Origin of the sequence: Pseudomonas sp. BRG-100 (genome assembly GCF_000737955.1) — a bacterium.
GTDB lineage: Bacteria > Pseudomonadota > Gammaproteobacteria > Pseudomonadales > Pseudomonadaceae > Aquipseudomonas > Aquipseudomonas synxantha_A.
Genome location: NZ_JPRX01000001.1, coordinates 696,096 through 753,766 on the forward strand (window position 1 = coordinate 696,096; position 57,671 = coordinate 753,766).

Consider the following 57,671-nt stretch of genomic DNA (forward strand, 5'->3'; position numbering starts at 1 on the left):
TGGATAGAAATGATCGAGTCGCCACCCAGCTCGAAGAAGTTATCGTCCTGGCCGACCTGTTCAACGCCGAGCACATCGCTCCAGATCGCCGCCAGGGCTGTTTGCAGGTCGCCTTGTGGGGCGATAAACGCCTGTTGCAGCGCTGCATCCGGCAGTGGCAATGCCTTGCGGTCAAGCTTGCCGTTGGCGGTCACCGGCAGCTTGGCCAGGGTGAGGAAGTGGGTCGGCACCATATATTCCGGCAGGCTGCCGAGCAGCCAGGCCTTGAGGTCGGTCGGCTCCTCGCCTTCACACACCAGGTACGCGACCAATTGTTTGCCACCTTGCACCAACACCACCGCTTCGCGCACTTGCGGGTGCTGCATCAGGCGGGTTTCGATTTCGCCCAGTTCGATACGCAAGCCGCGCAACTTGACCTGGTGATCGAGGCGGCCGAGGTATTCGATCACACCATCGGCGCGCTGGCGCACACGGTCACCGGTACGATACAGCCGCTCACCCGTCACGAACGGGCTTGGCACAAAACGTTCGGCGGTCAACGCCGGGCGCCGATGATAACTGCGCGCCAGGCCGCTACCGCCCAGGTACAGCTCGCCAGCTACACCGTCAGGCACCGGGTTGAGTTGGGCGTCGAGCACATAGGTGGCGAGGTTGGCGATCGGGCGGCCGATGGGTACGCTGTCGGCGCCTTCGTCGATGCAGGTCCAGTGGGTGACGTCAATGGCCGCTTCGGTCGGGCCATAGAGGTTGTACAGCGCCACATCGGGCAGCCTGGCGAACACCTGCCGTTGCGCATCCAGGGGCAAGGCTTCGCCACTGCACACGATGCGCGTGAGGCTCGCACACGTTTGAACGCCCGGCTCATGGATAAACACCTGCAACATTGACGGCACGAAGTGCAACGTGGTGATGGCGTACCGGCCGATGGTTTCGATCAGGCGCGCCGGTTCACGGTGCTCCCCAGGCGCCGCAACCACCAGGCGCGCACCGGTCATCAGCGGCCAGAAGAATTCCCACACCGACACGTCGAAGCTGAACGGGGTTTTCTGCAACACTGCATCCGCGGCATCCAGGCCGTACGCCTGCTGCATCCAACTCAAACGGTTGACCAACGCACGGTGGCTGTTGCCAGCGCCCTTGGGCTTGCCGGTGGAGCCGGAGGTGTAGATCACATAGGCGAGGTTGAGGGCATGGACCGCCACGGCGGGCGCTTCGCGGCTGTAGCCGTCGAGCCACAGCGCCGGCTGATCCAGGGCAATCACCTGGATACCGGCAGCGGGCAGCGCGGCCAGCAGGCTTTGCTGGCTGAGCAGCAACCGAATGCCGCTGTCTTCGATCATGTAGGCCAGGCGTTCCTGGGGATACTCGGGGTCGAGGGGCACGTAGGCGCCACCGGCCTTGAGAATCGCCAGCAAGCCGATGACCATTTCGACGGAACGCTCGACACAGATCCCCACCAGCACGTCGGGGCCTACGCCCTGCTCGCACAAGGCGTGGGCCAGCTGGTTGGCCCGGCTGTCGAGCTGGGCGTAGGTCAAGGTGGTTGTACCGAATACCAGTGCCGGTGCATCCGGGGCGCGCTGAACCTGGTCTTCGATCAGGTGATGAATTGCGCGTTCGGTTGGGTATGACTCGGCAGTCTGGTTCCAGGTGTGAACCAGCCGGTGCTGTTCTTGGGCATCAAGCATCGACAATTCGCCGATACGCTGTTTGCCATCCAACACCATCGCCTGCAACAGGCTGATCCAGTGTTGGGCCATGCGGTCGATGGTCGGCGCGTCAAACAGGTCATTGGCGTAGGTCAGCGCGGCGTGCAGGGTGCCGGATTTTTCATAGGTGTCCAGGGTCAGGTCGAACTGCGTGGTGCGGCCTTGCCATTCCACCAGGGCCAGCTCCAGGCCGGACGCGGTACTGACCGAAGCGATGTCGGCGACGACCGGCTGGTGGTTGTACATCACCTGGAACAGCGGCGTGTGACTCAGGTTGCGCTCGATTTTCAGCGCTTCTACCAGGCGCTCGAAGGGCAATTCCTGATGGGCCTGGGCACCCAGCGCGTGTTCCTTGATGCCTTGCAACAGCTCGGTGACGCGGGTTTGCCCGCTCAGTTCGGTGCGCAACACCTGGGTGTTGACGAAGAAACCGATCAGCCCTTCGACTTCAGTGCGGTTGCGATTGGCAATCGGCACGCCGACGCGGATATCACCCTGGCCCGTATAGCGATGCAGCAGCACATTGAACGCGCCCAGCAGCAGCATGAACAAAGTGACGTTGTGTTTTTGCGCGCAACTGCGCAGTTGCGCCGCCAATGCCGGATCAATCGCGAAGTTATGCCGCGTGCCTTGATGGCTGGGCATCGCCGGGCGTGGGTGGTCGGTGGGCAGTTCCAGTACCGGATGCTCGTCGCCCAGGCGCGCCTGCCAGTATTCCAACTGGCGCGCCTGCTCCCCCGCTTCCAGCCAGCGCCGTTGCCACAGGGCATAGTCGCTGTACTGGATCGGCAGCGCCGGCAATTGCGGTTCTTCGTTGCGCTCATGGGCGTCATAGCAACGAATGAACTCGTCGATCAGTACGTTCATCGACCAACCATCAGAGACGATGTGATGCAGGGTTAGCAGCAGCACGTGCTCTTGATCGGCGAGTTTGAGCAGTTGCACACGCAGCAGCGGGCCGTGCTCCAGGTCGAACGGCAACAGGGACTGGCGGGTAGCGGCGTCGCTGACGGCCTGCTCGCGCTCGGCGGCTGGCAAGGCGCTGACGTCCAACTGCTCGACATTCACCGCAGGTTCTACCGCCACCTGCGCCAAGCGCTCGTCGGCCTGTCGCTGGAACACGGTGCGCAGGGTTTCGTGACGCGCCACCAGGCTGGCGAACGCCTGCTCCATCGCAGGTAGGCTCAGCGCGCCGGTCAAGCGCACCGCGCCAGGTAAATTGTAGGCGCCACTGGCCGGTTCCAATTGCCAGAGAAACCACATGCGCTGCTGCGCGTAGGAAAGCGCCTGGCGATCCTCAACCTCCACCCCTGCCGGTATCGGAAACCTGGAAAAATCCACGCCCTCTTTCTGCAAGGCTTGCAGGAACAGTCGGCGTTTTTCCAGGGGCAGCCCGATAAACCGGCGAGCAAGTTTCAAGGAGTCTTCAGCATTCATTTCTTCGAATCCGGGGCAATAGGCGGGAAGCACAAAGGCACGTCGTCCCTATAAAACGAACCGGGAAGGGAAAAATTAGCGGGGGGATGGGTGGCATCGAGCGAGCTGTCATCAAGGGTTACATCAATTCCGGGAAAGGCACACGCCCCCGAGCTAGCATTGACGAACACCACTTTTTGCAACTACATTTAGTTACACGCAAGGAACGCCGTGTCCAAAAATGAAAAGCTGCTCGCCAAATTGCTCAATGAGCACATGGCATTTACCTGGCCCGAGCTCGTCACGCTGTTACGCCGACTCGGATACACACTGATTGAAGGGGCTGGAAGCCGCGTCAAGTTCGATATCGGCGACCCCAGTGCAATGATCACGTTGCACAAGCCTCACCCGGGCAACGAACTGAAACATTACATTCGGCGCCAGATCATCGAACAATTGAAATCAGGAGAACTGATTCAGTGAACAACCAGCTCAAACATAAAGGCTACATCGGCTCTATCGAGGCCAGCCTCGAAGACAACTGCCTGTTCGGCAAGATTTTATTCATCAAGGCATTAGTGAGCTACGAAGGCAAAACCGTCGCAGAACTGGACACAGCCTTTCGCGAAGCCGTGGACGATTATCTGGCTACCTGCCAGACCCTGGGGCAATCACCTGAGAAGCCATGCAAGGGCTCGTTCAACGTACGCGTTGGGCATGAACTGCATCTGGCAGCCGCTCTGGCCGCAATGCGTAAAAAGGTGACGTTGAACGACCTTACGCGCCAAGCGCTGAATGAGTTTCTGCAACAGCACGACGACGGTCTAGCGGCGGTTTGAATTGGCCAGTCAGGCAACATCGCCACAGGGCTCGTTCGATGCGTGTGGCGAAGTGACGACGCGAGTCATCCCAAATGGTCTTATTCGGGCATTAGAGGTCGTTGACTCCAATCAGAACTAAAGGGTCCATTGTGTTTTTCCACCCGGACTTCTAAATTGAAATCAACGCCCTTCCTGATCCTTGGTCCGCAGTAACGTCCAATGGCATAGACACCCGGAGTCTTGCTATGAACGACATCAGCCCGCCGCCTCCCCCACAAAAAAACTCAACCGGCCTGGAAATACCTGCGCTTGAATGTCCATTACCGATACGACTGGACGAAGCGCTCGGCAACCGTATCAATGCGCTGTTAATGGCGTGGATCAATCGAATCGGTATTTTCGAGGGGCAGTTGGATCACGTAAGGGCCTCGAACTTCGGGCGTTTCGTAATGCTGTGTCACGCCGACACCGACGACGTTCAACGCTTGCTACTGTCTGCAAAATGCATGGCGGCGCTGTTCGCGGTAGACGATCACTATTGTGATGATGAGCGAAGTGGCGCCAACCCCAAGCTCCTGGGCGCACGCTTGTCACTGGCCCTGGCCGCCCTGGACAGGGCATATCTGATTCCATCCCACGACCTCGCGCTCAAACGTGCGTTCAACGATGATCCGGTTTTACGTGGATTGCGGGGATATATGAACCACCTGGATCGCTATGCGACACCCTCGCAGAAAGCTCGCGTTCAGTCGGAGACCATTGCGATGTTCGTGACCATGAATGCGGAAGCTTCATGGCGCATCGAACACAGCCTGCCTCAAGTCTGGGAATATTTGGCACATCGTCAAGTCAACAGCTTTTTACCTTGCATGGCCCTCATTGATATTGTCGGCGGCTATGAACTGGGTGCCGATACTTATTTTTCTGCGCCTGTACGCGAAGTGATCGCCCTAGCTGCAAGTTTGACCATGCTCGTCAATGACTTGTATTCCGCATCCAAAGAGCAAGAGCCTGGCATCGGTGATTTCAACCTGCCATTGCTGCTGGCAAACGAACAAGGTTGTTCATTACAGCAAGCCTTGTGGTTGACAGCCGATCTTCACAACACGCTTATACGTAGATATGAAGCCAAGGAAAGAAGGCTGCTCAAACAGGCCTCCCCCACGCTCAAGCGCTTCCTCGGCGGGGTAAAAGCCTGGCTGGGCGGCAATTACGAGTGGCATCGACACAGCGGTCGCTATCAAGTGTGAACAAGCCGGCACTCAGCCCAACCGCCGATACCCCAACCATGCGGCCAACAACACCACCGCCCCCGCCGCCAACGCCACCCGGAACCCACTGGCAGCGCCGAAATGATCGATCATCCAACCAGAGCTGGCGGCGCCGATAGCAACGCCGATGCTCAGCCCGGTGATCAACCAGGTCATGCCTTCGGTAAGACGGCTGGGCGCGACTATCTGCTCGACCATGGCCATCGACACGATCAAGGTGGGCGCAAAGAACAGGCCGGAGATAAATATGGCGACGGCCAGGCCGGGGATGTTGCTCACCAGCAACAAGGGCAAGGTAGTCAACGCCGTGGCCACGCCGCAGAACAGGAACTGACGCGGCAACGGCGCCTTGAGCTTGAGGGCACCGAAAGCCAGCCCGGCCAGGCACGAACCGATGGCGTACACCGACAGCACAATACTCGCCGCCGCCGGCTGGCCCTGATGCTGGGCGAACGCCACACTGACCACGTCCACCACGCCGACGATCACGCCCATGGCCAGCAGCAAGGTCATCAGAATCAAAACCGCAGGGGAAGCGATCAGCCAGCGGCCATGCGCGCCGTGGTGCTCGTGTATGGGTGGCTCGGTTTGCCGCTGCATTACAAAGGTGGTGACGCCCACCGCCAGCAACAATGCCGCCACCAAAGGGCCGGCTTCGGGGAACAGCACTACGCTCAGGCCCACAGAAATGGGTGGGCCGATAATAAAGCACACCTCATCCAGCACCGACTCCAGAGCAAACGCGGTTTGCAGCCTGGGCTGGCCGCGGTACAACTCGGTCCAGCGCGCCCGCACCATGGCGGACATATTGGGCATGCAGCCGGCCAGCGCAGCAAACAGGAACAGCGTCCAGCTTGGTGCCTGCAAACGCGTACACAGCAACAACATCAATAGCGCCCCGCCGCCGATCAGTGCGGCTATCGGCAGGACCTTGCCCTGGCCGTAGCGGTCCACCCAACGCGACACTTGCGGCGCACAAAACGCCGTGGCCAGGGCAAACACCGCCGCCACCGACCCCGCCAGCCCATAACCGCCATGGACTTGGGCGAGCATGGTGATCAGGCCGATACCGGTCATCGAGATTGGCATGCGCGCCAACATGCCTGCGAGCACAAAGGCTCGGGCGCCTGGGACCTGGAATAATTCGGCGTAAGGGTTTGCCATCCTGCGTAACCTCTTGCTCAAGCCGCGGCCTTGCTATCTGAAGCGATCCGGGCAGAATACATACGGTGCGTATGTGAGGGATCATGCTTCGCATACGCACCGTATGTCAATCACCAACCAATGAGACTTCCATGAGCCGAGCCCGTGCCGAAATGATCGAAGAGACTCGCGCCCGCCTGATCGCAAGTGCGCGCCGGGCATTCGCCACCCAAGGCTATGCCCATACCTCGATGGATGACTTTACCGCTCAAGCCGGGCTGACGCGCGGTGCGTTGTACCATCACTTTGGTGACAAAAAAGGCTTGCTGGCAGCCGTAGTCGCCCAGCTCGACAGCGAGATGGACGAGCACTTGCAACGCATCAGCGCGCAGGCCATAGAGCCCTGGAGCGGGTTTTGCGAACGCTGCCGAGCTTATCTGCGCATGGCCCAGGATCCGGAAATCCAGCGCATTGTGTTGCAGGATGCGCCAGCGGTGCTGGGGGATACCGGCTCACAACACCACTGCGTTGAGTCGTTGCGCCAACTCTTGGAGGCCCTGATGCAAGCCGGATGGGTGGAGCCGGCACCCAGCCAGGCACTGGCGCAGTTGATCAACGGCAGCCTGGTCAACACGGCGTTGTGGATCGCCCGGGATGCACACCCGAGCGCGCGGCTGGAGGAAGGCTTGCAGGGCCTGGAGGTGTTACTGCGCGGGCTCAGCCTCAAACCAACCGCTTGATCTGCTTATGCCGCCATACCAGCCGGTAATACGCGGTCTGCAATACCAGCATTGCCAGGTAGGTCACCGGGAACGCCATCCACACCCCCTCCAGCCCGAAGTGTGCGTTGAACAGATAAGCCATCGGCAGCTCCACGCAAAGCACGCAGAAAACCGAGATTGCCACCGGCATCAGCACCACGCCGCTGGCGCGCATGATGCCGCCGATCACCGCCTGGAAGCCGAACACCAGGATGCTCCAGAGCATGATGTGCAGCAGGTGTTCGGCTCTGATCCGGGCGCTGTCGTCAGTGATGAACAGCCCCAGCAACCAGTGCGACAACCCATAACCGAGCACAATCAGGCCCCCGGTCAGGCACAGGTTGATCACCAACCCCGTGCGCAGGATCGGCCCGATGCGCTCCAGGCGCCCGGCGCCGATCGCCTGGGCACCGAGGATCGAGGCGGTGATGGCAATCGACAGCGCCGGGAACTGGACGTAGTTGACGATCTGCGTCACCGCGCCATAAGCCGCCGTGGCCTGGGAGCCGTGGCTATTGACCAGGGCCAGGATGACCAATTCCGACAACGACAACACCACCATCTGCAAGCCTGTCGGCAGGCCGATGCGCAGCACTTTACCGAGGATGACGCGGTCCAGGCGTAAAGCCGCGAGCAGCTCGCGATCCGGTGCCATCACATGGTTTTTATGCCGCAGGCGCAGCACCAGGAACAGCATCGCCAAGGCGTTAGCCACCAAACCTGCGTAAACCGCACTCTGGATGCCAAGGGGCGGCAGGCCGATCCAGCCGCGAATCAGCGCTGGCGTCAGCAGCAAGCCCACCAGGGTCGAAACCATTAACGCCAGCAACGGTGAAATCGTATCGCTCACCCCACGCAGCAATTGGGTATAGAGGATGAACACCAGCAACAGCGGCATGATCAACATCATCATCTGGGCATAGCCCACCGCATCGTCGAGCACATCCAGCGGCGTACCCAATGCCTGCAAGGCCGGGCGCGCAAACAGGCTGCCCAGCACCGCGGCAATCAGGCCCACCAGGGCGCCCAACGTCAGGGTGGCGCCGGTAATCACCTTGACCAGCCCCGTCTCCTGGGCACCCCACGCCTGGCCGATCAACACTGAGGCGCCCGCCCCCAGGCCGATCACCAGGGCGATAAAGAAAAACACGATGGGGAACATCCCCGACACCGCCGCCAAAGCCTGGGTGCCGAGCATTTGCCCGACATAGATACCGTTGAGGGTGCCGGAAAAGCTTTGCAGAAAATTGGACAGCACCATCGGTGCCAGAAAGATCAGGTAGATCTGCCACAGCGGGCGTTGCAAAGGGGTCAGCATGAAAAATGGGACCTCGAATAACGAAAGCGTCGCAGGGTTATACCGTAAGTGGATCCAATGCTAATGCGTTTTAGCAAAGATCACTCATCCACCAAACGTCTGCGACGGCCTGCGCAACGTAGGGTCGAACGGGTTGATGCGTGGCCCGATTGCTGCAGCTTCGCGCTTGAGCAACTCCACCACCATCGGCAATCGGCTTGGCCCCAGGCGGTCACTGATGGTCGCCACACTCAACGCTGCGACCGCATGCCCCTCGCGGTTGAGGATCGGCACTGCCAACCCCGCCATACCTTCCAGCACCCCGGTGTTGCGTGCCGCGTAGCCCAAATTGCGAACGTTCTCAACTTCGGAGCGCAGCAGCACTTCGTCATACAAATGAAAATCCTTGAGCCGTGGCAGGTTGTAGCGGATGACCGTCTCGCGCTCTTCCTGCGGCAGAAAGGCCAGAATTGCCAGGCTGCCCTGCCCTACCCCCAGGGCTACGCGCCCGCCGATATCACCGGTGAAGGTACGAATCGGGTACGGGCCTTCGCTGCGGTCCAGGCAAATGGCGTCGAAGCCGCTGCGAGCCAGCAGGAACAGCGAATCTCCCAACGATGCACTCAGGCGCAACAGGCTTGGGCGCACCAGATCGCGCAGGTTGCCAGTCTTGCCGGCATTGGCCGCCAACGCAAAGAACTCCAGGCTCAGGCGATAGCGTTTACTGCGCGCATCCTGCTCGACCATGCCTTCATCCATCAGGCTGCGTAGCAAGCGGTGAGTGGTGGGCTGGGAGAGGCCAACTCGGTGGGCGAGCTGGGTGACACGTTCACCTCCCTCGGGCACTTCACCCAGAGCGCGTAGTAAGGCAAACACGCGGGATACGCCACCAGCACCGACTTCCTTGCCGCTACTATTCCGCTGAATGGAATCTGTATCACTCGATATCAACATAAATTCTGCTCAGTGAATAAATCTTAAAATAGTAGTCCGCTGAATGAAATCCCATCTTCCGCCCATCCTAGTCTTCGCTCTAATCTGCATCCACAGGGGCGAAACGAACAACAACTGGCAGCCGACTCAAGATCGAGCGTCAACGCACCGACAACACTCTTTTCGCATCTGCCCAAAACAAAAAAGCGCGCTTCGGCGCGGCGGAATAAAAGGTGGAACGCAGACATGGCATTTCTCCAACTCAACGCCTTGAGTAAACGCTACGGCGCCGTTGATGCAGTAGTTGCCACCGACCTCGCGGTGGAAAAAGGTGAATTCGTTTCCCTGCTTGGTCCTTCGGGCTGCGGCAAGACCACCACCCTGCAAATGATCGCCGGCTTTGTCGAGGTGAGCAGCGGCCAGATCCTGCTCGATGGTCGCGACATCACCCGCGCCAAGCCTGCCAGTCGTGGCCTGGGCGTGGTGTTCCAAAGTTATGCGCTGTTTCCCCATATGAGCGTGCGCGACAACGTCGCCTTCGGCTTGAAGATGCGCAAGGTACCGGCCGCCGAGATCGCAAGCCTTGTCAAGACCGTACTCGAACTGGTGCGTCTGGCCCCCCATGCCGAACGCTACCCTCGGGAACTCTCCGGCGGCCAACGCCAACGCGTCGCGCTGGCCCGTGCATTGGTGATCGAGCCACCGGTTCTGCTGTTGGATGAACCGTTGTCCAACCTTGACGCCAACCTGCGTGAAGAGATGCAGTTCGAGATCCGCCGCATTCAATGTGCGGTGGGCATCACCACCTTAATGGTCACCCATGACCAGGGCGAAGCGCTCTCCATCAGCGATCGCGTGGTCGTGATGCAGGCCGGGCGCGTGACCCAGATCGACGCGCCGTACAAACTCTATGAACACCCGCGCACGCGCTTCATCTCTGACTTTGTCGGCAAGGCCAACCTGCTGGCCGGCGACTACGACGCGCTCGGTGTCCCCCAAGTGCGTCACCAGGGCGGCGCTGGCCAACTGACCCTGAGCCTGCGTCCGGAAAAGATCCAATTGGTACAAGCAGGTTCAGGCCGCGTGCAAGGCCAGGTGCTCGACCGCTACTTTTTCGGCAGCCAATGGCTGTATCGCATCCATACCCCCCTTGGCGAAATTACCGTGGTGCGCGGCAACGATGGCAGCGCACCGCTTTGCAACGGCGCGGCAGTGGGCCTGCAATGGCAAGCGGATTTGCTGCGGGTACTGGCGGCCGATGAGGTGCACCCATGAGGCGCGGCTACCTGCTCTCGTTACCGGCATTGGTGCTGTTTGGCGGGTTACTGATCTTGCCATTGGCCTTGACGCTGGTACTGTCCTTCAACGTGTTCGATTACCAGGTGGGTGTAAAGGCCGATCAGTGGACCCTGGCCCACTACCTGGCATTGTTGAGCGATGCCTATTTCTACGAGATCTTCTGGCGCACCTTCTGGATCAGTGCGCTGGTAACGTTGCTGTGCGTGCTGATCGGTGTACCGGAGGCGTACATCCTCAGCCGCATGGGTACGCCGTGGCGGTCGGTCTTCCTGATCCTGATCCTCACACCGCTTCTGATTTCCGTGGTGGTACGCGCGTTTGGCTGGAGCTTGCTGCTCGGCGCCGATGGCCTGGTCAACCAAGTGATCCAGGCCATCGGCGGGCGCCCGGTGAAGCTGCTGTATACGCCGTTCGCCGTGATCATCGCGCTGGTGCACGTGATGCTGCCGTTCATGATCATTCCGGTATGGACCTCCCTGCAAAAGCTCGACCCCTCGGCGGAACAAGCGGCGCTGTCGCTGGGCGCAAGCCAGGCCACGGTGATGCGCAAGATCGTGTTGCCGCAAGTGATGCCCGGTGTGCTGTCCGGCACCTTGATCGTGTTCGGCCTGGCCGCCAGTTCATTCGCAATCCCAGGGCTGCTGGGCGGGCGACGTCTGAAAATGGTCGCCACTGTGGTGTATGACCAATACCTCTCGGAACTCAACTGGCCCATGGGCGCGACTATCGCGGTGGTGCTGCTGTTGGTCAATCTACTGATCATGCTGAGCTGGAACCGAATGGTCGAAGGCCGCTATAAAAAGTCCCTGGGGGTTTAAGCGCATGTCCAGAAACGGTCCTTTGGCCCTCGGTTTCCATGGTTTGGTGGTGCTGTTCATGATGGCGCCGCTGGTGGTGGTGTGCCTGGTGGCGTTCACCCCGGAAAACACCTTGAGCCTGCCCACATCGGGCTTTTCCCTGCGCTGGTTTCGCGCCGTATTCGAACGCGCCGACTTCATCCAGGCCTTCTATAACAGCCTGATCCTGGCGTTTACCGCCGCGTCCCTGGCGACCTTGATCGCGGTACCGGCGGCTTTGGCGATCAGTCGCTATACGTTCCCCGGGCGCAACTTTTTCAGTGCACTGTTTCTGTCGCCGATCATCATCCCGCACCTGGTGCTGGGCGTGGCGATGCTGCGCCTGTTTGCGTTGATGGGCGTTAATGGCAGCTTTACCTGGCTGATGCTGGCGCACGTGGTGATCATCACTCCCTATGTACTGCGCCTGGTGCTGGCGGCAGCGATCGGGATTGATCGCAGTGCCGAGCAGGCCGCCGAATCCCTCGGAGCCGGGCGCTTTACGTTGTTCCGGCAAATCACCTTGCCGATGATTTTGCCTGGGGTGGCCGGTGGTTGGTTGCTGGCGTTCATCAACAGTTTCGATGAGGTGACCCTGTCAATCTTCGTCAGTTCACCTGCCACACAAACCCTGCCGGTGCGCATGTACGTGTATGCCACTGAGTCCATCGATCCAATGATGGCGGCGGTATCGGCGCTGGTGATCGCACTCACCGCAGCGACCATGATTCTGCTCGATCGGGTCTACGGCCTGGACCGTGTACTGGTGGGGAAACATTGATGGCGCTGTTCAAGCGGCTGACCGAAACCCAGCGCCCAGCCCTGGCGTTCACCCTTGATGGGCAGCCGGCCACCGGGCTGCTCGGCGATACCTTGCTGACTGCCATGCTGACCTGCGCCGACCATCTGCGCGGCAGCGATTTCAGCGCCGAACGCCGCGCCGGTTTTTGCCTGATGGGTGCGTGCCAGGATTGTTGGGTACGGCTTGCCGATGGGCGACGCGTACGGGCCTGCTCGACGTTGCTCGAAGAAGGTCACGCGATCAGCCGCGATCCAGGACGGCAGCCATGAAGCCCGTGGCAATTGTAGGCGCAGGCCCAGCGGGCATCGCTGCCGCACGTACGCTGCTCGATCACGGCATAAAACCCTGCTTGATCGATGAGAACCTGCGCGGCGGCGGGCAGATATATCGGCGCCAACCGGCAAACTTCCAGCGCTCGGCCAAACAACTCTACGGCTTTGAAGCGAGCAAGGCGCAGACCGTGCATCGCATCATGGACGAGCTTGCGCCGTTGATCGACTACCGGCCGCAAACCCTGGTATGGAACGCCGAGGACAACCGTCTCGACCTGCTCACCAGCGGTCGCATCGACAGCGTTGAGTATTCGCGCATCATTGTCGCCACCGGCGCCACCGACCGCATCCTGCCGGTGCCGGGCTGGACCTTGCCGGGCGTCTACAGCCTGGGCGCGGCGCAAATCGCCTTGAAGTACCAGGGCTGCGCAATTGGCGAACGCGTAGTGTTTTGTGGTTCCGGACCACTGCTCTATCTCGTCGCTTATCAATATGCCCAGGCGGGCGCCAAGGTGTTGGCCGTGCTCGACAGTGCGCCGTTCAGTGCCCAATGTCGCGCATTACCGGCGCTGCTCAGGCAACCGGCGACCCTGGCAAAGGGTTTGTATTACCGTGCTTGGCTGACGACCCATGGGATTGCCGTGCATCAGGGCGCAACACTGTCGCAGATCGATGGAGAGCAACGGGTCCACGGCATTCGCTGGGGCGAACAGACGCTGGAATGCGATGCGGTGGCCTTCGCGCATGCCCTGCGCAGCGAAACGCAACTAGCGGATTTACTCGGCTGTGACTTTGCCTGGAATAATCTCAACCGCGCCTGGTTGCCGCAGCGGGACTGCGCTGGGCGCAGCAGCGTCGAGGCGGTGTATCTGGCTGGCGATGGCGCAGGGATCATGGGCGCGGATGCGGCGCAGATGGCTGGCGAATGTGCGGCGTTGGCGCTGCTGGAGGATGCCGGCATTACGGTCGATCAGCACCGCCAGGATACGCTGCAGAAGCAGTTGGCGAGGATCCAGGGCTTTCGTCAGGGCCTGGAAACCGCGTTCCCTTTCCCCGAACAATGGGCTGTGCAAGCCCCCGACGAACTGATTCTGTGCCGCTGCGAAGAGGTCAGCGTCGGTGAAGTGCGGGCAGTAGTGGATGAGGGTCACTGGGAAATAAATCGGGTCAAAGCCCATTGCCGCATTGGCATGGGCCGCTGCCAGGGACGGATGTGCGGGTTGGCGACGGCGGAAATTGTCGCCCAGCGCAGCGGGCGTGGCATCGAACAAGTCGGACGCCTGCGAGGCCAAGCGCCGATCAAGCCGCTGCCGTTTGGCGTGGAGGGGCAACCATGATCGACGTCATCGTCCTGGGCGGCGGGATCGTCGGCGCTTCGGCAGCTTTGACACTCGCGCGAAAAGGCCAGCGGGTGGCGCTGGTGGAACGGGATTTTTGTGGCTCGCACTCCAGCGGCGTCAATTATGGCGGCGTGCGCCGCCAGGGCCGGCCCTTGCATCAGTTACCGTTGTCCCAGCGCGCCCATCAACTGTGGGCCGACTTGCCAGGCTTGATTGGCATTAGTGGCGAGTACGTGCGCTGCGGGCATTTGAAGCTGGCGCGCAGCCCGGCAGATTTTGCTGCGCTGCATGCGTATGCCGAACAAACCCGTGGCTTCGACCTGGGCTTGCAGCTGTTGGATCGCACTGAGTTGCGCGGGCGTTTCCCCTGGGTGGGCGACGTGGCAGTGGGTGCCTCCTTGTGCCCGGAAGACGGACATGCCAACCCGCGACTAGTGGCCCCTGCCTTCGCCCGTGCCGCCCTACGCCACGGCGCCGAGGTGTACGAGCAAGCCGAAGTGATCGGCATCGAGTACAACAGCCAACAGTTCCAGGTGCACTGTGCCAATGGCTTGCATCTGCAAGCCCCCTGGCTGCTCAACTGCGCCGGTGCCTGGGCCGGCAGTGTCGCTGCACAGTTTGACGAGCCGGTACCGATTACCTCGGCGCACCCGGCGATGCTGGTCACCGAACCACTGCCGGTGGTGATGACTGTCAGTACCGGTGTCGAGGGCGGAGGGATCTATGCGCGGCAAGTCGCCAGGGGCAACTGCATCCTCGGCGGCGGTCGCGGCTTTGCCCTCGGCCCACAGCAAGCCAGGCCAGGCCAGGCCGCGCTGCTGGAAATTCTGCGCAATGCCAGCGAACTCTATCCATTTCTCAAGGGTGCCCAGGCGATCCGGACCTGGAGCGGCACCGAAGGTTACTTGCCCGATCACGAACCGGTGATCGGCCCCAGCAGCACCCAACCTGGCCTGCTCCACGGTTTCGGCTTCGCCGGCGCCGGGTTCCAGCTCGGCCCCGCAGTCGGCGAAGCCCTGGCAGAGATTGTCTGCGCAGGGGCCAGCCGCCAACCCATCGAAGCGTTTTCCATCCGTCGTTTCCAAGCCTGAGAGGAAAAACATCCATGCACTCACGCATCGCTTTATCCTGCTTGTCCCTCGCCTTGCTCACCGGCACCGCCCATGCCGCCCCCACGCTGTATCTGGGCATGAACGGCGGTACCATGGAACGGGTGTACGCCGACAAGGTGCTGCCCGCCTTCGAGAAAGCCAACAACGTCAAGGTGGTGATCGTACCCGGCACCTCCTCGGACATCCTTGCCAAGGTCCAAGCCAACAAGGCCAACCCGCAGATGCACGTCATGTTCCTCGACGACGGCATCATGTACCGCGCGATCTCCATGGGCCTGTGCGACAAGCTCGCGCCAAGCCCGACCCTGGAGCAGATCCCGGCCAAGGCCAGAATCAAGGACGAAGCCGTGGCCGTAACACTGGGCGTCACCGGCCTGGGTTACAACGCCAAGATGTTCAAGGACAAGGGCTGGTCCGCACCCACCTCGTGGATGGACCTGGCCGACCCGCGTTTCAAGGACAAAGTGGTGTTCCAGTCCCTGGCCTCCTCCACCTTTGGCCTGCACGGTTTCCTGATGTTCAACCGCATCCAGGGTGGCGATGAAACCAATGTAGAACCGGGCTTCAAAGCCTGGCCTACGAGCGTCGGCCCCAACGTACTGGAATACATCGCCAGCTCCGCGAAGATCTCCGAGATGGTGCAAACCGACGAAGCCGCACTCTTCCCCCTGACGCCGACCCAGGTCGCCACGCAGAAGCTGTTGGGCATCCCCATGGAATATGCGCAGCCCAAGGAAGGCGCGGTGGTTCTCAACGTGGCCGAATGCGTGATCGCCCGCAATGACCAGCCGGAACTGGCGCAGAAACTCGCAGCGTTCTTGCTGACCGCCGAGGCCCAGGCGCCGGCGCTGGAGGACGGCGACCAGATCCCTTCGAACCCGACGACGCCCACCACCGAAAAGACCCGGGCACGGGTGGAAGCCATGCAAGGTTACTTGCAGACGGCGATTTCAATTGACTGGGACCAGGTTAACCAGGCGAGGCCGGAATGGAATGCGCGGTGGAGTCGCTCGATTGAGCGTTGAGGCTTGAGCGCTGCGCAATCGCGGCCAGTTCATCGCGGGTGCTACTGATGACAGCACCTGCATTGAGCAACTCATTGACCGCCTGTACACCCCCCTCCTCGCTGATGCTGCGGCACGCCGGCAGGTGCAGGACCACTTGCAATCCGGCCTTGAGCAACTGCAACACAGTGGTCTTGACGCAGTAGTCCAAAGCCAGGCCGCCGACGATCACACGCACCACCCCTCGGGCCTTGAGGTATTCGATGACGCCGGTGGACAGTTTGTCATGCAGGTCGTGGTAGCAGGCGCCATATGGGTGCAGGTCGGGTTCGACGCCCTTCCAGACGAAGTAGTCATAGTCATAAGGCGCTGGCAGTTCGTCGAGCAACGTGAAGCCTTCGGTACCCGGCACGCAGTGGCTGACCCAGGTGACATCGGCGTGGGCAAGGCCAGTGGGCTGCAACATCTGGCTGTGCTGCGCAACCACCCAAGGGGCATGCGGGGTGTGGGCGTCCTTGCTGCCGATGCGATGACCGGCGAGGCTGGCCATGTAGTTGAGTTCGGCGCCAATGCGGTCGCCACCGACCACCGGCAATTCGTTGGGGCACAAAGGCGTGAAGCTTTTCTGCGCGTCGACGTCGAATGAAGCGATGGCGGTTTTCGCAAGGGTCATGGTGATTCTCCGGTGGCAGGCCCCAGGTGACGGAGTGTCAGTCACTTTATAGATGGCTGGCAACACCGCCATGGGTACAAGTCGAATCGTCGCACCGCCCCTCCCATGTTTTTAACGGTGCATGGCTTCAGTTCATCCAGTTGCCGCCATCCACGTTGTAGGTCTGGGCCACCACATAGTCGGCTTCCTTCGACGCCAGGAAGATCGCCATTCCGGTCAGATCTTGCGCCGTGCCCATGCGCCCGAACGGTACCTCATCCCCTACCCGCTTTTTCTTCTCGCCAGGTGCCAGCCCCTCATGCCTGGCAAACAGCGCATCAACGGCGTCCCAGTGCTCGCCGTCCACTACGCCCGGGGCGATGGCATTGACGTTGATGCCCTGCTTGATCAGGTTCAACCCCGCCGATTGCGTCAGGCTGATCACCGCCGCCTTGGTCGCACAATAGACGGCTACCAACGGCTCACCCCGCCGTCCGGCCTGGCTGGCCATGTTGATGATCTTGCCGCCATGGCCCTGGCTGATCATCTGCCGCGCCGCGGCTTGTAGCGTGAACAGGGTGCCGGCGACGTTGATCGAGAACAGCCGCTCAAAGCTGTCGCGGGTAATGTCGATAATAGGTGCCAGGTCGAACAGCGCAGCATTGTTGATCAGGATATCCAGCTTGCCGGCATGGGCCACGACCGCGGCGATGGCGGCGTCGATGCAAGCTTGATCGGTGACGTCCATCGCCACGGCGTAAGCCTGGGGGCCCAATTCGGCGGCGGTGGCCTGGGCGCGTTGCAGGTTGATGTCGGCAATGGCAACGGTAGCGCCTTCAGCAATATAGGCCTGGGCAAATGCTCGGCCGATACCCCGCGCCGATCCGGTGATCAACGCGCTTTTACCTTCGAGTCGTTTCATCGCGGTGTCCTGTAAAAATGAGTTCGGGTCGCCGGCACATTGCACCTGTTGTTTTTGTGGGCGTGCTTCGATTACAGCAGCTCGGCCTGGCCCTCACAAACGACTGGCGACTGCGCGGCTGATACTTTTTTAACTTCAAGCCCAGGATCAAAAAAGTACCAGTGCAAGGCAAAACCGGGGTAGCACACTGATTGCCGGTGCGCGTATTTTGAGTCCATTGCACAACGACAAGAGGCAGCACCATGCCCATCAGCCGCGCCAGCCCGTTCGAGCACCGCCCTGCGGAGCTTGAAGTGATCCTGCCCGAACCGGAGCATGGTTTTCGCTGGTTCGAACATGACTATCCCTATGAGCTGGCGCGCTGGAACCACCACCCCGAGTTCGAGATTCACCTGATCCGCCAAGGCAGCGGCAAGCTGGTGGCGGGCGACTATATTGGTGCGTTCAGCGCCGGTCATGTCGCGTTGATCGGTCCTGACCTGCCCCACGACTGGATCGGCGACCTGGCGCCGGGCGAATACCTGAGCGGCCGCGACGTGGTGCTGCAGTTCGACGGCGCCGCCCTCCTCGCCCTGCGCACCACCCTGCCTGAGCTCGGCGATCTACAACCGTTGTTTGAACGGGCGCGATGCGGCCTTGAATTCAGCGGCGAAGCAGCAGCGAGTGCGGCACGACTGATGGAGGCCATCGGCAGCGCCCATGGCCTGCAACGCCTGACCCTGTTCCTGCAGCTGCTCGACACCCTGAAGAACGCCTCGCCCACACAGGCCAAGACCCTGGCCAGCCCGTACTACGCACCCACCCTGGATGCGCGCAGTGCCGATCGCATCAACAAAGCCTTCGATTACCTGATGCGCGAACTGACCGGCGACGTGCGCCTATCGGACATTGCGCGGCAATTGGAGATGAGCGAGCCGGGCTTCTCGCGTTTTTTCAAGCGCAACACCGGCCACGGTTTTATCGACCTGATGCGCAAGTTCCGCGTGCAACGTGCCTGCCGGTTGTTGTTGCAAAGCCAGATGTCGGTGGCGGATATCTGCTTTGAAGTGGGCTACGCCAACCTGTCCAATTTCAACCGCCACTTTCGCATCGAAATGCACCAGACGCCGAGCGAATACCGGCGGCAGACTGCACTGCATTTATTCAACCCCATCGCCAATCAACCACCACGCGCCAAGCTCACCTATTGACCCAGTGCCTGTTGCGCCAGGCAAGCCACCCGCAACTCAGCCTCGGCGCGCTCGCGTTCCTGATCTTCCAGAAACCAGGCGGCGGACAGCCCAGCGTGAGCCACCACCCATTGCAGCAGACGCGTGCGCGACAGCCCCGCCGCCTGCGTAATCACCTCGACCTGGCGGCTGAAACGCTGCGGGTCGCTAGCAGTAGGCAAATCCGGATTGCAGATCAGGTTGACGTAATCGTAGCCGCGCTCACCCACCACCCGTTTTGGATCAATCGCCAGCCAACCCCGAGGGCCGAAGTCGAGAATATTGTTGTGATGGATATCTCCGTGCAGCACCACCCTATCCTGTTGCGCCGCCAACAAGGTACGGGCCATCGCCGCGCAATCGCGTAGCACGCCACCTTCGCGCTCGGCGGCGTTCCACAAGGCATTGAACCATTCATCCAGTCCAAGCAAACCCTCGGGCGGCGATGCGCGGGGCGCATGCAGTCGGGCCACGGTAGCGCAGGCGATCTGGCTGGCTTCGTCGTCCTGGCCATTGAGGGCCATGCGCATCAAGGAACCTGGCCCAGTGGCGCGCTCCATCAATACTGCGGTGTGGTCATGGGCAAACACCTGAGCCGCGCCGTCGCCTGCCCACCAACTCAACAAACGACCGCCAAGCTTTTCTTCCGAGGTATGGGCAATTTTCAACATCGCCGCCATGCCTTGCCAGCGCACCGGCAAAAGGTGACTGCCAGGCGTAACGATAGGCTCGCCATCGGCACTCAAGCTCCAGGCGCGCAGATAGTGATCGAACATATGAGTGCTCCAGTGGGTGGGCACAGGATGACATGTAACCCGCAGGTTTTCTGACCAAAGCGTCGGCTAATTCGCGTTTTTTCCAAACAGTTCAAGCCATTGGCACAAGTTGGTACAGCCTGTGCAAACGTTTGCGGAACGAACTTGGCTGCCAAGTTCAGCCCTACCCGATGAATCGGGCTAAACCGTGTACGAATAAGGACTTTCAATGCATCCCACCTCTAAGCCTCGTGCTTGCCTTGGTGTTTCCCTGCTACTGGCCGCCGTTACGGGAGTACTCAGTGGCCCCATTTTGGCGCAACAAAAGCCCGTCGATGATTCAGCCCAGGGCGAAACCCTTAGCCCTGAGGCCAGCCCACCGGCGAAAAAAGGCGTTTACCTGTCGGAGTGGTTCAACCAGGACCTGACGCTGATCGGCAGCAAAGACATCAGCTTCGGCCCCAAGCCTCAGGACGATGTCTACCTGGAGTACGAGTACTTCGGGCGCAAGGGGCCCTTTGAGCTGTACGGCTATATCGACGTGCCGAAGATCCTCACCATCGGTAACAGTAATGACAAAGGTGTATGGGACCATGGCTCGCCGGTATTCATGGAGCATGAACCGCGGATCTCCATCGACTACCTCGCAGGGCGCAGCCTGGCGATCGGCCCGTTCAAGGAGTGGTATGTGGCCTTTGACTGGATTTACGATCACGGCAGCCATAAGGAAAACCGCGCCAACACCCTGTACAGCGGCCTGGGCACCGATATCGACACCCACTCGCGGGTCAACCTGTCGGCCAACTTTTATGGCCGCTACCAGTGGGAAAACTACGGTGCCAGCAATGAATATTCCTGGGATGGCTACCGCGCGCAGATGAAGTACATCGTGCCCATCGGTAAGTTCGACAACGGTGCTTCGCTGACCTATATCGGCTTTACCAACTACGACTTCGGCTCGGACCTGCACAAGGACAACCCGGCGCGCACCGCCAATTCCCTGGTGGCTACCAACGTGTTGCTGTACGCGTTCACCCACCTGCGCTTTACCCTGGTGGGTCGCTACTTTCACAACGGTGGCAACTGGGAAGACGGCAGCGAGTTGAATTTCGGCGAAGGCAACTTCCGCGCCCGCTCTGATGGCTGGGGTTACTACGCCGGCGTGGGTTACCAATTCTGATCAAGGAGCTGTACATGAACGCACTGACTCGTATCTCGCTGGCCGTCGGCCTCGCTCTGCTGCCCCACGTAGTGCTGGCGGATAACCCCGCACCGATCAAGCCCAAGGTGATGTTGATCACCATGTTCGCCCCCGAGGCGCAAACCTGGATCGACCGCCTGGAACTCAAGCAGGAAGTACGCGTGCCAGGGCTGTCTGCCGAATACCCAGTGATTCGCTGCAACACCCAGGACGTGTGCCTGCTGGTAACCGGCATGGGCCAGACCAACGCCGCTGCGTCGACACTGGCCCTGGCCTTGTCGCCCAAATTCGACCTGCGCCAGAGCTATTTCCTGATTGCCGGTATCGCCGGTATCAGCCCCAAGCACGGCACCATCGGCACCGCCGCCTGGGCCCATTACCTGGTGGAGTTCGGCACCCAGTGGGAGCTGGATTCACGGGATGCGCCCAAGGACTGGCCGACCGGTTATATCGGCATCAACACCAAGGGGCCCAACGAAAAGCCACCGCTGGACTACAAGACCGAAGTATTCGAGCTCAACCCCAAGCTGCAAGCCAAGGCGTTTGCCTTGTCGCACAAGGTGGAGCTGACCGAGAGCAAAGAATCCGCCGCCTGGCGCAAGCACTATCCCGACGCTCCGGCCAACCAGCCGCCGCAAGTCACGCGCTGCGACACGCTGGCGGGCAATACCTGGTTTTCCGGCACCCGCCTGAGCGAACGCGCCGAAGTCTGGACCAAGTTGCTCACCGACAATAAAGGCGAATACTGCACCACCCAGCAGGAAGACAACTCCACCTATGAAGCGCTGCTGCGGGCCAGCCGCGAAGGTTTGGTGGATATCCAGCGCCTGGCCGTGGTGCGCGCAGGCTCTGACTTTGACCGGCCTTATCCGGGTTACAGCGAGGTCGACAACTTGCTCAAGTATGCGGACCAGGGCGGCTTTGTACCGGCACTGGAAAACCTGTACCGCACGGGCAACCCGCTGGTGCAGGCGATTGTGAAGCAGTGGTCGGCGTGGGAAAAAGGCGTACCCGAGGTCGAGTAAAGATATGAAGTGGGAGGGGCTTACCCCCTCCCACATTTGAGACGATGTCACGGCAGCAGGATGAATTTGTCCGGGCTGCCGCTGTTCACTTGCTCATAACACTCAACTCCATCAGCCAACGCCACTTCGCGCAGGCCGGTGGGCAACGGCAACAACCCCTCATCAAAGAACCGCCCGAACGCCCCTAACATCACCGCACATTGCTCACAGCTATAGAGCAACGAATTGACGCCTACCACCGTCCCCCCCTTGCGATACAGCGCCAGAGCCGGCAGTTGCACGTGGCCGTCGACCGGCGCGGCAATGATTGCGATACGGCCGAAAGGCGCCAACCCCGCCACTGCAGCGGGCAACCAGAAACCGCTGGTATCGAAGATCACCTCGGCGCCGCCCTTGAACACGGCGTGCACTTGTACGCCCAGTTCCTGCGGTTGGCCCAGGGCAATCGCCTCCACGCCTTGCGCCTGTAAGACATCCACCTGATCAGGGCGACGCACCGCTGCCAGCACCTGCGCACCACGAAGCTTCGCCAGTGCCAACGCCGCGCTGCCAACGGCACCATTGGCGCCGATCACCAGCAACCGCGTGCCCTTGCCCACACCACTGCGTTCCAGCGCGTCCCAGGCCGTGGTATACGGCACGCCAAGGCTCGCGGCCTGGGTGAAGCTCAAGTGACCGGGCTTGGGCACCACGCCTGTGGCCAATACCCGAAGGTATTGGGCATGGGAGCCGTCAGCAAAAAAGCCCAGGTCGCGACCGGTGCCCCAGACTTCCTGACCGAGCAAGGCTGGCGGACCTTCGACCACCACCCCGGCAAAATCGCGCCCGGGAATGCGCGGCAGCGTGGTGTAGGGAAACCGGCCAAGTACGTTTTTCACATCGCTGGGGTTCAGACCGGCGGCTTTAACCTGGACCAGCACTTCATCGGCAGACGGTACGGGCGTGGCAACATCGACCAGGCGCAGGTCGGCGAGGTCGCCACTGGCGCTAAATTGTAGTGCTTTCATTAAAGGCATCCGTCGAAGAAGAAAAGGCTCAGGACAACCAACCGCTGACCAACTGCCGCCCCATGGGCCACAACTGTTCGCCGAGCAGCATGCCCATCAGCCCCACCAGAGCAATGGCCGGCGGTGCGGGCGAACGGAAGCCCAGCGCGCCGTAGATCAGGCCGACAAACAGGCCGATGGCCAAGGAAATCAGATAGTTCATGGTGACTACGCCCGGTTGATTGATGGGCTCAGCTTAAGGTGCGACTGGCTTCGGCATCGGCCAAGTGCTTCAGGATTTCGGCCAACCCGCGTACTGCGAAGGCGATACACCCAGTTCACGGCGGAACATGTCGCTGAAACTGCTGGGCGAATACCCCAGGGCACGAGCAATGCCGCTCACCGACCGGCCCTGGATCAGTTCCGCCGCCGCCGTCGCCAACTGCACTTGGCGCCGCCACTGCGCGAAGCCCATGCCCAGGTGGTTCTGGAACAACCGCGCCAGGGTGCGCACGCTGGCACCGACAGTTTCGGCGTGCTGCTCGAAAGGGATGTCCAGGGACGGCGCAGCCATGACCGCCCGGCATACACTGCTTAGCCGACGATCAGTCGCCACCGGCATGACGATACGGATTTGCGAGCGGCGTGCCCGTTGCAGCTCCAACAGGACCAGGCCAACGAGCGCCTCGTAGTAGCCGGCATCGGCGTGATCGACCTGCTCCACTAACGTCACGATCAATTCACGCAATAACCGGCCCACCTCAATCACCTGCACCTGACTGTCCAGCGTCGCCGCCAACGCCGGGCGCAGGTAGATGTTGCGCATCTGCAAGTCGGAGACAACACGGATGCCGTGTTCGACTCCCGGCGGCAACCACACGGCGCGCTGCGGCGCAACTATCAGGGCTTCACGGGGCGTCTCGACCCACATCACGCCGCTCATCGCATAGAGCAACTGGCCCCATTCATGGCGATGGGGTTCCACATACAACCCACGCGGGTACGTGCGTGCCAGGGGCTGCACTGGGACGGCTTGATCACTGAGGTCGGGGGGCGCGGCCAGGGCCATGGCGGGTATATGTCAATCAAGGGAAAGGCGACCATGGTAAAGACTGGCCGCCGACAAGCGAACTGTTTTTACTCACCCGGCAGGCCCGGGTTGTCCGAGCCTGCAGGTAGATCACGTCAAGTGCGGGCCGACTTGGCGCACTCACAGCCGGTCGCGGCGGCGCAGGGCTCACCGTGGGCATGGTGCTCGGCACAGCCTTGGCAGCAATAACCCTTACCGTCCTTCATGATCGCATCGGCACCCAGTACGCATTTGCAGTGTGGGCAAGCACAGGTTTTATCTGGCATGGTCAGACTCCTTCTTCATGGTCGTCCCGGTGCAGCGAACGCCACACCTTAAGCAGTGACTCCACGCAGAGCGCCAAGGTTCAGCGCCGTCAGTCGGCCGCCCGGGTATTGCTGCGGTACATGAACACCAGTGCCAGCGCCAGGCACAGCATCGCCACGATGCGGCTGCCCGACAATTCGATCGCCGGGTTGCCCAGCCAGCCAAAGTTGTCGATCAGCATGCCCATGCCCAACTGCCCGACAATCACCGCCACCGTGGCGACCGCCGTGCCAACCACAGGCACCGCGCCGACCATCACCAGCATGTACACCACGCCGAACAAGGCGCCGGTCAATTGCCATTTCGGCACATCCAGCAGGCTGACGGCCTGGGCCGGCTCGAAGAAAAATATCAACAACGCCGTGGTGAGTGCACCAACGGCAAAAGTCAGCAGGCTGCTGCGCAATACCCCAACCGTCTGGCCAAGGCGCCCATTGATCGCGGCCTGCACACTCAACACCGCCCCTGCTGCAATCACCACCACCAATAACAGAATCAGATTCATCGTCTTACCCTCGTGCAATCAGGACCAATGCCGCCACAATCAACGCCAGCGCAATCCAGCGTTCGCCATTGACGCGCTTGCGCGCCGTGCCGAACCAACCGAAGTGGTCGATCAATACACTCTTGCCCACCTGGCCGGACAGGATCGCAATCATGGTCATGGCGATACCGATGTGGGGCGTGGCTAGGGTCAGCACCACCACATACATCGGCCCCAGGAACCCACCAATCAACTGCCAGCGCGGCAGTTGGGTAAATGCCGGGCCCTTCTGCGGGCCGCTGAACAGCAGCAGTAGAAGGAGAATCGCGGTGCCGACGCCAAAGATGCTCAAGGTCGCCCACAAATGCCCGACCTGCGCGCCCAACGGCCCGAGCAGGCCAGCCTCCACCGACAGGCCCATGCCCGCCAGGATCACCAACGGCAACAACAGCAACCGCAGAAAATTTTTGTTAGGTCTGGCCTGCGCCACACCTTCGATAGAACGTGCCTGCATAGATCACCTGCGCATCAACAAAGAAAACATGGCGCGCATTATCCGGTGGCCGTCCTGTGCGATAAATGGGAGCATGCAAACAACACCTTTGCGCAACACGCACAGCCAGGAGAGATGATGCAGGGTTTGAATGAGCTGAGTTTCAAGGCGCTGCGCCTGTTCGTCGCCGTGCTCGACCATGGCAGTTTTTCCGAAGTGGCCCGCCGAGAAAGCCTGGCACCCTCCTCCATTTCGCGGCAGATTCAACTGATGGAACAGGCCCTCGGCCAGCAATTGCTGTACCGCCACACCCGCGCCGTAAGCCCCACCGAAGCCGGGCGCCTGCTGGGGCGTCACGCGCGGCTGGTATTGGAGCAGCTGGAAACGGCGAACCAAGCCCTGCAGGAACAAGACAGTGAGCCCAGCGGACTGGTGCGTATCAATGCGCCGATGGTATTCGGCCAGCGCCACCTTTCACCGTGGTTGGGGCAACTGTGCCGGCGTTACCCGAAGCTGCAACTGGATATCCAGCAAACCGATACCTTCGTCGACCCACTGCAAGACGGCACCGACCTGCTGTTTCGCATTGGCGTGCTCAATGATTCGGGTATGCAGGCACGCATCTTCGCGCCCCAGCGCTTTCGCATCGCCGCAAGCCCCGCCTACCTGGCGCAACACGGCACGCCGCGCCACCCCGACGAACTGGTCGACCACCACTGCCTGGCCTACAAAGGCATCACGGGCCAGCAACGCTGGTTCTTCCGGCGCGGCCAAAGTGACTGGACCTCCTACAGCGTCAAGGGCCCGATCACCGGCAACCACGCCGACACCCTGACCCACGCCGCCGAACAGGGCCTGGGCCTGGTGGTGTTTCCGTCCTGGCTGATTGGCGAAAGCCTGCGCGCCGGCAGTTTGCAGGCTGTGCTGACTGAATATGAAGTGGCGACCACCCTGGAGCCCCAGCAGATTGCCGCACTGTGGCCGGGCAGCCGGAGATTGTCGTTGAAAGTGCGTACGGTGATCGACTATTTCGTGGAGTGTTTTGGGACGGTGCCGTATTGGGATCGGCAGATCAAAACAACCACTGCCCAATCAACCACGCATTCGCCCCACTGATCACCGCGAACAGGAACCACGCCAACAGCCGCGTGGGCAGTCGATTGACGAAAGGCCCCATCAACTGCTTGTCACCGGTCATGCGAATCAGTGGATACAGCGCGAACGGCAACTGCAGGCTGAGTACCACCTGGCTGAGAATCAGCAGCTTGCCGATGGCATCGTCGCCCATCAGCCATACCCCAAGGAACGCCGGGATCAACGCCAGTCCGCGAGTGATCAGGCGGCGTTGCCAGCAGGGTATGCGCAGGTTCAGGTAGCCCTCCATGATCACTTGCCCGGCAATGGTGCCGGTAAAGGTCGAACTCTGCCCAGACGCCAGCAACGCTATACCGAACAGGATGCTGGCGAAGGCGCCACCTACCAGTGGGTCGAGCAGATGATAGGCGTCCTGGATTTCCACCACATCGGTATGGCCCGTCTTGTAGAACGCCGCAGCGGCCAGCACCAGGATCGCTGCGTTGACCAACAGTGCCAGAGCCAGGGAACCGATGGTGTCGATACGCGCCAGCTTGACCGCGTCCTGCTTGCTCGCCAGGTCCTTGCCGATCAGGCGCGTCTGCACGATGGAGGTGTGCAGGTAGAGGTTATGGGGCATGACCGTGGCGCCAAGGATGCCGATCGCCAGGTACAACGGCGCCGCGTCGCTGATCGCCGACAGTGAAGGCGTGAAACCGCTGAGCACGTCGGGCCAGTAGGGTTTGATCAGCACCAGTTCGATAAAGAAACACACGCCGATGGTCGCCACCAGCGCCAGCATGATCGCTTCAAGGCGGCGGAAGCCGCGGTTTTGCAGGGCCAGGATCAACAGCGTGTCGAAGGCAGTGATGACAATGCCGGTGGTCAGCGACACGCCAAGCAGCAGGTGAAACGCCAGGGCGCAACCGAGCACTTCGGCAAGATCGGTGGCGATGATGGAGATTTCCGCCAGCAGCCACTGGGTACGTGAGGAGCGCTTGCTGTAACGCTCGCGGCACAGCTGCGCCAGGTCCTTGCCGGTGGCGATGCCCAGCCGTGAGCACAGGCACTGCACCGCCATCCCCGCAAGGCTGGCCAGCAGCACCACAAATAACAGGCTGTAGCCGTAGCGTGAACCGGCTTCAATGGCGGTCGCCCAATTGCCCGGGTCCATGTAGCCAATGGAGATCAACAAGCCGGGGCCGGCGAACATCAACATGCGTTTGAAAAAGGACGCCTTGGGGTCAACGGCAACAGAGCCGGCCACTTCCGGCGGGCAGAACGGAGCGGTAGCGATTTTCGGCAGGTTGAATTTCACGCGCAATTCCAGACAATACACTAGGCTTGGGCAGCAGCTTATCAGTCGGACGCGACTGTGCGCATCACTGTATCTCGCGGCAAATCAAAGGCCTCTACCACTTGCACAACCAGGTCCAGCTCCTGGTTCAGCGCCTCGCGCTCCATGCGCTGACGAATCACACCGACCACCAATACCGCCAAGGTGGTGATCGAATACGCCGGGCCGGAAAACGCTCGCACGCCGCTGACCAGCAACATCGCCGCAGCCAGCGCCTGGCCCACCACCGGAATCGCCGTGGCTGCACCCCGACGCAGGATAAACCCGGTCAGCCCGGCCAGCGCGGTACCGCTCAAGGCTGTGGTGGCCGAGCGGCCCACATCGAAGCGCGTGAACAGCCCCTGCTCTTTTTGCGCCGCAGCCTTGAGTTCGGCGTCGAACGCCTGACGGTCGGTGCGGCTGAGTTTGTCCTTGTACTGCTCGATCAGTTTTTCAGCGACCTGCGCTTCGATATCCGCCAGCGCCACGCTTTGAAGTGGCTCGTCGAACTTGATGCCCAGGCGTTGCGCCACCTCCTCGGCAATCTGGCGATAGCTCACCCCGTGACCACGGGCCAGGTTCATGAAGCTGTCACCGCCCATGCGCTGCAACTCGATGGCCAGTTTCAGCGGTTCACGCACACTGGCGTCGATCGAGGCACTGCGCTTTTGCGCCATCAGCTCGGCGAGGAACTTCAGCTCTTCAGGACGCGCCTGCACCAGCGCCGGGAACAGTTCGGCATCTTCTTCGGCAAAGCGCACTTCGCTGCTGCGCAGGTCAGCGCGGATCAGACCACGGCGCTCCTGCAGCAAGTCGGTGTACTGCACCACCGTCTTCAATTGCGGCCAATAAGCGGCATGATCGAAGCTGGCCAGATGCACATTGGTGACCTTGGTCTTGAGTGCAGGCGTAACGTCAATCGCATAACGGCCGATGCAGCGCTCGCTATCCGGCTTCAAGGCCAGCGCCCAGTCCTTGCTGGAATAGCAGTTGATCAGCCGGCCCTTGAGCGGCGCCGACACGTCATCCCAAGGGCTTGACGTACAGATCGCCCCGCCCATCAGCAACAGGTTATTCAACGGCAGCTCGCGGGCGATATCGGGGCTGGCCAACAGACTCTTGACCAGAATACGTGCGCCCAGGGAATGACCGATCAGGTTGATGCGCCGCACCGGCAGCGCCTCGTCGTGCAGGTAGCCGGCCAGTTCAGGCAACAAGGTCCTGGCCACTTCATCGACCCGCGCCTCGACACTTTTGTAATGGTCAAGAAAATAGGCAATCGCCCTACCGACGCCCACCGTCGCTGCGCCCAGGCCACCACCGCCAAGCATCGAAGCGATCACATCCTTGAACGGCGCGAACAGGTTTTCCAGAAAGTGCCCCGCCGGCCAGAACAGCATCAGGTTGGTCGAGCCTTCGATACCCGCCAGTTGTGCCTTGAAATTGCCCAGTTGCTGGCGGTTGAAGAAGGCCGAATAACCGTGAACATAGAGATTGAGCACATCCCCCTGGGGCTCGCCACATAGAACGAATGTGGGCTTGCGGGTGCGGTGCATTTCATCCCACTGGTGTTGCATGGGCCGGTGACTCCTGTTGGCAAGGGATGGCGATAGTAACAAACAGTGCCCGCAAGGAAGGTGAATCCTGACGGGCGTTAGCCACGTTCAGGACAACGGGAATAACCCGAGTCGAGCACGCCACACCAGCCGCGCTCCGGAAGAAATTGTGTGTACATTCTTCAGCCTGGCGGGTGAGCAATAAACTCTGTGCATTCAGGAACCAGTATTACTTCAAAAAAAACCGCCCTTTCGGGCGGTTGAAAAAACTCGGCCTTGATCAAAAACCGAGGGAGAAACTCACCGTCACCGCGTGGTCCTTGTCGTTGCGCGAGAGTTGACCCGAATAGCCCAGGCCCAGCTTGCCGTTCTGGCTGATCTGGTAGTCCAGGCCCGCCTCCACCACCGCGCTGTCCTTGGCAATCGGCACGCCCTGGGTGCTGAACGAGCCACCGCCATTGATGAAGCTCAGGTCGGCGTCAGGCTTGGTATCGCCGAAGGCATGGCGCCAGCCGATGCTGCCCCGTGGGGTGATTTTCGAGCCGTTGCCCAAGGTAAGGGTCTGGCCGATGCGTACGCCCAAGGTCGAGTAGGTAATACTTTGGTCGGCATCGCCACGCAGGGCTGCCGAACCGCCTTTCTCCTTGATCGTATCGCTGTCGTAGTTGACGTAGGCCAGGCCAGCGAACGGTTCCAGGGCCACGCTGGCGGTTTGAATGGTGTAGCCGACTTCACCGAACACCTGGGCACTGCGTGCCTTGTAGTCGGCTTTCAGGCGTTGGCCCTCACCGCCGACCGCCACGTTGCGTTTGCTTTCGATGTCATGCCAGCTGTACGCCACGCCCATGCGTGCGGCGAAGGCTTCCTGCTGGTAGGCGGTGTAGGCCATCAAGTGGTAGCTGTCCACATCGGCACTGGAATTACGGCGCTTGGCATCCAGATCACTGCGGGTGTAGCCGGCGGCCACACCGACGCGCCAGGCGTCGTCCACTTGCTTGTCGGTGCCGAGCAGGAAGCCGCTGAGATTGCGGTCCAGCTTGGCGGTATTGCTGTCACCGCCCATATGGCCCCAGGTGCCGAGTACGCGCATCCAACCGACCATCTCGCCGTGGCAACCGGCACTGGTCAGACGGTTTTCGCTCGGCGCCAGGGCATTGCGTGGGTCGTCCTCGCGGTAGCAACCGGGTTGGCGCATACGCTCGTTGACCGCGTCACGTACGTAACGCGAATCTTCGAGCATCGCGCTGGCGGTGCTGGCGTGGATCTCGCCAGACAAGCTGTCGAAGGCTGCGCGCGCCCCGGCCACATCAGCGTTGAGCAACGCGTTCTGCACCGCCGCGCCACCGACGGCTGCGCCGCTGCCCAAGGCCGCCGCCACGCCGCGCTGGTTAGCGGTAGCCGCCACACTGGCATAGCTGACGTTGTTGCGGCTGACCGCCAGTGCCACCTGGGTTGGGCTGTAGTTCAACGCGGTAGTCAGGAACGCCAGGTTCTCCAGGTTGGTGGTGGCAAAGGTGCCGTTGACCGCGCCCGCAGTCAGCAGGGTGTAGGTGGTCGCGCCGGCATACGGTGCCAAATTGATCACATTCAAGGTGCCGCCCAGGTTGGCAGTGCCGCCCACGGCCAGGGAGCCGGTGGTGGATGGGGTAATCACCAGGTTCAGCGCGCCCGTGCTGGCGTTGGTGAAGTTGCCGGCCACGGTCAACTTGCCGCCGTCAGGCGTCACTGAGCCGTTGTTGACCAGCGAACCGACACTGCCGTTGCCGGTCAGGCCCGCACCGTTGGCCACGGTGACCTGGCCACCGAGCACCGCACCTGGGTTGGCCGCATTACCCACCTGCAGTACGCCCTCTTGCACCGCTACGGTCCCGCTGAACGGCTGGTTGCCGGTCAGCAACAGCGCACCGGTGCCTTGCTTGACCACCGCACCGGTGCCGCTCAAGGTGCCGTTGAATTGGCCATTACTGCTTTGGGCAAATACCAGACTGGCGTTGTCGAGGATACTGCCTTGCAGGCTGGTGGTATTGCCCACCAGCGTACCGCCACTGACCGTAGTGCCGCCGGTGTAGGTATTGGCGCCGGTCAGCAGCAACGTGCCGGAATCCAACTTGTTGATCCCACCGGTTCCTACCAGCGGTGCATCGATCTGGGCGGTCACGCCGGAGTTGACCCGCACCGCAGCCAGGCTGCCATCCGCCGAATTGGTCGGGCTCAAGCTGCCCCCAGCGCCGGCCGTCAGGGTGTAACCGGCGTCAAGGAATTGCAGGCCGGTAAAGCCTTGGTTACCGACAACCGTCACGGTGCCGCCCTGCCCGCCAAATACCGCGAACTGGTTGGTGGACGCCTGCCCTTGGGTACCGGTGGGGTCGGTCCAGTTGGTGCCGGGGCCCCAGGTGCCGCTGCCACCGGTGATGGTGCCGTCGGGGTTGGTGGTGCCGCCGTTCCAGAACTGGATCTGCCCTGGGGCATTTTGCACTACCAGGTTGAGCTGGTTGGCCAGCGCGGTTTGCAGGCTCACGTTGCCCAAGGCGACGGGCAAGGTGCCAAAGGTAAGGCCGTTATCGACCAAGCTGCCGCCATAGCGGAACAGTTGATACACACCCAGACCGAAGCCGCCGGCATCACTGACGTTGAGCGTTCCGTCCAGGGTCAGGTTGCCAGCGACATTCACCGCAGTGCTCGAAGCACCCGGCGCGCCGAGGGCGAAGTCCAGCGTGGTACCCGACGACAAGGCCAGCGAGCCCACCGACAGTGGGGTCGCCGAGCCCGCCTTGAGCACCGAACCGTCCGCCATGCTCACCGCACCGCCCAAGGTGCCGCTGCCACCCAGGGTCGCGCCGCCGGCAACTTGCACCGCAGCGCTGTTCAAGGTGCCGTTGACCAACAGGCTGCCGGTGTTGACGTTGGTAGTGCCGGTAAAGCTGTTGTTACCGGTCAGCAGCAACGCGCCGGTGCCGGTTTTGTTCAGTACGCCGGTGCCGGTGAGGTTGCCGGTGTAGGTGCCGTCGGTGGCTTGCTCAAAGGTCAATGCCGCATTGTTGGCGATGGCGCCTTGCAGGCTGTTGGTGTTGCCGGTGGTGGTGCCACCGTTGAGCGTGGTGCCGCCGCCGTAGGTGTTGGCACCCGCCAGCAGCAAGGCGCCACTGCCGTTTTTCACCAGGCTGCCGGTGCCGCTGACGACGCCGTTGAGGGCCAGGTCATGGCTGCCGGCCAGGGTCAGCGGGCCGCCCAGATTGACGGCATTGGCCAGTTGCAAGTCAGTGCCACCATCCAGTTGCGCAGCGCCGCCGACAGTCAGGGCACCGCTGCCCAGTGCAGCGTTGTTGCCCAGCACCAGTTGACCGGCGTTGAGGCCGGTGCCGCCGCTGTAGCTGTTGGTGCCATTGAGGGTCAAGGTTGCAGCGCCGTTTTTCACCAGGCTGCCGCTGCCGCTGATGCCACCAGTGAGGGTCAGCGCGTTGCTGCCGCCAATCGCCAGGGCGCCGTTGAGTGCAGCTGCATTGGCCAGGCTCACTGCCGCGTTGCTGTCCAGGGTGGTGCCCGCCGCGGCAGTCAGTACGCCGGTGCCCAGGGCACTGTTGTTGCCGACCACCAGGGTGCCGCCATTGAGCGTAGTGCCGCCGGTGTAGCCATTGGCGCCGTTGAGCACCAGGGTGCCGCTGTCGAGCTTGGCCAGGGTACCGGCACCATTGAGCGTGACGCCCAGGGTCGCGGTCACGTTCGGATCGACGCGCACCGCGGTGTTGCCGGTGCCGCCATTGACCAGGTTAAGCACACCCGCCGTGCCGGAGGCCAGGTTATAGCCATCGGTGACAAACTGCATGCCGGTGATGTTTTGCGTGCCGTCCACCGTCACATTGCCGGCTGCGCCCTGGAACACTGCGAAACTATTGGTCCAGCCTTGGTTGAGCGTGCCGTCGACATTGGTCCAGTTGGTATTACCGGCGCCCCAGGTACCGTTACCACCGTCGATGGCAGCGTTGCCGATCAGGTTATTGCCATCCCAGAACTGCACAGTAGTGTTAGGTGCAGTCACCAGCAGGTTGACCTTGTTGCTGATGGCGGTCTGCACTTGCAGATCGCCCGGCACCACGCTGCCCGGCAGTATGCCGAGGGTCAACCCGTTGTCGGTAAGCGCCCCGCCGTAGTTGATGAGGTTATAGACGCCGCTGCCAAAGCCGCCGATATCGGTGACGTTGAGGTTGCCGTCCAGGGTCAGGTCGCCGCCGACATTCAGCAGCCCGGTGCCGCCGCCCACAACTGGGGTGCCTAGACCGACATCCAGATTGGAGTTGCCGCCCAGCACCAGCGAGCCCACCGACAGCGTGCTGCCGGTTTTCAGGCCGATATGGCCGCCGTCGGCGACAGTCACGGCACCACCAAGAGCACCGCTGCCGGTCAGGGTCGCGCCGTTGTTGACCGCCACCGTGGCACTGGCCAGCGAGCCTGTGACATTCAAGGTGCCACCGTTGACGTTGGCGGCGCCGCTGAGGCCATTGGTACCGCTCAGGTTGAGCACACCGCTGCCGTTTTTATCCAGGCCGCCGGTACCGCCCAGCGAACCGCCAAAGGTGTTGTCCAGGTTGCTGCCGCCCACCGCCAGCGTGCTACCGCCCGCCACCTGCACCGTGCCGTTGCCGGCCAGCGTGTTGAGACTGGCATTGCCGCCCAGGTTGAGGCTGGCGCCGCTGCCGACAGTAACGCCGGAAGTGCTGCCCAGTGCGCCGTTACCCAACGTAGTCACGCTGCCGCCGGCCACAGTCAGCGGGCCGCTGAAGCTGTTATTGCCAGTGAGCAACAGGTCCGCCGCGCCATTTTTGATCAGCGCCGCATTGCCGGCCAGTACCCCGGCCAGGGTCAGGTTATTGCTGCCTGCGACGGTCAGGTCGCCATTAAGATTGACCGCGTTGGCCAGCACCAGCGGCGTGCTGTTGGCCAGGGTCGCCGCCCCGCCGACGGTCAAGGCGCCCGAACCCAGAGTCGTAGCGTTGCCCAAGGTCAACGTACCGGCATTGAGGGTTGTGCCACCGCTGTAGCTGTTGGCGCCGTTGAGCGTCAGGTTGGCGCCGCCGGCCTTGGTCAGGGAACCGCTGCCATCAACTACGCCATCAAGGCTCAGATCATTGCTGCCGCCGACTGTCAGCGCAGCATTCAGGCTGGTGTTATTGGCCAGGGCCAGTGCAGCGCTGGTATCCAGGGTCGCGACGCCATTGACTGCCAGGGCACCGCTGCCCAGGGCCGATGCGTTGCCCAGGGTCAACGACCCCGCGTTCAGTTGGGTGCCACCGAGGTAGGCATTGGCGCCATTAAGGGTCAGGTTGCCCGCACCGGTTTTGGTCAGGCCGCCGGCACCACTGACCACACCGTTCAAGCTCAGGTCGGCAGTTCCCAGAATGTCCAGGTTACCGGCCAGGTTCAGGGTATTGGCCAAAGCCACCGCGGTGCTGCTGTCGAGGCTGGTACCGGCTGCCGCGTTCAACGCGCCACTGCCCAGTGCGCTATTGGAGCCCAGGATCAAGGCGCCGGCGTTGAGTGCGGTTGGCCCGGCGTAGGTGTTGTTACCACTCAGGGTCAGGTTGGCGATGCCATTTTTGATCAGGCTGCCGGTGCCTGCCACGGTGCCGGCCAGGGTCAAGGCGTTGCTGCCGCCAACAGTCAACGTACCGTTGACGTTCACATTGTTGGCCAGGTTGACCGCAGCGTTGCTGTCCAAAGTGGTGCCATTGGCGGTGGTCAACACGCCACTGCCCAGGGCACTGTCATTGCCGACCACCAGCGTGCCGCCATTGAGCTCGGTGCCGCCGGTGTAGCTGTTGGCCCCGTTGAGTACCAGGGTGCCGGTGTCCAGCTTGGCCAGGGTACCGCCGCCATTGAGCGTGACGCCCAGGGTCGCGGTGACGCCAGGGTCGACCCGCACGGCGGTGTTGCCGCCGGTGCCATTGAACAGGGTCAAGGCCCCCGCCGCGCCACCCGCCAGGTTGTAGCCATCCGTGACGAACTGCAACCCAGTGATAGCTTGCGCGCCGTCAACGGTGACGGTGCCCGCTGTGCCCTGGAATACCGCAAAGCTGTTCGGCGCCCAGGTTGTATTGAATGCGCCGTTGACGCCGGTCCAGTTGCCGGTGCCTGCGCTCCAGGTGCCGCTGCCGCCTTCGATGGCACCGTTGCCGGTGACTTGACTGCCGTCCCAGAACTGCACGTTGGTACTGCCGTTGACCAACAGGTTGACCTGGTTGCCGATGGCGGTTTGCAGGTCCAGATCAGCGGCTGGGATATTCACCGGCAGGCTGCCTAGTTGCAGGCCGTTGTTGGTCAGGCCGCCGGTGTAGTCGATCAGGCGATAGATACCGGTGCCGAAGCCGCCGATGTCACTCACGTTGAGCGTACCGTCCAGGGTCAGATTGCCGTTGACTTGTACCAGTGCCGTACCGCCGGTGGATGGCGCGCCAAGGCCGGCATCCAGGTTGGAGTTGGCATTGAGCAACAACGAGCCGGTGGTCAGGGTAGCGCCCGAGTTGACCGCCAGGTGGCCGCCATCGGCGATAACCACATTGCCCAGCAAGGTACCGGTACCGCCCAGGGTTGCGCCGCTGCCCACGCTCACATTGGCGCTGGCCAATGAGCCGTTGACGAGCAGGCTGCCACCATTGACCAGCGTATCGCCGGTGAGCGCGCTGAGGCCACCGAGGGTCAGGGCGCCCGTGCCGTCCTTGGCAAAGTTGCCGAGCCCGGCCAATACGCCGTCGAACGTGCTGTCGAGGTTATTACCGCCAACGCTCAATGTGCTGCCCGCCCCGACTGTCGCCAGCCCTGTGCCGGTGAGCGCGCCCAGGCTGGCGGTACCGCCCAGGTTCAGGGAGGTACCGCCCGCCAGATTGACGCCGGCACCGACACCCAATGCCCCATTGCCCACGGTGGTAAGGCTGCCCGATTGCACATCGAACAAGCCGTTGAAGGTGTTGTTGCCAGTCAGGCTCAAATCAGCCGTGCCGGTTTTGATCAGGTCACCACTGCCTGCCAGTACACCCGCAAGGGTCAGGTTGTTATTGAGACCGCCCACTGTCAGGCCTGCATTGAGGTTGACCGCGTTGGCCAGCACCAGCGGTGTGCTGTTGGCCAAGGTGGCCGCACCGCCGACCGTCAAAGCGCCGGTACCCAGCGCCGCTGCCGTACCGAGGGTCAAGGTGCCCGCATTGAGGGTGGTACCGCCTTGATAAGTGTTGACGCCGTTGAGCGTCAGGTCGGCGGCGCCGTTCTTGACCAGCTCGCCAGTGCCACTGAGCAGGCCAGCCAAGGTCAGGTCATTGCTGCCGGCTACGGTCAGCGCCGCGTTCAGGACGGCATTGTTACCGATGGTCAAGGCTGCATTGTTATCCAGGGTTGCGGCGCCACCAACGATCAGATTGCCCAGCCCCAGCGCCGCCGCATTGCCCAGGGTCAGCGTCCCGGCGTTCAGTGTGGTACCGCCGAGAAAGGCATTGGCACCCGTCAGGGTAAGGTTGGCAGCGCCGTCTTTAGTCAGGCTGCCGGCGCCATTGATCGCCCCCGTCAGGGCCAGGTCGGCGGTGCCGCCGATGCCCAGATTGCCCGCCAGGTTGATTGCATTGTTGACGCTCAGCGCAGTGCTTGCATCCAGGGTTGTACCGCCTGCCGCATTGAGCACGCCAGCGCCCAACGCGCTATTGGCCGCCAGCACCAGACCACCCGCATTCAAGGCCACCGGGCCAAGGAAGGTATTGCTGCCACCCAGGGTCACAGTGGCCGCGCCATTTTTGATCAAGCCGCCCGTGCCGCCAATCACGCCGTTGAGCGCCAACGCGTTGCTGCCCGCCAGGTTCAGGTCGCCGTTGAGGGTGACGTCATTGCCAAGCGCTGCCGCGGTATTGCTGTCCAGCGTAGTGCCCGCCGCAGCGGTCAGGGCGCCAGTGCCCAGCGCGGTGTTACTGCCGACCACCAACGTACCGCCATTGAGCAAGGTGCCACCGGTGTAGCTGTTGGCGCCACCGAGTACCAGTGTGCCGGTATCGAGTTTATTCAGGGCACCTGCCCCGGTGATATCGACGCCAATGGTCGCGGTTGCCAGCGGGTCGACACGCACCGCGAAGTTGCCACTGCCGGTGCTCAATTGCCCCCCGGTGCCATTGACCAGATTGTAGCCATCGGTGACGAATTGCATGCCAGTAAGGGTCTGCGCACCCTCCACGCTGACGGTACCCGCCGCGCCCTGGAACACCGCAAAACCGCCGCCCCAGGTCTGGTTGAGAATACCGTCGGCCGAGGTCCAGTTGGTGCCGCCCGCCGTCCAGGTGCCGCTGCCGCCGTCAACACTGCCGTTGGGCACGGTGTTGCTGCCGTCCCAGAAGCGGATGTTCGGTGCCGACACCACCAGGTTGACCTGGCTGCCCATCGAGGTTTGTACCAACAGGTCACCCAGGCCATAGCCCAACGGCACGCTGTTGACGTTCAATGCGCCGGCCAGGCTGCCGGTATAGTTGATCAACCGATACACACCGGCACCGAAACCACCGGCATCGCTGACGTTCAGGTTACCGGCCAGGTTCACATTGCCACCGACATTCAGCAACGAAGTCAGCGAAGGTGCACCGAGGGCCACATCCAGATTGCCGCCGGCGCTCATGTTCAAGCTGCCGGCGGATAAGGTCGCCCCGCTACCCAGGGCCAAGTGCCCGCCGTTGTTGATATTCACCGCACCCAACAGCGAACCGCTGCCGGTCAGCGTGCCGCCGCTATTCACGTCAACCACCGCACTGCCCAGGGAACCGGTGAGGTTCAAGGTGCCTGCGTTGATTGCCGTGTTACCACTGATGCCGTTGATCCCGGTGAGGTCCAGCGTGCCGGTGCCGACCTTGATCAAGCCACCCGCGCCACTGAGGCTACCGTCAAAGGTACTGCTGGTGCTCAGGCCGCCTACGGTGAGATTGAAACCACCGCCCACCGCCACGTCGCCCGTGCCGCTGAGGCCGGCCAGGCTGGAATCGACATTCAGGTTCAGCGCCGCACCGGCTGCCACGTTGGCGCCGGAACTGCCCGCCAGGGCATCGGCGCTCAACAGCGTGACGCTGCCAGACAGGATATCCACGGCGCCAGTGAAGGTGTTGCTGCCCGACAGGGCCAGATCGGCCAGGCCATTTTTGATCAGCGCACCCGCGCCGCTGATCACGCCGTTCAGGGCCAGGTCGTTATTGCCCGCGAGGCTCAAGTCGGCATTCAGTGCAATGTCGTTGCCGATCCCGAAGGCCGCGCTGTTATCCAGGGTGGCTGCGCCGCCGACCGTCAAGGCGCCGCTGCCCAGCGCGCCCGCTGTGCCCAGGGTCAAGGTACCGGCATTGAGGGTGGCGCCACCGCTGAAGGTGTTGGTGCCGTTGAGGGTCAGATTGGCCAGGCCGTCCTTGATCAGCGGGCCCGCGCCGCTGATCGTATTGCCCAGGGTCAGCGCATTGGTGCCGCCAACGGTCAGCCCGGCATTGAGGACAATTCCATTGCTCAGCGCAACCGCCGCGCTGCTGTCCAGAGTCGCCGCGCCGCCGACAGTCAGGTCGCCAAGGCCTAGCGCCGAGTTGCTGCCGACGGTCAGTGTGCCTGCATTCAAGGTGGTGCCACCCAGGAAGCCATTGGCGCCACTGAGAATCAGGTTGGCCGCGCCGGCTTTGGTCAGGCTACCGGCACCATTGATGCCACCGCTCAGGGTCAGATCGGCGGTGCCGCCGATGCCCAGGTTGCCCGCCAGGTTGACCGCATTGGTCAAGGTGACGGCCGTGCTGGCGTCCAGGGTCGTGCCCGCCGCCGCATTTAATGCTCCGGAACCCAACGCGGTAGCGGAACCTACCACCAGCCCACCGGCATTCAGCGCAGTAATCCCGGTGCGCGTATTGTTGCCGGTCAAGGTCAACAGGCCCGCACCGGTTTTGATCAAGCTGCCGGCGCCGGACATCACCCCGCCCAACGTCAGCGGGTTGGTGCCGGTCAGCGTCAGGTTGGCGCCCAGCGCCACGTTGTTGGTGAGTAACGACGCACCGCCAGCATCAAGGTTTGCGGCACCCGTCACACTCAAGCCACCGCTGCCCAATGCGGTGTTATTGCCCAACACCAGTGTGCCGGCGCCCAGGCTGGTGGTGCCGCTGTAGCCGCTGTTGACGCCATTGAGGGTCAAGCTGCCCGCACCGCTGTGGGTGATCCCACTGGCGCCGGAAATCGCACCGCCCAAGGTCAGCGTGCCGGCGACGTCGGTGGTCAGGTTGCCGTTCAGGGTCAGCGCATTACCCAGGCTGACAGTACCGGGGGCCTGCAAGGTGGTGGCTGCACTGACCGTCACTGCGCTGCTGCTCAAGGCCAGGTTATTGCCCAGTTGCACCGAACCGCCGGCCAGGTTCGTCGCACCTGTGTAAGTATTGGCGCCGCTGAGGATCAGTTGCCCGGTACCGGCCTTGGTCAAGCCGCCCGCGCCCGAGAGCACGCCGCTGAGGGTCAGCCCGGTCGAGGCACCCTGCACCGTCAAGCCGCCAGTGCCCAGGGTCAGCAAATTGGACAGGGTCAAGCCATTGCCGGTGGCCTCGATGGTCCCGCCGTTGACGGTCAACACACCAGTGCCGAAGGTGGTGTTGTTATTGAACTGCGAAATGCCGCCATTGAGGGTCGTGCTGCCGCTGACCAAAGGCCCTTGCAGGGTCCAGGTGCCGCTGTTGATGGTCAGGTTGTTGAAGTTGACATAGTTGGCGCTCGACGCTGTGCCAGTCCCCGTGATACCGCCGCCGACACCCGTGGTGTTCTGCAAGATCAAGGTGTTGCTGCCCAGCGCGCCACCATCCACTTGGCCGGTGGGCGCGAATGTCAGGTTCACACCGAGCAGTCCGCCCAGGCTCGCGCCGATGCCGCCGCCGTTCGTTACGCTTGAACCGGTGACAGCGGTGAAGGTGTTGGTGCTACCGGCCCCCATCGACACACCGCCGGATATAGTCCCGGTGTTGAGGAAAGTGTTACCAGCGGTGGAGCTTTCGAACGCCACGCGCCCGGTCAGGGTGCCGTTGTTGGTCATGTTGACTTGCCCGCCGCCTTGCACCGCCACCACTGGGGTGTCGGAAGTGAACAGGGTCAGGCCGAGCAAGGACGAAGAGCCGATGGTGCCGTTGTTGACGATGGTGGTGATGCCGCCTGCACCGTTGGTGGCGTTCAGGGCCATGCCATCGAGCGAGGCCAGGTTGAGCCCCAGCAGCGCACCGGTACCGCGCATGATGCCGGTGGCGGTGTTGGTGATGTTCAACGCGCTGGCTGCCGTGTTGCCGATCACTACGCCACCGCTGAGCACTGAAACCAATCCTAGGAGTGCCGGGTCAATGGTGCCGGAGTTATTCAACGTCGCGTTGTTACCCGTCAGGGTCAACGCTTTGCCGCCCAGCGTCGCATTGAGTTGCGCTCCGGGGCTGACGTTGACTGTCAGGTCGTTGACCGCGCTGCTGAAGGTGTTGAGGAACAATGGCAATGACGGCACGCCCGTACAGGTCACCGTCGCGCCGGCTGCAGGACTTGCCGGGGTACAGGCGGCGAACACATCCGGGCTCGCCAAGCCCATGACCAAACCGGCCACGCCCAGGCGGATAGCAAGAGAAAGCGCAGAAATACGAGGTACAGCGGCAGTCGCAAGTCTTCTATCCACGTTCTACTCCTTGTGGTGCAAGCGTTTCGTCCATGAATGCGTAAAAAGCCCGGGTTTAACCTTCCACACGCATCGAATTCGAAATACCTGACCGTGTTGACTAACAATCCAGTTTGTCGAAACGTTAGTAGAGCCACGGAAAAGTCATTGAATTAAATGGTATTAATACTTTCGTAAAACCCGTGATCGAATGGGGTAACAACCAACATCCATTGACTGTCGCGACAAAAATACAAGTTTCAAAATGTGAAAAAGCGTTCTAATAGCGCCCTATCTCCCTCGCCACAGCAATAGTTAGCCGTTGATCCAAGTAAACAATGGAGTTCGCAATGCCCCATGAAGGCAACCTGTTACAAGCGGCCGTAGTGTTCCTGCTCGCTGCCGTGCTCACCGTGCCCCTGGCCAAGCGCCTGCAACTAGGTGCGGTGCTGGGCTATCTGTTTGCCGGTGTGATCATCGGCCCGTCGGTACTCGGCCTGATCGGCAACCCGCAAAGCGTGGCGCAGTTCTCTGAATTGGGTGTGGTGCTGCTGTTGTTCATCATCGGCCTGGAGCTATCGCCCAAACGCCTGTGGGTGATGCGCAAGGCCGTGTTCGGTGTCGGCCTGGCCCAGGTGCTGCTCACCGGGTTGGTCATGGGCGCGGTGGCGCTGTGGCTGTTTGGCCAGCCATGGAACAGTGCCATCGTGCTGGGCCTGGGCCTGGCGCTGTCCTCCACCGCGTTTGGCCTGCAAAGCCTGGCCGAGCGCAAGGAGCTTAACCAGCCCCACGGGCGTCTGGCTTTCGCCATCCTGCTGTTTCAGGACATCGCGGCCATCCCGCTGATCGCCCTCGTACCCTTGCTGGCCGGTGGCAGTCACCCAACCACCGAAGCCGAGGGCCTGCGCCATGGCTTGCAGGTACTGGGCAGCATCGCCGTGGTGATCATCGGCGGGCGCTACCTGTTGCGTCCGGTGTTTCGCATCGTCGCCAAAACCGGCCTGCGCGAAGTATCCACCGCCACCGCGCTGCTGGTGGTGATCGGCACCGCCTGGCTGATGGAGCTGGTGGGCGTGTCCATGGCCCTGGGGGCGTTCCTCGCCGGCCTGCTGCTGGCAGATTCGGAATACCGCCACGAACTGGAATCCCAGATCGAACCCTTCAAGGGCCTGCTGCTGGGGCTGTTCTTTATCAGCGTGGGCATGGGCGCCAACCTCAGCCTGCTGCTCAGTACGCCGCTGGTGGTGATCGGCCTGACCCTGCTGTTGATCGGGTTGAAACTGCCCCTGCTATACGCCGTTGGCCGCATGGTCGGCGATCTCAATCGCGAAAGCGCCTTGCGCCTCGGCGTGGTGCTAGCAGCCGGGGGTGAATTCGCCTTCGTGGTGTTCAAGATCGGCCGCGACCAAGGCCTGTTCGAACCACACCTTTACGATGTGCTGGTGCTGACCATCACCCTGTCCATGGCCTTGACCCCGCTGTTGCTGCTGGTGTGTCCGAAGCTGTTCAAACCCAAGGTCAAGCCAGTGGAAGTGCCCGAGGAATACCGCGCCATCGAAAGCGATGCGCCCCGCGTGGTCATTGCCGGCATGGGGCGGATGGGTCAGATCGTGGCGCGGATCCTGCGGGCGCAGAACATTTCGTTTATCGCCCTCGACACCTCCGTGGAAACCATCGAGCTGACCCGCAGTTTTGGCGGTATGCCGGTGTTCTACGGCGACCCCCAGCGCCCGGAAATCCTCCACGCAGCCAAGGTCGATCAGGCCGAATTCTTCGTCATTGCCATGGACGATCCGGAGATCAACATCAAGACTGCCGCTCTGGTGCGCAGCCTCTACCCGCACATGAAGATCATTGCCCGTGCCCGTAACCGCCAGCACGTACACCGCCTGGTGGACCTGGACGCTTCACCGGTGCGCGAAACCTTCTACTCCAGCCTGGAAATGAGCCGCCGCACTCTGGTCGGCCTTGGCTTGAGCCAGGCTCAGGCCGACGCGCGCATCAACCGCTTCAAGACCCACGACCAGCAAGTGCTCGCCGCGCAACACGCGGTGTACGACGATGCAGCCAAAGTCATGCAAACCGCTCAGGAAGCCCGTACGGAACTGGCGCGCTTGTTTGAGATGGACAGACTTGAGGAAGAGTCCGACAAGGTGTGACATGGAGAATGAACGAAATTGCGAATTTTCTGACAGAATACGCCGCAATTTCGTTCATCCCTGGAGCGCCACATGGCCACGTTCACCAAGACCGCAGTGCTGCTGGCCCTCGCGCTTACCGCCGGCAGCGTGTTCGCTGCCGCCAAGCCAACCACGCAAAAAATCTCCACCTTGGGTGGCAAGTTCACCTTCAACCTGCCCAAGGCTTACAGCGCTGACACCCTGCCCTCCGGCAAGGCTGAGGACGGCACCGCCGATACCCAGGGCACGCTGTATGCCAACTCGACAACGAAAAGTGTGGTGATCGTCGCTGAAACCGTGCGCAACGATGGGGCAACCATCAAGGATAACGACCCGCAGTTCCTTGATGGTGCCGTGGCCGATTTCGTCAAGGACCAGAGCGCCGCCCTGCCCGACTTCAAGAAGCTGGGCGAGAAGAAACTCACTTACAAGGGCCTGGGCCTGCGCCAGGTTGACAGCAGCGCTACCCAGGGCGGCGGCAAGACCTTGAACTCCACGTTCCTGGGTGGTTCCGGCAACCATCTGCTGGTGATCCAGGCGATTTCCCGGGCCGATGATGTGAAGGGGCATGCGGCATTGGTGAAGCAGATTACGGGCGGCAAGTAACCGCCCCTCCCACATTTTTTACTGCATTTCACTTCAAGCTTTTCTCTAGCCAGGCTTTCAAGTCCTGCACTTCCGCTTCGCTGATCGTGTGATTCATCCCCGGGTATTCATGAAACTCCGGCTTGAGCCCCAACCCCACCAGCACCTTATCTGCCTGCGTGGCCGAGCTGAAGGGCAGCGCCTGGTCCAGAGTGCCATGGCCGATAAAAATCGCCAGTTTGCCCATGGACGCATCAGGCTTCAGCGCAGACCTGAGTACCGGTAACACGCTGCCACTGAGCGCGGCGATACCGCGTACCAACTCGGGTTCACGCAAGGCCACCTCGTAAGACATGATCGCGCCTTGGCTGAACCCCACCAGGAATACCCGATCGCTTTGGGTGTGGTACTTGGCCGTGGCCTTGACCACAAAGTCCTTGATCAGTCGGGCGCTGCTGAACAGTTCATCGGTCTCGCCGTTGTACTCAGGCTCATCAGTCTTGGTAAACCAACGATAACCGTGCGGTTCCACCGGCAGCGGCGCACGCACCGACAGGTAGGTCCAGGTGGATGGCAACGCGTCCTTGATACCAAACAGATCTTCCTCGTTGCTGCCAAAACCATGCAGGAAGATCACCAGCGGCTGATTGCGCGCATCGCTCTGGGTTTGTTCCAGGTAGGACAACGGCAAGTCGGTGTGCAAGCCGGTATCGGCATGAACGGCGCCGGCCACCAGGGCCAATGCGAGGGCAAGCTGTTTGAGCATCGGATTTACCTCAGGGTTTGCGCAACAAATAGGTGTCCATGATCCAGCCGTTTTCCAGGCGCGCCGCCTTGCGTACCCGTTCGATCTCTTGCGCCACGTGGGCCACTTTACCGCTGATCAGGATTTCGTCAGGCGTGCCCAGGTATGCGCCCCAGTAAATATCCAGGTCCTGATCCGCCACGCTGCGGTAGGAATCTTCTGCGTCGAGCATCACCACCAGGGTATCGGCATCACTGGCCTGCCCCGCCGCCAGGCGACGTCCCGTGGTGATTTCGACGGACTTGCCGATACGGTTCAACGGCACCTTATGCTGGGCCGCCAGCGCCTGCACGCTGGTGATGCCGGGGATCACCTCGAACTCGAACACGCACCGGCCACTGGCCAGGATCGCCTGCAAGATACGAATGGTGCTGTCGTACAGCGCAGGATCCCCCCAGGCCAGGAACGCCCCCACTTCACCGTCGGCCATTTCTTCGTTGATCATGCGCTCGAAGGTGTGCTGCTTATCGCGGTTAAGGTCCTGCACGGCGGTGGTGTAGTCGATGTCACCGCGTACGCGCTCAGGGCAATCGGCCTCGACAAAACGGTAGCCGGGCTCGGTGATGTAGGTCTGGCAGATCTCACGGCGCAGGTCGATCAGCTTGTCCTTGCTCTGGCCCTTGTCCATCAGGAAGAACACGTCGGTACGGTTCAGCGCCTTCACGGCCTGCATCGTAATGTAGTCAGGGTTGCCGGCGCCAATGCCGATGATCAGGATGCGTTTCATGGGGTGCTCTCAGTGCGGGGCGTTGATTTTGCCATGATCTGCACGTCAGGCGTGAGTTTCCAGGCGCAGGCGCCACACGCCATTGAAGCGCAACTCAGTGGCCGACAGGGGCTCGACGTCGATCCGATAGAACATCGAGACCGGGAACTGCATGACGGAGAGCATCGCGGCGCGAATCACGAACGGGTGGGTCACGGCGACTGTATGGCCGGGGTGGGTTTCGAGAGATTCGAGCCATTGGCCCACACGCGCACAGAGCTGATCCACCGACTCGCCGCCATGGGGTGCGCGGGTGCTGTCGGCGCTCCAGGCCTTTAATTCCTGGCTATCGAGTTGGCTGATGTCCTGGCCTTTCCATAAACCGAGATCAACATCGCGCAACGCCACTTCAACCTCGGCGTGGGCGCCGAACAAGCCGGCTGTCTGGCGGGCCCTGGCTTCGGGGCCGCAGAGCAGGCGTGGCTGTTTTTTGTAGCGTCCGGCCAGGGAGCAAGCAGCACTTTGCCAGTCCATCGAGACGGACTCATCGTCGGGAAAACGCCCATGTTTTTGCAGGGGGGTGATGGCGTGGCAGATCAGGGTCAAACGGGTGGCGAGCATCGCACTTCACTCTGTTTTCGGTATGTTACTGCACCCCCAGTGTGAACGATGTACCTGTGGGAGGGGCTTGCCCCCTCCCACATTTAATCAGGCGGATGCACTCTCACTGAGCGGAGCGGCTGCGGCCTGAGCCTGCAACTGCGCGGCTTGCTGGCTGTATTCGCGCAGGTAGACGATAAATTCCTGCAACAGGCGGTCCCACAGTTCCAACTGGCTACGCAGATGCGAAGCGCCGACACCGGCCACCACCACGTCCATCTCCATCAACAGAAACTCACCCTGCACCGACAACCGCGCAAAGCGCCGCGAGGCATTCCACACCTGAGCCAGGCCCTCGGGCAATTCACCCTGCACCCGCAGGGCGCAGCTGTAGGTAAAGTCCACATAACTGCCCTGCTCGGCCGCCGGGTTGCCAAAGCGCACGGCAAAACCGATGCCCTGACTGGCGCTGAGCAATTGCACAACGCCGTTCTGCTCAGACTGGTTGACCCGATACCCGGCTTCCTGCAACAGCTCGGTGAGGCTTTGAATGGATACGCTGGTGATCAGTTGAACATCGCTCATAGTGGTCTCTTCCTTGTTGATCATTGATTAAGGCGGTGTGCGAGCATCGAACCGATTAAGGTATAGCTCATCGCCAAAACCTTGGGTCAATTCATTGGAAATGACCCATTCTCATCACAACAACGGCTGGCCACCTTTTTTGGATCGTGCTGCATCAGTTGGATAAGCGTCGACTATGAGGCCGTCTTCGGGAGCAAGTCCCCTCCCACATCGGCGGGCACAAGCGCCGAATGACCGCTGGCGACAAAATCCTCCTTGCGCAACACCACCAATGCCACCAGCGACACCACCCCGGTGGCCACGTAGAAGTACCACGGCGAAGTAATGTCCCCGGTCACCTTGATCAACCAGGTGGAAATCAACGGCGCACTGCCGCCAAACACCGCCACCGGCACGTTGTATGCCACTGCAATGCCGGTGGAGCGAATCCGCGTCGGCAGCAGCTCACTCATCAACGCGTAGGTCGACGACGCATACAGCCCGAACAGAATCGCCACCGCCATCAACGGTGCGAAGAACGACGCCGGGGTCGCGGTGGGTGCCGACTTGAACAGCCAGAACATCGCCAGGGTCGCCAACGTGCCGATCACCATCAGGAACGGCTTGCGCCCGTATTTATCGGTAAATGCCCCGCCAAACGGCATCACGAAGGCGGCCGAGAAACTGGCAACGAACACGTAGAGCAAGGTGGTGCCGCTGTCGAACTTGAGGATCTTGGCCATGTAGGTCGAGGCGAAGGTCAGCACCAGGTAGAAGATCGAGCTGTGCAAGGTGATGATAAAGAACACCAGGGCAATCGCGCGCTTCCACTGCCAGACCTCCCGCAGCGGCGCCCGCGAGGTTTGCCCGGCGCGTTGCAGGGCTAAAAACTCGGGGCTGTCTTCAAGCTTGAGGCGGATGTACATGGAGATAAAGCCCAGGGGCGCAGCGATCAGGAACGGTACGCGCCAGGCCCATTCCTGCATGACCTCGGCGCCCAGCACCCAGGTCATGCCATTGGCCACGGCGCCGCCCAGCAACAGGCCGAGCACAGCGGTGACCATCAACCAGCAGGTGGCGAAGCCGCGGCGACCGGGCCCTGCGTATTCGGAGATAAAGCTGGTGACCGTGCCGATTTCGCCGCCCGCCGAGAAGCCCTGCACGCAGCGCACCAGGATCAGCAGGATCGGCGCGGCGATGCCCAGGCTGGCGTAGGTCGGCAACAACCCCAGCATCACCGTGGAACCGGTCATCATCACCAGCGCCATGATCAGGGTTTTGCGCCGGCCGATCTTGTCTGCCAGCGGGCCGAAGAACAGCCCACCCAGAGGGCGGATAAAGAAGCTCAGGGCAAACGCGGCGAAGCTGGCCAGCAGGCTGGTGGTGGGGTCATCGGAGACGAAGAACGCCTGGCCGATATAGACCGCGAGAAACCCATAGACGCCGTAGTCGTACCACTCGATCAAGTGGCCCGAGGTGGCGCCCAGAAACGCTCGGCGGCGCTTGCGGACAGTGTCTTGTGCGGGATTGCCCATCGTGGGGACTCCTTGTCTGATTATCGATCCATGTCAAAGCGCGGCGATACTCGCTGCTTTCAACCACTGCCGCAAGTCGGTCTTGAGAATCTTGCCGTAGCTGTTCTTGGGCAAGTCGCTGCGCCATACATATTTTTTCGGTTTCTTGAACGAGGCCATGCGCGTCAGGAACCAGGCGGTGAGTTCACCCTCATCCAGGGGCTGGCCGCTGCGCGTCACCACAAACGCCACCACCGACTCCCCCCACTGAGCGTCCGGCTCGCCCACCACGCACACCTCAAACACCTGCGGATGCTGGGCCAGCACTTCCTCGACTTCACGCGGGTAGACGTTGCTGCCGCCGCTGATGATCACGTCCTTGGAGCGATCCGTCAGGGTCAGATAGCCGGCTGCGTCTAGATAGCCGATATCACCGGTCAGCAGCCAGCCGTCCACCAAGGTTTGGCCAGTGGCTTGCGGGTTGCGCCAGTAGCCTTGCATCACGGTGGCGCCACGCACCGCGATTTCGCCGCGCTCACCGGTGAGCAAAGGCTGGTGCGCAGTATCGAGAATACGGATTTCCACACAGGACTGCGCGTGGCCCACCGAAGCGGCCAGGCTGGCCCAGTCGGGGCGTTGGCGATCGGCAATCACTGCACGGGGCAACACGCTGATAGTCATCGGGCTCTCGCCCTGACCGTAGATCTGCACCAGGCGCGGCCCGAAGGTGTCGGCGGCTTCACGCAGATCGGCCAGGTACATCGGGCCGCCGCCATACACGATGGTCTTGATGCCAGCGCCGTGATAATCCTGGCGCCGTGCCTGCTCGACCATGCGCTTGACCATGGTCGGCGCGGCAAACAGCGACACATTGCCCACCTGCTCGGCCAGCCCGAACAGCTCGGCGGCGTCGAAGCCATGGGAGGCCGGCACCACGTGGCGTGCACCGCAACGCACATGGATAAAGTTATACAGGCCAGCACCGTGGGACATCGGCGCGGCATACACCGCTGCATCGTCGGCGCTGACCGCATCGACATCTGTGGCGTAGCACAGCGACATGGCGACCAGGTTGCCGTGGGACAGCATCACACCCTTGGAGCGCCCTGTCGTGCCGGAGGTATAGAACAGCCAGGCGAGGTCCTGGTCGTGGCGTGGCACCGGTTGCTCCAGGGTCGGCCAGCCAGTGTTGAGAGGTAAGAGGTGGCCGTCCAGCTCCTTGCAGCGCGGGGGCAAATCCCGTGATGAAAACACCCGGCCGCCATCGGTAAAGATCAAGCGTGCCTCGGCGTTATCGGCAATCCACGCCGCTTCGCTGGGGTGCAGTTTGGCATTGATCGGCACTGCCACGGCGCCCATCCACCAGATGGCATAGAGCAATTCCAGATAGTCGCAGCTGTTTTTCATCAGCAGCGCCACCGCGTCCCCCGGCACCAGGCCGTGCTGGTCCACCAGGTGCGCGGCGCGTTGGCGCACGTGGGCGGCGAAGGTGGCGTAGTCGGCCACTTGGGTGGTGCCGTTGAACAGCGCCGGGCGTTGCGGGGCCCGACGCTGGGTGTCGTGCAGCCAGTTGGCAATGTTCATGGCTCAGCTCCGGCGTGCCTGCAGGACCGATGCGTAGTTGGCCACCGCCATGCCGCCCATGTTGAACACCAGGCCGAACTCCGGGTTGGGCACCGCCAGGCCAATCGGTTCCCCGGTCAATTGCCGGAACGCCAAGGCATGCATGGACACCCCCGTTGCACCGACCGGATGCCCCTTGGCCTTGAGCCCGCCGGAAAGGTTGACCGGCAAGCGCCCGCCGGCACGCACCACGCCGCTGTCGAGCACGCGATGCCCTTCGCCTTTGGGCGCCAGGCCCATGGCTTCGTAGATCAGCAGCTCGGCAATGGTGAAACAGTCGTGCACCTCGGCGAAACTCAGGTCTGCCAGGGTCACATTCGCTCCGCGCAGCGCTGCATGGATCGCTCGTTGCGGGCCTTCAAAGGCCAGGATGTCGCGCTGGGCGATGGGCAAGGTGTCATTGACTTGGGTCATCGCCCGGATCTGCACCTCGCGGCGAAACGCCCGCGCACGTTTGGGTGACGCCAGAATAATCGCGGCGGCGCCGTCGCTGATCAGCGAGCAGTCCGTCAGACGCAGGGAGTCGGCCACGAACGGGTTGCTCTGGGACACGTTGTTGCAGTGCTCGAAATTCATCTCCCGATGCATCTGCGCCAGTGGGTTGGCCATGGCATTGGAGTGGTTTTTGGTGGCGATGGCCGCCATCGAGCCCAGCGGACAGTGGTAGCGCTCGGCGTATTGGCGGGCGGCGCGGCCGAACAATTGCGGGAAACTCAGGCCGGCTTCGGCCGGGTCGTTCTGATAGCCGGCGCCGGCCAGGGCTTGGGTGACCGCGGCGGTGCTGGTGTGAGTCATCTTTTCGGCGCCCACCACCAGCACCAACTCGGCGCTGCCGGAGAGAATCGCATTGACTCCCGCCTGGATCGCCGCCGAACCCGAAGCGCAGGCGTTTTCGCAGCGGGTGGCAGGTTTGAAGCGCAGCCCGGGGTCGGCCTGCAACAGCAACGAGGCGGCAAAGCCGTCGGGCACCAGCCCAGAGTTGAAATGCCCCAGGAACAGCGCGTCGATTTGCGACGCATCAATCGCAGCGTCACTCAAGGCTTCACGGGTAACCTGGACGATCAGGTCTTCCAGCGTGGTGCCTTCCAGGCGACCAAAGCGGGAGTGACCAGCGGCAACAATGGAGACGCAATCAGCAGGCATAATCAATTTCTTCTGTTCTTGATCCGGACTTTACTTACAATGACCCACCCCGGGTCCCGCGCCAATTCGTGTAACTACTTACATGGGTAAGTAGCGCACCAGGGCATTGAACAACGAGGCAGGATGCCCCATGAACGCGCTTGCACAGCAATTTCCCGACCTCGAACGCCTGGCGTTCAAGCTGTCCCCTGCCCCGCAGATCGTCACCAGCGACCGGGTAATACTCGACTGCAACGATGCCTTCCTGAAGCTGTTCGGCTATACACGCCAGGCGCTGGTCAATCAGTTGACCCTGCTGATCTACCCGTCCCAGGCCGACTACCATGCCATCGGCAAGCGCAGCCATGACTGGCTGCTCGACAGCGACAACGGCTTTTATTCCGATGAGCGCTTCATGCAGCACCACAATGGCGAAGTGTTCTGGGCCAAGTCCCACGGCTACACCCTCACCCCCAAAGACCCGTTCAAGCTGATGATCTGGCACTTCGAACGCCTGGACCGTCTGCATCAGGGCACTGGCGACCTCACGCCGCGGGAGCGGGAAATCGCCATGCACATCGTCAATGGTTTCAAGTCCAAGGAAATCGCCCTGCGCCTGGCGATTTCCCACCGCACGGTGGAAGTGCACCGGGCGCGGTTGATGAAGAAATTGCAGGCCAAGACCGTGGTGGAGCTGGTATCGAAGATCATTATGGTGGCGTGACAGGTAACGGCTATTGAGCAGGTTGCCTTCCCACATCATAGGTATCTACACAACTTTGTAGCTGCCGCCACTTTGATGTGGGTAACCACGATGCGAAGCGAGCCGCTCTTGCTCTTGATCTGCTTTTGATCTTAGGCGCCCCGTCAAACCACGCTGGCCGGAATTCGACAGGGATTTGGGGGGTAAACCGGCAGGGATGCCGGTTTAGCCGCCCCGCGCCATGGATGGCGCGTGGCGGCGGCCCCCCAAATCCATGGCGGATTACGGGTACACCGAGCCCAGGCGAGGTGCCGAGTGGTGGGGCAAGAGCGCTTTGGTTACTTTCGCGCTTTTCGAAAGTGACCCGCTGTAAAAGCGGAACCCATAGCAGCCGTTACCTAAATAACGGATATGTACTCGATCAAAGTCCAACATTCTGGCCGGCTGTCAGGCCGCCTTCGGGGTCAAATCGAATCGTCGCACCACTCCTCCCACATTTGGACCTAAGCACATCAGATATAGATTCGGCGACTGACAGGTCGTCACGGGAGCAAGCTCCCTCGCCACAGGTACAGCGCCGTACCAAAAGATGTGTAGATACCTATGCTCCCACATCTGAGCACATTTCAATCCGGCAGCCGATTCAGCTGCCTTATCCACCTTTTCAGCTTTCCCGGCTGAGCCGCCCCGCTGTTTCAGCCGGGATCCTCCCCCCCTATGGCACAAAATAGCTTCACAAGATCCCCCATGGACCCGTGCCCCCATGCAAACCACCAACACCGTCCTGATGATTCGCCCGGCGCGCTTTGCCTTCAACCCGGATACCGCGATCAACAACCGTTTTCAACGCCCGCCGCTGGACCCGCTCAGTGCACAGCACAAAGCGCTGAAAGAATTCGACGGCTATGTCGACACCCTGCGCAGCCACGGCGTGGAGGTGCTGGTGGTGCAGGACACTCCGGCCCCTCACACCCCGGACTCGATCTTTCCCAATAATTGGTGGAGCAGCCACGCCGACGGCAGCCTGGTGCTCTACCCCATGCAAGGCCAGAACCGACGACTGGAGCGCAACAAGGGCGTGCTGCAAGTTCTGGAGCAGCGCTTTGCGATCAACACCACCATCGACCTCAGCCACCTGGAACAACAGGACATCTTCCTCGAAGGCACCGGCAGCATGGTGCTCGACCGCCAGCACCGCATCAGCTACGCCTGCCACTCCGGGCGCACCCATCACGCGGCGCTGCACCAGTTTGCCGAACGTCTGGACTACCAACTCTGCGTGTTCCACGCCCTGGACCGCCACCACGCACCGATCTACCACAGCAACGTGATGATGAGCGTCGGTCGCGACCTCGCAGTGGTGTGCCTGCAAGCCCTGCCCGACGAGCGCGAGCGCCTGGCCCTGGAACGCTCACTGCGCGACACCGGCAAGGACATCCTCGCCCTCGACTTCGACCAGTTGGAAGCCTTCGCCGGCAACATGCTCGAAGTCCACGACCGTGACGGCCAGCCATTGCTGGTGATGTCTGCCAGCGCCTGGCGCGCGTTGCAACCGGCGCAGCGCCAGCAGGTGGAGCGCCATACGCGACCAGTGGTGGTGAATATCGACAACATCGAACGCATCGGCGGCGGCAGTGCCCGTTGCATGTTGGCCGAAGTGCATCTGCCGATCCGCCCCTCATTTCAATAAGGAGTCTTGCCATGACCCGTTATATCGACGTCAACGACCTCAGCTACCTGGTTTCGCAAAAAGGTTTGCAAACCTGCATCACCGAGATGGCCGAGTACATCCGTGCCGACTACCTGCGCTGGCAGGACTTCGAGAAATGCGCACGCCTGGCCAACCATTCACCGGATGGCGTGATCGAGTTGATGCCCGTCTCGGACGCCTCGCTGTATGCGTTCAAATACGTCAACGGCCACCCGAAAAACACCCTGGCCGGTATGCTGACCGTGATGGCCTTTGGCGCCTTGGGCGATGTGGATACCGGCAAACCCGTGCTGCTGGCGGAAATGACCCTGACTACCGCCATCCGCACCGCTGCCACCTCGGCCCTGGTCGCCCGCTACCTGGCGCGCGACAACAGCCGCAGCATGGCGTTGATCGGCAACGGCTGCCAAAGCGAATTCCAGGCCCTGGCCTTCTACGCCATGCTTGGCATTAACGAAATTCGCCTGTTCGATATCGACGCCAAGGCCACCGCCAAACTCGCCGCCAACCTCAAGGCGTTCCCGGCGATCAAGGTGATCCTGGCTGACAGCGTGGCCGACGCGGTCAAAGGCGCGGATATCGTCACCACCGTCACTGCCGACAAGGCTTATGCAACCATCCTCACCGACGAGATGATCGAACCGGGTATGCACCTCAATGCCGTGGGTGGCGATTGCCCGGGCAAGACCGAGCTGGACCGGCGCATCGTCGAACGTGCCCGGGTGATCGTGGAGTACGAACCGCAAAGCCGCATCGAAGGTGAGATCCAGCACATGCCTGAGGATTCGCCGGTGACCGAGTTGTGGCAAGTGATCAACGGCCAGAAGCCCGGCCGCGAGAATGCGCGCCAGATCACTCTGTTCGACTCGGTGGGTTTTGCCATCGAAGACTACTCGGCCCTGCGCTATGTACTGGACGTCGCCAAGGCGTTGGACGTGGGCAGCGAGCTGGAACTGGTACCCGACCTGGCTGACCCCAAAGACCTGTTTGCCCGCCTGGCCCGGCAGCCGGTCGCACAGCACAAAAAGCGCGCCTGAGACCGCTCTGGCCTGCCGCTTTGCGTCGAGGGCGGGCCGGACTTTGCTGGATTAAAAGCCGATTCGGCGGGTGCAACAGCCGATTGCGCTGCATTGTCGGTTTTAACAGCGCAATTTGCGCTTTGTGCAGGGGGTAAACGACACAAAAAACGCACCATCATGAAGCATTCTCTGCTCCCAGTTATTCACTGCCCTGACATCAATTACAAAATATAGGGACCTCCACATGACTCCACTGCGATCACTCTTCGCTGCGTTGCTGTTGCCTCTGTGCGCCACCGCCGCCCACGCCCAGGACTGGAAAGAAATCCGTTTTGGCGTGTTCCCCGAATACCCACCCTTCGAATCCGTGGCCGCCGACGGCAGCCTGCAAGGCTTCGATATTGAACTGGGCAACGCCATCTGCGCCAAGCTCGAAGTGAAATGCACCTGGGTGCACAATGAATTCGACGGCATGATCCCGGCCCTGCGTGCGCGCAAGTTCGACGCCATCATGTCCTCCATGGCCGTGACCCCGGCTCGCGAAAAAGTCATCGACTTTACCGATCGCCTGTTCCTCAGCCCCACCTCGGTGATCACGCGCAAAGGCGCCGACTTCGGCGATACCCCGGAATCGCTCAAGGGCAAGCAGGTCGGCGTGCTGCAAGGCTCGCTGCAGGAAGCCTACGCCCGAGCGCACCTGACCAGGCTGGGTGCGCAGATCAAGGCGTACCAGTCTCAAGAGCAGAACTACGCCGACCTGCAAAACGGGCGCCTCGACGCCACCCTGACCGACAAACTCGAAGCCCAGCTCAACTTCCTGTCCAAGCCCGAAGGCGCCGACTTCAAGACCGGCCCGGCCTTCAAGGACCCGACCCTGCCGCTGGACATCGCCATGGGCCTGCGCAAGAACGACCAGGCACTGCGTGAGCTGATCAATAAAGGCATCGCCGCCGTCCAGGCCGATGGCACTTACGCGCAGATCCAGAAGAAATACTTCGGCGATCAAGATATCTACAACGAATAACTAAGCCATCGACCTCCCTGTGGATTCAGCTTTTGTGGGAGGGGGGCTTGCTCCCGATAGCAGTGGTCAGTCATTGAAAATATTGACTGAACCACCGCTATCGGGAGCAAGCCCCCCCTCCCACACAAATCGGTTCCCCACAAAGATGGTGTGTGTGCCTTTTAGAGATCTTCCCATGAACGAACTCCTCAACCTGCAAGGCTACGGCCCGATGCTGGCCCAGGGTGCCTGGATGACGCTCAAGCTGGCCTTCCTCGCCCTGGCCCTGAGCCTAACCCTGGGCCTGGTCGCCGCCGGCGCCAAGCTATCCAGCGCCAGATGGCTGCGCGTACCTGCCACGCTCTACACCACGCTGATCCGCAGCGTGCCGGACCTGGTGTTGATCCTGCTGATCTTCTATAGCCTGCAACTGTGGCTCAACGACCTGACTGAAGTGTTCGGCTGGGAGTACTTTGAAATCGACCCGTTCACCGCAGGGGTGGTCACCCTGGGATTTATCTACGGCGCGTATTTCACCGAGAACTTCCGTGGCGCGATCCTCAGCGTACCGGTGGGCCAGTTGGAAGCCGCGACGGCTTATGGCCTGAGCCGCTGGCAGCGCTTCCACCTGGTGCTGTTCCCACAACTGATGCGTTTTGCCCTGCCGGGCCTGGGCAATAACTGGCTGGTGCTGCTCAAGTCCACGGCGCTGGTGTCGATCATCGGCCTGTCAGACCTGGTCAAGGCCGCGCAAAACGCCGGCAAGTCCACCAGCGAGCCACTGTACTTCCTGATCCTCGCGGGCCTGGTGTACCTGCTGATCACTACCCTCTCCAACCGCATCTTCAAGCGCCTCGAACGGCGCTATAACCTGGGCATCAAGGGGATGGCGCGATGATCGAACTGTTCCAGCAATACGGCCTGGCCTACCTGTTCAGCGATGGCAGCGGCTTGTCCGGCGTCGCCATGACCGTGTGGCTGTTCATCATCTCGGTGGCGCTCGGTTTTTGCCTGTCGATCCCCCTGGCACTGGCGCGGGTTTCGCATCACGTCTGGCTGCGCTGGCCGGTGGAGGTCTACACCTACCTGTTCCGCGGCACGCCGCTGTATATCCAGTTGCTGATTTGCTACACCGGGCTGTACAGCCTGGAGGTGGTGCAGGACAACGCCCTGCTCAACCAGTTTTTCCGCAATGCGCTGAACTGCACCTTGTTGGCGTTTGTGCTCAACACCTGTGCCTACACCGTGGAGATCTTCGCCGGGGCGATCCGCAATATTCCCCACGGCGAAATCGAAGCGGCACGCGCCTATGGCCTGCACGGCTGGCGCCTGAATCTGTTCGTGGTGGTACCCGCCGCATTGCGCCGCGCATTGCCGGCCTACAGCAATGAAATGATCCTGATGCTGCACGCCACGTCACTGGCGTTTACCGCCACCGTTGCCGACATCCTCAAGGTCGCCCGCGATGCGAATGCCGAAACCTTCCTGACCTTTCAGGCGTTTGGCATCGCCGCCCTGCTCTACATGCTGCTGTCCTTTGCACTGGTGGGCCTGTTTCGGCTGGCCGAACGTCGCTGGATGCGTTTTCTTGTTCCTACCCGAGGCTAACCCATGAATCAGTCCGCGCAGGCCCTGGCCGTTTATCCGGTGGATGTACCGGTTGTCGAAACTGCAACTGCCGCCATCAAGCTTCAAGTCGAAGGCATTCACAAACGCTACGGCGAACACGAAGTGCTCAAAGGTGTGTCCCTCAATGCCCGTCAAGGCGATGTGATCAGTCTGATCGGCGCCAGCGGCTCGGGCAAAAGCACCATGCTGCGTTGCATCAACTTCCTTGAACAGCCGGACGCCGGGGTCATCACCCTTGACGGCATCAGCATCGAAATGCAACAAGGCCGCGCCGGCACCCGTGCGCCGCACCAGGCACAACTGCAAAACCTGCGCACGCGCCTGGCCATGGTGTTCCAGCACTTCAACCTGTGGAGTCACATGACGGTGCTGGAAAACATCACCATGGCCCCGCGCCGGGTGCTGAATGTGAGCGCCGCCGAGGCGGAAAAACGTGCGCGCCTGTACCTGGACAAAGTCGGCTTGCCAGGCCGCGTGGCGGATCAATACCCGGCGTTCCTCTCGGGTGGTCAGCAGCAGCGTGTGGCAATTGCGCGGGCATTGGCGATGGAGCCGGAGATTATCCTGTTCGACGAACCGACCTCAGCCCTCGACCCGGAACTTGTAGGCGAAGTACTCAAAGTCATACAGACGTTGGCCGAGGAAGGCCGTACCATGCTGATGGTCACCCACGAAATGGGCTTTGCCCGCCAGGTGTCAAGCCAAGTGCTGTTCCTGCATCAGGGCCGAGTCGAGGAACACGGCGGCGCCGAGATCCTCGACCACCCCAACAGCGAACGCTTGCAGCAATTTCTTTCCAACCGTTTGAAGTGAACTCATGGATACCAAGGCCAACGGACCCCACTCCTCCCCTGCGCTGGATCGCATCGACGAGGCGATCATCGATGTGCTCAGGCACCAGGGGCGCATCACCTATGAAAAACTCTCGTCGCTGGTGCACCTGACCCCCAGGCCATGCCTGGAGCGGGTGCGCAAGTTGGAGCGACGCGGGGTGATCCGTGGGTATGGGGCGATCATCGATGTGCAGATGGTCTCACCAGGGCTGTCGCTGCTGGTGCTGGTGGCCTTGTCCAACCAGAGCGGGCGCTCGGCGCAAAAGGCCTTCGAAGCCTGCGTCAAAGCCTGCCCGCAGGTGTTCGAATGCCAGTTGATC

Annotated in this window: 48 protein-coding genes (2 of these 48 cut by a window edge); 25 read left to right on the top strand and 23 right to left on the bottom strand. The window is 61.6% G+C overall.

All coding sequences use genetic code 11. From position 1 onward, the window contains the following. Window positions 1-3,146, bottom strand: partial view of a non-ribosomal peptide synthase/polyketide synthase gene (locus JH25_RS23925; protein ID WP_032876313.1) — the 5' portion only. 10,888 nt of this gene lie to the left of the window's left edge; 3,146 of the gene's 14,034 nt are visible here — the first part of the coding sequence; its start codon is at window positions 3,144-3,146; its stop codon lies beyond the left edge, outside the window. Window positions 3,147-3,356: 210 nt separating this feature from the next. Between JH25_RS23925 and JH25_RS23920 the strand changes: the two genes are divergently transcribed. The 3 genes from JH25_RS23920 to JH25_RS0126765 all read left to right on the top strand — a co-directional run bounded on the left by JH25_RS23920 (window position 3,357) and on the right by JH25_RS0126765 (window position 5,196). Beyond that, window positions 3,357-3,608, top strand: coding sequence for a type II toxin-antitoxin system HicA family toxin (locus JH25_RS23920; RefSeq protein ID WP_032876316.1), 252 nt, complete (start codon window positions 3,357-3,359; stop codon window positions 3,606-3,608). Then, the gene (locus tag JH25_RS23915; RefSeq protein WP_032876319.1) at window positions 3,605-3,964 is read left to right on the top strand and encodes a type II toxin-antitoxin system HicB family antitoxin; all 360 of its coding nucleotides are present in this window, start codon (window positions 3,605-3,607) and stop codon (window positions 3,962-3,964) included. Before JH25_RS23920 ends, JH25_RS23915 begins: the two co-directional genes overlap by 4 nt. Window positions 3,965-4,191: 227 nt before the next feature. Next, window positions 4,192-5,196, top strand: coding sequence for a family 2 encapsulin nanocompartment cargo protein terpene cyclase (locus JH25_RS0126765; RefSeq protein ID WP_050549299.1), 1,005 nt, complete (start codon window positions 4,192-4,194; stop codon window positions 5,194-5,196). Window positions 5,197-5,208: 12 nt separating this feature from the next. On the opposite strand, the gene JH25_RS23910 is transcribed toward JH25_RS0126765, so the two are convergent. Further along, window positions 5,209-6,381 carry an MFS transporter gene (locus JH25_RS23910; RefSeq protein ID WP_032876322.1) on the bottom strand — a complete coding sequence of 391 codons (1,173 nt, stop codon included), beginning with the start codon at window positions 6,379-6,381 and terminating at the stop codon, window positions 5,209-5,211. 131 nt (window positions 6,382-6,512) lie between these two features. Between JH25_RS23910 and JH25_RS23905 the strand changes: the two genes are divergently transcribed. Then, complete coding sequence (locus JH25_RS23905; protein ID WP_032876325.1) at window positions 6,513-7,100, top strand: TetR/AcrR family transcriptional regulator; 588 nt, start codon at window positions 6,513-6,515, stop codon at window positions 7,098-7,100. Here JH25_RS23905 and JH25_RS23900 read toward each other — a convergent pair. Next, window positions 7,084-8,439 carry an MATE family efflux transporter gene (locus JH25_RS23900; protein WP_032876327.1) on the bottom strand — a complete coding sequence of 452 codons (1,356 nt, stop codon included), beginning with the start codon at window positions 8,437-8,439 and terminating at the stop codon, window positions 7,084-7,086. The two genes, JH25_RS23905 and JH25_RS23900, sit on opposite strands and share 17 nt — an antisense overlap. 84 nt (window positions 8,440-8,523) lie before the next feature. Next, window positions 8,524-9,372, bottom strand: coding sequence for an IclR family transcriptional regulator (locus JH25_RS23895; protein ID WP_032876330.1), 849 nt, complete (start codon window positions 9,370-9,372; stop codon window positions 8,524-8,526). A 225-nt stretch (window positions 9,373-9,597) separates the two neighbouring features. Here JH25_RS23895 and JH25_RS23890 point away from each other — a divergent pair, with 225 nt between their 5' ends. Genes JH25_RS23890 through JH25_RS23860 form a run of 7 tightly spaced genes read left to right on the top strand, consistent with a single transcriptional unit; the run spans window position 9,598 to window position 16,037 of the window. Beyond that, the gene (locus tag JH25_RS23890; RefSeq protein WP_032876332.1) at window positions 9,598-10,626 is read left to right on the top strand and encodes an ABC transporter ATP-binding protein; all 1,029 of its coding nucleotides are present in this window, start codon (window positions 9,598-9,600) and stop codon (window positions 10,624-10,626) included. Further along, window positions 10,623-11,468 carry an ABC transporter permease gene (locus JH25_RS23885; protein ID WP_032876335.1) on the top strand — a complete coding sequence of 282 codons (846 nt, stop codon included), beginning with the start codon at window positions 10,623-10,625 and terminating at the stop codon, window positions 11,466-11,468. Before JH25_RS23890 ends, JH25_RS23885 begins: the two co-directional genes overlap by 4 nt. A 4-nt stretch (window positions 11,469-11,472) precedes the next feature. Further along, window positions 11,473-12,267 carry an ABC transporter permease gene (locus JH25_RS23880; RefSeq protein WP_005787620.1) on the top strand — a complete coding sequence of 265 codons (795 nt, stop codon included), beginning with the start codon at window positions 11,473-11,475 and terminating at the stop codon, window positions 12,265-12,267. Then, window positions 12,267-12,557 (top strand): (2Fe-2S)-binding protein, encoded by a 291-nt coding sequence (locus tag JH25_RS23875; protein WP_005787618.1) that lies wholly within the window; start codon window positions 12,267-12,269, stop codon window positions 12,555-12,557. The genes JH25_RS23880 and JH25_RS23875 overlap by 1 nt, the downstream gene beginning before the upstream one ends. Continuing rightward, window positions 12,554-13,897, top strand: a complete 1,344-nt coding sequence (locus tag JH25_RS23870; protein ID WP_032876337.1) for an FAD/NAD(P)-dependent oxidoreductase — start codon at window positions 12,554-12,556, stop codon at window positions 13,895-13,897. The genes JH25_RS23875 and JH25_RS23870 overlap by 4 nt, the downstream gene beginning before the upstream one ends. Beyond that, the gene (locus tag JH25_RS23865) at window positions 13,894-14,991 is read left to right on the top strand and encodes an NAD(P)/FAD-dependent oxidoreductase (protein WP_032876339.1); all 1,098 of its coding nucleotides are present in this window, start codon (window positions 13,894-13,896) and stop codon (window positions 14,989-14,991) included. Before JH25_RS23870 ends, JH25_RS23865 begins: the two co-directional genes overlap by 4 nt. A 14-nt stretch (window positions 14,992-15,005) precedes the next feature. Next, window positions 15,006-16,037, top strand: coding sequence for an ABC transporter substrate-binding protein (locus JH25_RS23860; RefSeq protein ID WP_032876340.1), 1,032 nt, complete (start codon window positions 15,006-15,008; stop codon window positions 16,035-16,037). On the opposite strand, the gene JH25_RS0126770 is transcribed toward JH25_RS23860, so the two are convergent. Further along, window positions 15,982-16,689 carry an isochorismatase family protein gene (locus JH25_RS0126770; protein WP_081883270.1) on the bottom strand — a complete coding sequence of 236 codons (708 nt, stop codon included), beginning with the start codon at window positions 16,687-16,689 and terminating at the stop codon, window positions 15,982-15,984. The genes JH25_RS23860 and JH25_RS0126770 overlap by 56 nt on opposite strands. 127 nt (window positions 16,690-16,816) lie before the next feature. After that, window positions 16,817-17,590, bottom strand: a complete 774-nt coding sequence (locus tag JH25_RS23855) for an L-iditol 2-dehydrogenase (RefSeq protein WP_032876342.1) — start codon at window positions 17,588-17,590, stop codon at window positions 16,817-16,819. A 242-nt stretch (window positions 17,591-17,832) separates the two neighbouring features. On the opposite strand from JH25_RS23855, the gene JH25_RS23850 reads away from it, so the two are divergent. Continuing rightward, complete coding sequence (locus tag JH25_RS23850; protein ID WP_032876343.1) at window positions 17,833-18,780, top strand: helix-turn-helix domain-containing protein; 948 nt, start codon at window positions 17,833-17,835, stop codon at window positions 18,778-18,780. Here JH25_RS23850 and JH25_RS23845 read toward each other — a convergent pair. Continuing rightward, complete coding sequence (locus JH25_RS23845) at window positions 18,774-19,574, bottom strand: aminoglycoside phosphotransferase family protein (protein WP_005787606.1); 801 nt, start codon at window positions 19,572-19,574, stop codon at window positions 18,774-18,776. The genes JH25_RS23850 and JH25_RS23845 overlap by 7 nt on opposite strands. 208 nt (window positions 19,575-19,782) lie before the next feature. Here JH25_RS23845 and JH25_RS23840 point away from each other — a divergent pair, with 208 nt between their 5' ends. After that, window positions 19,783-20,733 (top strand): nucleoside-specific channel-forming protein Tsx, encoded by a 951-nt coding sequence (locus JH25_RS23840; protein ID WP_005787604.1) that lies wholly within the window; start codon window positions 19,783-19,785, stop codon window positions 20,731-20,733. A gap of 14 nt (window positions 20,734-20,747) precedes the next feature. Next, a complete protein-coding gene (locus JH25_RS23835) occupies window positions 20,748-21,779 on the top strand; it encodes a purine-nucleoside phosphorylase (protein WP_032876345.1) in 1,032 nt (343 codons plus the stop codon). A gap of 47 nt (window positions 21,780-21,826) precedes the next feature. Here the strand turns inward: JH25_RS23835 and JH25_RS23830 are convergent, their stop codons facing one another. The 6 genes from JH25_RS23830 to JH25_RS23815 all read right to left on the bottom strand — a co-directional run bounded on the left by JH25_RS23830 (window position 21,827) and on the right by JH25_RS23815 (window position 25,159). Then, the gene (locus JH25_RS23830; RefSeq protein WP_032876348.1) at window positions 21,827-22,786 is read right to left on the bottom strand and encodes a quinone oxidoreductase family protein; all 960 of its coding nucleotides are present in this window, start codon (window positions 22,784-22,786) and stop codon (window positions 21,827-21,829) included. Between the two features lie 28 nt (window positions 22,787-22,814). Beyond that, window positions 22,815-22,988 carry a DUF1427 family protein gene (locus JH25_RS27775; RefSeq protein ID WP_081883271.1) on the bottom strand — a complete coding sequence of 58 codons (174 nt, stop codon included), beginning with the start codon at window positions 22,986-22,988 and terminating at the stop codon, window positions 22,815-22,817. Window positions 22,989-23,057: 69 nt separating this feature from the next. Next, on the bottom strand, window positions 23,058-23,834 hold the full coding sequence (locus JH25_RS23825) for an AraC family transcriptional regulator (protein WP_032876350.1): 777 nt from the start codon (window positions 23,832-23,834) through the stop codon (window positions 23,058-23,060). A gap of 116 nt (window positions 23,835-23,950) precedes the next feature. Continuing rightward, the gene (locus JH25_RS27780; RefSeq protein WP_032803483.1) at window positions 23,951-24,121 is read right to left on the bottom strand and encodes a metallothionein; all 171 of its coding nucleotides are present in this window, start codon (window positions 24,119-24,121) and stop codon (window positions 23,951-23,953) included. Between the two features lie 89 nt (window positions 24,122-24,210). After that, a complete protein-coding gene (locus JH25_RS23820; protein WP_032876352.1) occupies window positions 24,211-24,666 on the bottom strand; it encodes a DMT family transporter in 456 nt (151 codons plus the stop codon). 4 nt (window positions 24,667-24,670) lie between these two features. Further along, entirely contained in the window at window positions 24,671-25,159 is a 489-nt protein-coding gene (locus tag JH25_RS23815; protein ID WP_032876355.1) for a DMT family transporter, read from the bottom strand. A gap of 117 nt (window positions 25,160-25,276) precedes the next feature. Between JH25_RS23815 and JH25_RS0126775 the strand changes: the two genes are divergently transcribed. Next, window positions 25,277-26,254: a LysR family transcriptional regulator gene (locus JH25_RS0126775; RefSeq protein WP_032876356.1), complete on the top strand. Its 978-nt coding sequence runs from the start codon at window positions 25,277-25,279 to the stop codon at window positions 26,252-26,254. Here the strand turns inward: JH25_RS0126775 and JH25_RS23810 are convergent. The 3 genes from JH25_RS23810 to JH25_RS23800 form a co-directional block, all read right to left on the bottom strand. Continuing rightward, the gene (locus tag JH25_RS23810; protein ID WP_005787588.1) at window positions 26,211-27,530 is read right to left on the bottom strand and encodes an Nramp family divalent metal transporter; all 1,320 of its coding nucleotides are present in this window, start codon (window positions 27,528-27,530) and stop codon (window positions 26,211-26,213) included. The two genes, JH25_RS0126775 and JH25_RS23810, sit on opposite strands and share 44 nt — an antisense overlap. A gap of 41 nt (window positions 27,531-27,571) precedes the next feature. Next, complete coding sequence (locus JH25_RS23805; RefSeq protein WP_032876359.1) at window positions 27,572-29,125, bottom strand: DUF726 domain-containing protein; 1,554 nt, start codon at window positions 29,123-29,125, stop codon at window positions 27,572-27,574. Between the two features lie 259 nt (window positions 29,126-29,384). Beyond that, the gene (locus JH25_RS23800) at window positions 29,385-40,775 is read right to left on the bottom strand and encodes an autotransporter-associated beta strand repeat-containing protein (protein WP_032876362.1); all 11,391 of its coding nucleotides are present in this window, start codon (window positions 40,773-40,775) and stop codon (window positions 29,385-29,387) included. Window positions 40,776-41,104: 329 nt separating this feature from the next. Here JH25_RS23800 and JH25_RS23795 point away from each other — a divergent pair, with 329 nt between their 5' ends. After that, window positions 41,105-42,913 (top strand): monovalent cation:proton antiporter-2 (CPA2) family protein, encoded by a 1,809-nt coding sequence (locus JH25_RS23795; protein ID WP_005787577.1) that lies wholly within the window; start codon window positions 41,105-41,107, stop codon window positions 42,911-42,913. A 72-nt stretch (window positions 42,914-42,985) separates the two neighbouring features. Beyond that, window positions 42,986-43,540, top strand: coding sequence for a hypothetical protein (locus JH25_RS23790; protein ID WP_032876365.1), 555 nt, complete (start codon window positions 42,986-42,988; stop codon window positions 43,538-43,540). 28 nt (window positions 43,541-43,568) lie between these two features. Here JH25_RS23790 and JH25_RS23785 read toward each other — a convergent pair whose 3' ends face one another. The 7 genes from JH25_RS23785 to JH25_RS23755 all read right to left on the bottom strand — a co-directional run bounded on the left by JH25_RS23785 (window position 43,569) and on the right by JH25_RS23755 (window position 50,474). Beyond that, window positions 43,569-44,285 (bottom strand): alpha/beta hydrolase, encoded by a 717-nt coding sequence (locus tag JH25_RS23785; protein ID WP_032876368.1) that lies wholly within the window; start codon window positions 44,283-44,285, stop codon window positions 43,569-43,571. A 10-nt stretch (window positions 44,286-44,295) separates the two neighbouring features. Beyond that, window positions 44,296-45,051: a precorrin-6A synthase (deacetylating) gene (gene cobF / locus JH25_RS23780; RefSeq protein ID WP_005787570.1), complete on the bottom strand. Its 756-nt coding sequence runs from the start codon at window positions 45,049-45,051 to the stop codon at window positions 44,296-44,298. 45 nt (window positions 45,052-45,096) lie between these two features. Next, complete coding sequence (locus JH25_RS23775) at window positions 45,097-45,651, bottom strand: histidine phosphatase family protein (protein WP_032876371.1); 555 nt, start codon at window positions 45,649-45,651, stop codon at window positions 45,097-45,099. An 87-nt stretch (window positions 45,652-45,738) separates the two neighbouring features. Further along, the gene (locus tag JH25_RS23770) at window positions 45,739-46,215 is read right to left on the bottom strand and encodes a YbjN domain-containing protein (protein WP_032876374.1); all 477 of its coding nucleotides are present in this window, start codon (window positions 46,213-46,215) and stop codon (window positions 45,739-45,741) included. Between the two features lie 173 nt (window positions 46,216-46,388). Beyond that, window positions 46,389-47,729 (bottom strand): MFS transporter, encoded by a 1,341-nt coding sequence (locus JH25_RS23765; protein ID WP_032876377.1) that lies wholly within the window; start codon window positions 47,727-47,729, stop codon window positions 46,389-46,391. Window positions 47,730-47,762: 33 nt separating this feature from the next. Beyond that, the gene (locus tag JH25_RS23760) at window positions 47,763-49,292 is read right to left on the bottom strand and encodes a class I adenylate-forming enzyme family protein (RefSeq protein ID WP_032876380.1); all 1,530 of its coding nucleotides are present in this window, start codon (window positions 49,290-49,292) and stop codon (window positions 47,763-47,765) included. Between the two features lie 3 nt (window positions 49,293-49,295). Further along, on the bottom strand, window positions 49,296-50,474 hold the full coding sequence (locus JH25_RS23755) for an acetyl-CoA acetyltransferase (protein WP_032876382.1): 1,179 nt from the start codon (window positions 50,472-50,474) through the stop codon (window positions 49,296-49,298). Window positions 50,475-50,604: 130 nt separating this feature from the next. On the opposite strand from JH25_RS23755, the gene JH25_RS23750 reads away from it, so the two are divergent. From JH25_RS23750 to JH25_RS23715, 8 genes are all read left to right on the top strand, one after another. Beyond that, entirely contained in the window at window positions 50,605-51,177 is a 573-nt protein-coding gene (locus JH25_RS23750) for a LuxR C-terminal-related transcriptional regulator (protein ID WP_005787559.1), read from the top strand. Between the two features lie 742 nt (window positions 51,178-51,919). Beyond that, window positions 51,920-52,846 (top strand): citrulline utilization hydrolase CtlX, encoded by a 927-nt coding sequence (gene ctlX / locus JH25_RS23745; RefSeq protein ID WP_032876385.1) that lies wholly within the window; start codon window positions 51,920-51,922, stop codon window positions 52,844-52,846. Between the two features lie 11 nt (window positions 52,847-52,857). After that, a complete protein-coding gene (locus JH25_RS23740) occupies window positions 52,858-53,904 on the top strand; it encodes an ornithine cyclodeaminase (RefSeq protein WP_032876388.1) in 1,047 nt (348 codons plus the stop codon). A 226-nt stretch (window positions 53,905-54,130) separates the two neighbouring features. Next, on the top strand, window positions 54,131-54,910 hold the full coding sequence (locus tag JH25_RS23735) for an ABC transporter substrate-binding protein (RefSeq protein ID WP_032876391.1): 780 nt from the start codon (window positions 54,131-54,133) through the stop codon (window positions 54,908-54,910). 175 nt (window positions 54,911-55,085) lie between these two features. Next, window positions 55,086-55,787, top strand: a complete 702-nt coding sequence (locus JH25_RS23730) for an ABC transporter permease (protein WP_032876394.1) — start codon at window positions 55,086-55,088, stop codon at window positions 55,785-55,787. Next, window positions 55,784-56,497, top strand: coding sequence for an ABC transporter permease (locus JH25_RS23725; RefSeq protein ID WP_032876397.1), 714 nt, complete (start codon window positions 55,784-55,786; stop codon window positions 56,495-56,497). Before JH25_RS23730 ends, JH25_RS23725 begins: the two co-directional genes overlap by 4 nt. A gap of 3 nt (window positions 56,498-56,500) precedes the next feature. Next, window positions 56,501-57,331 (top strand): ABC transporter ATP-binding protein, encoded by an 831-nt coding sequence (locus JH25_RS23720; RefSeq protein ID WP_032876400.1) that lies wholly within the window; start codon window positions 56,501-56,503, stop codon window positions 57,329-57,331. Between the two features lie 4 nt (window positions 57,332-57,335). Next, a protein-coding gene (locus tag JH25_RS23715; protein ID WP_005787545.1) for an Lrp/AsnC family transcriptional regulator crosses the window boundary here: on the top strand, window positions 57,336-57,671 show its 5' portion. The gene runs 162 nt beyond the window's last position; only the first 336 of its 498 coding nucleotides appear in the window; the start codon lies at window positions 57,336-57,338; its stop codon lies beyond the right edge, outside the window.

Coding starts and splice junctions, on each gene's coding strand:
- JH25_RS0126765 (WP_050549299.1), top strand. CDS start 4,192: ATGAACGACATCAGCCCGCCGCCTCCCCCACAAAAAAACTCAACCGGC.
- JH25_RS23910 (WP_032876322.1), bottom strand. CDS start 6,381: ATGGCAAACCCTTACGCCGAATTATTCCAGGTCCCAGGCGCCCGAGCC.
- JH25_RS23905 (WP_032876325.1), top strand. CDS start 6,513: ATGAGCCGAGCCCGTGCCGAAATGATCGAAGAGACTCGCGCCCGCCTG.
- JH25_RS23900 (WP_032876327.1), bottom strand. CDS start 8,439: ATGCTGACCCCTTTGCAACGCCCGCTGTGGCAGATCTACCTGATCTTT.
- JH25_RS23895 (WP_032876330.1), bottom strand. CDS start 9,372: ATGTTGATATCGAGTGATACAGATTCCATTCAGCGGAATAGTAGCGGC.
- JH25_RS23890 (WP_032876332.1), top strand. CDS start 9,598: ATGGCATTTCTCCAACTCAACGCCTTGAGTAAACGCTACGGCGCCGTT.
- JH25_RS23885 (WP_032876335.1), top strand. CDS start 10,623: ATGAGGCGCGGCTACCTGCTCTCGTTACCGGCATTGGTGCTGTTTGGC.
- JH25_RS23880 (WP_005787620.1), top strand. CDS start 11,473: ATGTCCAGAAACGGTCCTTTGGCCCTCGGTTTCCATGGTTTGGTGGTG.
- JH25_RS23875 (WP_005787618.1), top strand. CDS start 12,267: ATGGCGCTGTTCAAGCGGCTGACCGAAACCCAGCGCCCAGCCCTGGCG.
- JH25_RS23870 (WP_032876337.1), top strand. CDS start 12,554: ATGAAGCCCGTGGCAATTGTAGGCGCAGGCCCAGCGGGCATCGCTGCC.
- JH25_RS23865 (WP_032876339.1), top strand. CDS start 13,894: ATGATCGACGTCATCGTCCTGGGCGGCGGGATCGTCGGCGCTTCGGCA.
- JH25_RS23860 (WP_032876340.1), top strand. CDS start 15,006: ATGCACTCACGCATCGCTTTATCCTGCTTGTCCCTCGCCTTGCTCACC.
- JH25_RS0126770 (WP_081883270.1), bottom strand. CDS start 16,689: ATGACCCTTGCGAAAACCGCCATCGCTTCATTCGACGTCGACGCGCAG.
- JH25_RS23855 (WP_032876342.1), bottom strand. CDS start 17,590: ATGAAACGACTCGAAGGTAAAAGCGCGTTGATCACCGGATCGGCGCGG.
- JH25_RS23850 (WP_032876343.1), top strand. CDS start 17,833: ATGCCCATCAGCCGCGCCAGCCCGTTCGAGCACCGCCCTGCGGAGCTT.
- JH25_RS23845 (WP_005787606.1), bottom strand. CDS start 19,574: ATGTTCGATCACTATCTGCGCGCCTGGAGCTTGAGTGCCGATGGCGAG.
- JH25_RS23840 (WP_005787604.1), top strand. CDS start 19,783: ATGCATCCCACCTCTAAGCCTCGTGCTTGCCTTGGTGTTTCCCTGCTA.
- JH25_RS23835 (WP_032876345.1), top strand. CDS start 20,748: ATGAACGCACTGACTCGTATCTCGCTGGCCGTCGGCCTCGCTCTGCTG.
- JH25_RS23830 (WP_032876348.1), bottom strand. CDS start 22,786: ATGAAAGCACTACAATTTAGCGCCAGTGGCGACCTCGCCGACCTGCGC.
- JH25_RS27775 (WP_081883271.1), bottom strand. CDS start 22,988: ATGAACTATCTGATTTCCTTGGCCATCGGCCTGTTTGTCGGCCTGATC.
- JH25_RS23825 (WP_032876350.1), bottom strand. CDS start 23,834: ATGGCCCTGGCCGCGCCCCCCGACCTCAGTGATCAAGCCGTCCCAGTG.
- JH25_RS27780 (WP_032803483.1), bottom strand. CDS start 24,121: ATGCCAGATAAAACCTGTGCTTGCCCACACTGCAAATGCGTACTGGGT.
- JH25_RS23820 (WP_032876352.1), bottom strand. CDS start 24,666: ATGAATCTGATTCTGTTATTGGTGGTGGTGATTGCAGCAGGGGCGGTG.
- JH25_RS23815 (WP_032876355.1), bottom strand. CDS start 25,159: ATGCAGGCACGTTCTATCGAAGGTGTGGCGCAGGCCAGACCTAACAAA.
- JH25_RS0126775 (WP_032876356.1), top strand. CDS start 25,277: ATGCAGGGTTTGAATGAGCTGAGTTTCAAGGCGCTGCGCCTGTTCGTC.
- JH25_RS23805 (WP_032876359.1), bottom strand. CDS start 29,125: ATGCAACACCAGTGGGATGAAATGCACCGCACCCGCAAGCCCACATTC.
- JH25_RS23795 (WP_005787577.1), top strand. CDS start 41,105: ATGCCCCATGAAGGCAACCTGTTACAAGCGGCCGTAGTGTTCCTGCTC.
- JH25_RS23790 (WP_032876365.1), top strand. CDS start 42,986: ATGGCCACGTTCACCAAGACCGCAGTGCTGCTGGCCCTCGCGCTTACC.
- JH25_RS23785 (WP_032876368.1), bottom strand. CDS start 44,285: ATGCTCAAACAGCTTGCCCTCGCATTGGCCCTGGTGGCCGGCGCCGTT.
- cobF (WP_005787570.1), bottom strand. CDS start 45,051: ATGAAACGCATCCTGATCATCGGCATTGGCGCCGGCAACCCTGACTAC.
- JH25_RS23775 (WP_032876371.1), bottom strand. CDS start 45,651: ATGCTCGCCACCCGTTTGACCCTGATCTGCCACGCCATCACCCCCCTG.
- JH25_RS23770 (WP_032876374.1), bottom strand. CDS start 46,215: ATGAGCGATGTTCAACTGATCACCAGCGTATCCATTCAAAGCCTCACC.
- JH25_RS23765 (WP_032876377.1), bottom strand. CDS start 47,729: ATGGGCAATCCCGCACAAGACACTGTCCGCAAGCGCCGCCGAGCGTTT.
- JH25_RS23760 (WP_032876380.1), bottom strand. CDS start 49,292: ATGAACATTGCCAACTGGCTGCACGACACCCAGCGTCGGGCCCCGCAA.
- JH25_RS23755 (WP_032876382.1), bottom strand. CDS start 50,474: ATGCCTGCTGATTGCGTCTCCATTGTTGCCGCTGGTCACTCCCGCTTT.
- JH25_RS23750 (WP_005787559.1), top strand. CDS start 50,605: ATGAACGCGCTTGCACAGCAATTTCCCGACCTCGAACGCCTGGCGTTC.
- ctlX (WP_032876385.1), top strand. CDS start 51,920: ATGCAAACCACCAACACCGTCCTGATGATTCGCCCGGCGCGCTTTGCC.
- JH25_RS23740 (WP_032876388.1), top strand. CDS start 52,858: ATGACCCGTTATATCGACGTCAACGACCTCAGCTACCTGGTTTCGCAA.
- JH25_RS23735 (WP_032876391.1), top strand. CDS start 54,131: ATGACTCCACTGCGATCACTCTTCGCTGCGTTGCTGTTGCCTCTGTGC.
- JH25_RS23730 (WP_032876394.1), top strand. CDS start 55,086: ATGAACGAACTCCTCAACCTGCAAGGCTACGGCCCGATGCTGGCCCAG.
- JH25_RS23725 (WP_032876397.1), top strand. CDS start 55,784: ATGATCGAACTGTTCCAGCAATACGGCCTGGCCTACCTGTTCAGCGAT.
- JH25_RS23720 (WP_032876400.1), top strand. CDS start 56,501: ATGAATCAGTCCGCGCAGGCCCTGGCCGTTTATCCGGTGGATGTACCG.